This window comes from Blautia difficilis, from assembly GCF_014297245.1.
Lineage (GTDB): Bacteria > Bacillota > Clostridia > Lachnospirales > Lachnospiraceae > Blautia_A > Blautia_A difficilis.
This window is the reverse complement of record NZ_JACOQG010000016.1, coordinates 1-57,671: the sequence shown is the minus strand read 5'-3', so window position 1 is coordinate 57,671 and position 57,671 is coordinate 1. Positions and strand designations below refer to the sequence as shown.

Genomic DNA, 57,671 nt, shown 5'->3' with positions numbered 1-57,671 from the left:
CCAGGATACTTTAAAATCTACATATTTCTCATCATCAACGCCTTCACCAAATACCAGAGCCAGATCCTGGTTTCCGGAACCTGTTGAAATCTTATAAGCTGAATAATCTTTGGTAATGCTTCCTTTCATGGTTGCAGACCAGCTTCCTGCCACATCACTCACCTGTGTTAATGGTGCAGACAGATAAAACTTTGTACCACCACAAATTTCCACACTTTCCCCGGCTTTACTTGTTTTACCTGTTGTCAGGTTATGAAGCTGTACACCTGCCGGAAGTTTCATGGTAATGGTCTGTAACGCATCCGCATTAAATGTAATATCCTTTGTTCTCTGACTGTTGCCATCCACATAGGCTTTTACATCTGCATCCGAAAAGGACATTGCCACATCTGGAATTTCCGGCTGTGAAATACAGTAATTATAGAGTTTCATTGCCAGATTCTGTGCTGTACTGTTTGCACCTGAAAAAGCATCCCCACTTCCATTTGCATAAGATGCTGCCAGATGTACCAAGATAAATCTGGCTCCTGTACTTAAATTGCCATATCCGTTTTCTTCTGTAAAAAAACCATCATCACCAGAAGCCTTTGTACCGTAATAGCACACTTTTGCAAGTGCTTTCCCATCACCAACTTTATTGATCGTATAGGTTCCACTTCCTGGCCCTGGTTTGGATGGCTGCACACAGTATGCTGTGGCAGATATATTACCGAATTTTACAGTGTACTGATAAGTAAGATATGTTCCATATCCATAATCTGCATATCGGTATTCTGCCCCTCTGGTCACAGAAACCTGCTGTGAACTTCTGGCATTGCCTGCCGCAGCCATAAAGGTTACTGTTTCGCCTTCATTCATTGCATACAGATCAATTCCATTACTCTCTGCCTGCTCCAGTGCTTCTGAAACAGTTAATTCAGATTCCAAATCTGCTGTGCTTTCAGAATTTTGTGTTTCCCGGTGCGATTCCGAATCTTCCTCGCTCTGCTCTGTATCTCCAGTATCATCTTCAACATTTACCGTACTTTCTGAAGCACGCTCTGACTGTACTTCTGTTTCCGGTTCTTTCACTGTAATGTTTCTGCTGATTCTATAAGCAGGATGACCGCTGACTGGTTTTACTGCATAGACAGCCTTGTAAGTATCTGGTGTATGTGTGTCAAAATCTGTACCCGTTTCATTCTTTGCTTCATGGAATAAAACCTTAATCTTACTTTCATCTACACCTTCAATTCCAGACAGATCAACTTCTACATCAAATTCCTGCCCATAAGAAAGTTCAATATCATTTGCCTTTACGATCTCATCCGGATCAAGGGAATCCTGAACATATTTTAATTCTGCATACTGCTGTTCAAATGGTATTTCTTCCGGTTCTAATTCAGAAGCCGAAACTGCTACTGGCTGAATAATGACAGAAGCCAGTGTTGCGACTGCCATAAATCCGGACAAGAATCTTTTGAATCTCATTTTCATTTTGACTGAATCCTCTCTTTCTTCTATTATCTATTCTGTTTTCATGCAGGCTCACACCTGCATTATTCAATCATTGGAACCACCTCCCACATCTTATTGCTGATACAGAAATACCTCTGATAACAGCACATTCATATGGCAGTGCCTTTTACTGAAACACCGCCACATGGTATCTGCTGTCATCCTGTAAAACAGGAATGACACTCAGGTAAAGTTCAGGATCAAGCATTAAGCCGCAAGAGGTAATTCGTAATCGTTCCTGCAAAGGGTGCCTCCCATCCGTATCCCTTCACGTTTTCACCGGATTCCCGCCGCAAAATGCGTAGCTGAAAAATTCCGGGTATCCTCTCGCTGCTGGTATGAAATTGTCAAGGTTCAATTTTTAAGGGGAGTTATTATCTCGAATTGAAAATAGACATTTGCCCCTTCACTAACCGCATGTGTGAAAGGGCAAAAATTAACCTGTTTAAAAAATTTTTTAGAAATTTTTATTCCAACATTGTTTTATGTTTTTTCCAGTTGTTCTTTTAATTTCTCCAATACTTTCTTCCTCCGGTTTCTAATCGTCTTTGGGCAGCACCCAAAATACTGTGCTGTTTCTTTTACTGTAAATTCTTCAAAAAACAATAGCGTTATCAGTTCCGCATCCTCTTTAGTCAAATGTCCCAGAGCTTTTTCCAGTTCCTGTATTTCTGACAGTCTGATAATGATTTCTTCCGGTGATACTACCGAAAAAGAGCAGTCATAGCCTTTTTCCTGTAATTCCTCCATACTACATACTCCATGCCTCTGCATTTTTTCAACCTGGTATCGCTCTTTTCTTCCAGCCTGATACCAAGCCAGATATACTGCCCTGGTAACTTCCATAAGCGTATCATTTACACGCAGCATATAGCGTTGTCTTTCTTTTGGCTTTTTACCAGGCATACTTCCAGTCTCCTTTTTTCAATACTCTGGCAGAGTCATCCGAATTATTCCGCATTTTCTGCATTGCCTGTGAAATGCACTTTGATACTGCCGGAACTGTAATACCCAGTTCATGCGAGACTTCTTTTTGTGTCTGCTGCTGAAAATAAATACGCTGGATCATCTGTCTCTGTCGCTCTGTCAACAGATTCATCAACTCCCTGACTGTTTCCTCTGCAATCATTCTTTCAAGCAGGCATTGCCGTTTATCTGCCAATTCGCACCATTCTTCGGAAATACAGCTATACGAAATACAATTATTATGCTCTCGTGTTTCCCTGTTTCTCCACAGCCGGTCTTCGCCTTCCAATATCAGCCTTACATACCAAGGTTGATCATCAAAAAAATTCTCCTCAACAACTGCTATTTTTCTTTCTGCTTCATACACATAATCTCGACAGGTAAATATCGGAAAAACCGTTGCATAGTCCCCCACACAATAGAGAACATATCCGGTCTGATATGCGATAATTTCCGCACAGTCCATCAACCTCTGCTTTGCAACTGCTACATCGTTTTCTCTTAAATATTTAGCGGACGGAGCCTTTCTTCTTTCTTCCCTGTTACTTACAACCTGTTTCAATTCCTGCAATGTAAGCATAATTACCACCTTTCTGCCTGCTGGCAACAGGTGCCCATCGGCAGAAAGGATAGGATTCTTACTGATCAACTGACAAAAAGGGCAGTAAAAAACAGCTTCCGGTACACCCGTTTTTTTTAACGAGAGCCTGAAACTTCCTTACTGCCCTTTCTAATAGTTACAATATTCTCTACTTTATTTTCCGTCTGATGCCAGGATCAGACTTCTTGGCATTTCTTTCTGCTTTTATGTTCTTTTCATTTTCCATCAAAACAGAATAGTCTCCCATTGCATCATAAGGACACTGCCTCCGATAAAGCAAATTTTCTTCTCTGGTCATCCATCCTATCTCCCTTCTTTATCTCTCTGTTTTCCATTTTAACAACACAGGATTCTATTATCCTTAGCATATATGGGGAGTTTTTTTATTTTGCACCCCATATATGGTGAAATTTCACCTGTATTCATTAAAACTGTCTATCAGAGAATCTATGGTCTGCATGATAATTTTCTGCTCTTTCCATTCCATCTTCTGAATCCGGCAAAGCACTTCCTGAATTGATTCCTGCTTCTCTGTACCGCCTCCCTCTTTTCCCAGCAGGATATTGGCATCTATTTCCAATATCTCAATCATCTTCCTGAAAATCTCAACAGACATTGCAGTTTGCCCGCCTTCAATCCTGCTGACCGTATTGACACTAATACCTGCTTTTTCCGCAAAAGATTCCTGTGACAACTTCATTTCCTGTCTGCGTTTTCTGATCCGTTCTCCCAATTCAATAAGTTCTGTGGAAATTGCACGATTGCTCAATACGGTGTCTCCTTTCCTACAATTTGTCCCAACTTTACGCCATTGTGTCGCAAAGTTCCCCGAAAAAAAGCAGCTAATTTTTGTCTTAGCTGCTTTTCAAAAAATCTATTTCATTTTATTCTCGGTATTTTATGTATCCCTGTAAGAACTGTAATCAGAAAAACGCAGAGATAAATGATTGCCTGTCCAATCATTGCCAGAAGAACGATGCTTCCTATCAATCCTCCGATCAGAAGATTCATTGTCCATACTGCCAGCGTGCCTCCGAGGTCAAAACCTCTTGGAACCATCCAGACACACATTTTTCCGATTCCAAACGGTATCCCCATCAGAAGTAACAGCAAGAAATAATTGCACTTCCCATCCTGGATGCAAAACGGTCTTAATACTGCAAACAATACCGCAATCACCAACACTGGTGCTATCACTTTTTTTATCATCTTCTTCATGTTCCTTTATCCTCCATACATATCGTGATTAACCTCTGCCTGATAATAGCTGTTTATCGTTGCCGGGGCATTATACAGGGCGGTCAGAACATAGGCTTTAATATTCCCGACCTTGGTTGTATTTCGATTCAGACAAAACAGCACGTATTCGATATGCGAATAGTTCAGTTTCATAAATCTGCTTTTCACCAAAGCAACTGGCTTTTCTACTCCCGCAATGCGAATCATACTGTCCTCCGGCATCATCATAACTTCAATCATCAACTCCACCAGTTCATCTACATCTTCCTTGGCATGATATTGATAATCTATGTTTTCGTGAATCACTTCACGATATGCTCTCATCTCCTCCATCACATCTTTTTTCTTTAGGAAATTATTTGATGTGATTGGATAAGATTGATTTATCTCAGTTTCACTAATATCAGTCTTGTTAATATCAGTATTATTAGATTGTGATTTCGGGCATTCTGGATTTGTGATTTCCACTATTCTTGAATGATGATTTTCACTATTTTGGAATTGTGATTCTGGAAATTCTGGATTTGTGGTTTTCACCATTCTTGAATTGTGATTTTCACTATTCTGGAATTGTGATTCCGCACAATCCTGAATTGTGGTTTTCACTACTCCTGAATGATGATTTTCACAATTCAGAAAAACGCCTGTTTTTCCCCTGTTTTGTGCTTCTTGTTGCAAATTTGCAATTTTTTTATGCTCTTCCTGCTCAGATTGCAGATCTGCACAGCTACCTGTCGGCTTTTGATCTGGAACCTCTCTAATCATAAAATTTTTTACATAAATAACATTCGGTTTTCCCAGTCCCAGACGTTTCTTCTCTATCAATCCAATCCCATTACTGCTGTCCAGCTCTTTTACCAGTTTCACTGCCTTTTGAGTTCCGCAGTTCATCAGCTCTGCAATTTCTTCCACAGTGAAGATAATGTATACTCTGTCCTCTGAATCCAGCCATCTATTTTTAATGCTCAGGCTCATACGGTCCAACATCAGACCGTATAACACCTTTGCTTCACAAGAAAGAGTTTTAAAGCAGGATTCTGTAAACAGTACTTTAGGGACACGATAGAAGCTGTATTGTTCCGCTTCCATCCCTGTAAAATAATCAAACTGTATCTTCTGCATCTGCTACTCCTTCTTTGTTTTCTTTCCATTTATCCAAAAGCATGAAAATGACTTCTTCTATCTGCTCTTTAGAATATGTCTCTGGAAAATAATTGCCGATTTTCTTTGCCGGGATCGTCACATTAATCTTACTGCTTTCCTTTTTTAATAAAACAGCATAGATATAACTCTGGTTTAATTTTCCATTTGCACTGCATTCTTTTAACTGTTCTGCCTGTTGCTTTGTCGGAAAGATGCTGCTGTTGGCAATCACTTCCAGAAGCCACTCCTGTTCCTCTGGTTTCAGATAAGACAGCTTTTCTCCCACAATCATAGGAATTTTATTATTGTCCACATATTCCAGCAGAGCATCGGATAATGCTGCCAGACGGATATATCTCTGTACAGTTCTTCCACTGTCCCCGGCAGCTTCCCCAACCATATCTGCTGTATATTTTTCGCCTTTGCTTCCCTGATGCTTCATTGCATCATATTTCATCTTATAGGCATGGGCTTTTTCACTTGGCAATAGATTTTCACGCTGAATATTGGAATCAACCATAATAATGACTGCTTCATCATCCGTATAATTTCGGACAAGAGCCGGCATGGTTGTCTTTCCGCATAGTTCACAGCCTCTTTTTCTTCTGTGCCCGGAAATCATCTCGTATCCACCCTCGGATCGAGGTCTTACCAGTGCAGGAGTCAAAACACCATAAGTTTTAATACTCTCTACGGTTTCAGCCATTTTTTCGTCATCGTTTACATGAAACGGATGATTTTTAAAGGGATAGAGCTTTGCCAGATCTATTTCCACAACCTGGTTCATACTCTTTTCCGGTGTTTCCTCTAATCCCAGTAATTCATCATAAGAGGTAAGCTGAATATCTTTTTTCGGTCTACGCATGTTTCAACACCTCCTGAACCAGTTCCAGATAGCTGTCTGCCCCCTTGCTTTTTCCATCATAGGCAAAGATGCTTACACCCTCCGATGCTGTTTCTGCAAGGCTTTCTGTTCTCGGAATTGTCTGCTCGAAAATCTTAATGTCATTTCCATATGTAGTTTTGATTGCCTGTTTGTTTCTCTTTGCATTATTGTAACGGCAATTATCCATTGTGAATAAAATGCCTTCTATCTGTAAATCCGGATTGAACCTCTGATGGATTCCCTTAACCACTTTCAATAATTCCATGAGTCCATCTGCCGCATAATATTGTGGCTGCACCGGAATCAGAACACTGTCCGCTGCACTCAGAGCATTGATTGTCAGCATTCCCAGAGATGGCATACAGTCAATCAGAATATAATCATACTCATCCTTCAGCAGTTCCAGATACTCTTTCAGCACTTTTTCTCTGTCTTCTACTGTGAATAAGGACATATCCATTCCGGCAAGCAATTTGTTGGACGGAATCAGGTCAACACCTTCTTCATGGTGGAGAATTGCTTCTTTCGGATCAAATTCCAGTCCCATGATAATATCTTCCATCATGCTCTTTAATGTTACCTTGAGATTTTTAGGGAAACCCAATCCCATTGTCAAATGCCCCTGTGGATCAGCATCTACCAGCACTACTTTTTTCCCTGACTTCACCAGTCCGGCTCCCAGATTGATTGTTGTCGTTGTTTTGGCTACTCCGCCTTTCTGGTTTGCAATAGCAATTACTTTACACATATATACTTTCCTCCGATTTATTCTTTTTCTTCTACTTCAACATAAACACGAAAATATTTGTTTGTTCCTTTATTCGCATAAGCATCCGATACTTCCAGAATATCCAATTCTTTATGCTTTTCCAAAATACGACGGAACCATTGAATATCCTTTAAAGTACCCTGTAATCTAATTTTCAGCATACATATCCTCCCAGTCTTTGTAAAAACAATACTCTGGATAACGGATTTTAATGGCTTCCCAAAAATACCGGGCATATCCGCAGCAAAACAGATCTTCTACGGTATAATACTGGCACTCTTTTAACTGATCTTCCTCTGCTTCATAATCTCCGACACTTGGTGTCCCATTGCAGTAAAGATTAAATGCCATGCGGACGATCCGTAAACTTCCACTGGTCTGCCATCCTTCCTGCAGGCATTCCGTTTTTACACATCCAGTTTTAAAATTATAGATTTTATCCACATTATTTCTCGTATCTCTGTCAATACCCAGGCAATAAACCAGAGCCTGATGGTAGACATCCTGATATCTGCATTTTTTCAGATATTCCATATAAAATTTTTCGTGTTCCTTGCTCTTGAAAGTAATTGTGCGAGAATTGCTATTCCCTGCTCTTAACGCTGTGTTTGTCATTGCTTCTTCTCCTTTAAACTGTTATTTTTTACTTTAATTTGGATTTCGACTACAACAAAAAAAGGACACTTCCCTAAAATTTCTCTTAGGAAAATGTCCTTGCGATACATTTATAAAGCTCAATTCATAAGCACAACAACGTAATATCAAGTGTTATCACGTATTATACAACAAAAATTTGTTGTACTTTTGTTGTAGTATGCAACTTTTACAAACACATTTTTTGATTTTTAGTATAACTTTGCACCTGCTGGAATATGGTCATCAACCATCAGAAGATGAAGTTTTTCTTCGCCCTCTTCCTCATGGATTGCACTAAGTAACATTCCACAAGAATCAATTCCCATCATAGCTCTTGGTGGCAGGTTTGTGATAGCGATCAGTGTTTTTCCAACCAATTCTTCTGGCTCATAATAAGCGTGAATACCGCTTAAAATGGTACGATCTGTGCCTGTTCCATCGTCCAGAGTGAACTGTAACAGCTTCTTGGATTTCTTAACTGCTTCACATGCTTTTACCTTTACAGCTCTGAAATCTGACTTGCTGAAAGTATCAAAATCAACCATTTCTTCGAATAATGGCTCAACTTTTACTTTGGAAAAATCAATCTTCTCAACTGGCTTTGTTTCCTGTGCTGCATTGTTTGCTTCGTTCTTAGCAGCTCCCTGTGACTTCATTGTCGGGAACAGCAGTACGTCACGGATTGCCTGGCTGTCTGTAAGTAGCATAACCAGACGGTCGATTCCGTATCCGATACCACCTGTAGGCGGCATACCGATCTCCAGTGCATTCAGGAAGTCTTCATCTGTGTGGTTTGCTTCCTCATCTCCTGCGTCAGCAAGAGCATCCTGTGCTTTGAAACGCTCTCTCTGGTCAATCGGGTCATTGAGCTCGGAATATGCGTTACACATTTCCCATGTATTAATGAACAGCTCGAAACGCTCTACCTTATTCGGATCAGAAGGCTTCTTCTTTGTCAGCGGAGAAATCTCGATTGGATGATCCATGATAAATGTTGGCTGGATCAGTTCTTTTTCACAGTATTCCTCGAAGAACAGGTTGATGATATCACCCTTCTTATGACGTTCTTCATATTCAATATGATGCTCATCTGCAAGCTTCTTAGCTGCTTCATCATCTGCAACTTCATCAAAGTCAATTCCTGCATATTTCTTGATCGCATCATTCATGGTCAGACGTTCAAAAGGTTTGCTGAGGTCGATCTCGATACCATTGTAGGAAATCTTCGCAGAACCACAAACCTTCTCTGCCAGATAACGGAACATAGACTCAGTCAGTTCCATCATGCCTTCATAATCTGTATATGCCTGATAAAGCTCCATCAGAGTGAACTCCGGATTATGACGGGTATCTACACCTTCATTACGGAATACACGTCCGATCTCATAAACTCTCTCAAGACCACCGACGATCAGTCTCTTCAGGTAAAGTTCAAGAGAAATACGAAGCTTAACATCTTCGTTCAGTGCATTATAATGAGTCTCAAAAGGTCTTGCCGCAGCACCGCCTGCATTTGCAACCAGCATCGGAGTTTCCACTTCCATGAAGTCACGGTCTGCAAGGAAGTTACGGATTTCTTTCAGGATCTGGGAACGTTTGATAAATACATTCTTGCTGTCCTGGTTCATGATAAGGTCTACATATCTCTGACGATAACGGGTGTCTGTATCTGTCAGTCCGTGGAATTTCTCAGGAAGAATCTGTAAGCTCTTGGAAAGAAGAGTCATGCTTTCTGCATGGATAGAAATCTCACCTGTTCTTGTTCTGAATGCAAAGCCTTCCAGTCCGAAGATATCACCGATATCAGATTTCTTGAAATCTGCATAGGAGTCTGCCCCAATAGCATCTCTTGCTACATATACCTGAATATTTCCCTGTAAATCCTGGATATTGCAGAAAGAAGCTTTTCCCATAACACGTTTAAACATCATACGGCCAGCAATAGATACATGGATTGGACTGGCATCCATAATGCTTCTTCTTTCTTCGTAATCTTTCTTCAGGGCTTCCTTTGCCTGCTCTTCGTCAAGATCTGCTACGTCCGGCTCTGTACGATCCTTTAACAGTTCTTTCTCATGTGCTTCATAAAGCTCTTTTACTTCCAGTGAATGATGTGTCTGGTCAAATTTTGTGATCTGAAACGGATCCTTGCCGTTGGCCTGAAGCTCTGCCAGTTTATCCCGGCGAACCTTCAGTAACTGGTTTAAATCCTGTTCCTGCTGCTTCTGCTGTGCCACCTTGGTTCCTCCTTATATATTTGTGTCTCTCTGTGTCTTATATATTTCTCTGAATCTCCAGAACTTTGTATTTCATGATTCCGGACGGCATCTCTACCTCTACTACATCACCTGTATGTGCACCCATCAGTGCTTTTCCAACAGGAGATTCATTAGAGATCTTGCCTTCCAGGCTGTTTGCCTCTGTGGAACCTACAATCTTCAGCTCTATATCTTCTTCAAATTCATAATCGTGTACTTTTACCTTGCAGCCAACGTTGATTCTGTCAAGATCAACCTCATCTTCTACTACAACCTCTGCATTTTTTAAGATTTTCTCAATCTCTTCAATACGTGCTTCAATGTCTCTCTGTTCGTCTTTTGCTGCATCATACTCAGCATTCTCAGATAAATCGCCCTGTTCTCTGGCTTCCTTAATCTTTTCTGCTACTTCTTTTCTCTTTACTACCTTTAAATCATGCAGCTCTTCTTCCAGTTTTTTAAGTCCTGCATAAGTCAGTAAGTTCTTCTTTTCTTCCATTATAACCTTACTCCCTTTCAATATCCGGATTCTCTCATGCACTTATGGCAACCGGATCATTACATGGATTTATGTGTTCCCCGATACATCATACCTAAAAAAGGGCAGACTTATTCTAGGATATTCACAATTTCTGTATTATACAAAAAAGCCCCCGGATTGTCAAGCATTCCGGGCACTTTTCGTTACTGTTCACTCCGTTCACAGTAACGTATCCAAAATCAACAATACATAAATGCTGACATTATAATTTCATCAGCAATTCCTGTAGTGCTTCATAACTTTCTATTGTATTGGATGCTCTTCTCAATCCTGCGCTGTGTCTCATACCGGCTGTGTACCAGGCTACATGCTTACGCATTTCCCGGATTCCTGTAAACTCTCCCTTTAACGCAATCTGCGCTCTGGCATGGCGCAGGATCATTTCCCTGATTTCCTCTGAGGAAGGTCTGGATAAAAGCTCTCCAGTTTGGAAATAATGGTTCATCTCCCGGAAAATCCAGGGATTTCCCCTGACAGCCCTTCCAATCATTACTCCATCACAGCCAGTCTGCTTCAGCAGTGCTTCCGCTTTCAACGGTGAATCTACATCTCCGTTTCCAATCACAGGAATAGAAACTGCCTCTTTGACCTGACGAATTATATCCCAGTCTGCTGTGCCGGAATAGTACTGCTGTCTGGTCCTGCCATGAACAGCAATAGCTGCTGCCCCGGCATCCTCTGCCCGCCTGGCAATTTCCACAATGTCCACCGGTGCATTTTCAAAACCAATACGCACTTTTACAGTCACAGGCTTTTGAATGGCAGAAGACACACTTTTTATAATCTGCACAATCAACTCCGGATTTTTCAGTAATGCTGAGCCCTCTCCATTATTTACCACCTTGGGTACCGGGCAGCCCATATTAATATCCAAAATATCAAAATCCTTATCCTCAATGGATTTCGCAACCTCTGCCATCAATTCCGGCTCACTGCCAAAAAGCTGCATGGATACCGGATGTTCACAGGGATCAATTTTCATCAAGGCAATGGTGTTTTTATTATGGAAAGAAATGGCTTTGGCACTTATCATTTCCATACAGATTAATCCCGCTCCCTGTTCCTTACACAGTGTACGGAATGGCATATCCGTCACTCCTGCCATAGGTGCCAGTACAAACGGATTCTCAATTCGTACATTGCCAATTTTCCAGCTCATATCCCTTCCCCGGATATCCTTCTGTCTGTGGTTACACTGTGCCTTTTTTAATCCTGCTTCCATATTTATTCCTCGCTATGCGGAACTTTTTTCAAATCATCCTCTGTAATATCTCCCAGGAAAAATACTCTATAATACATTTCCAGAGATTCCAGCAGTTCTTTTTTCTCAGTCTGGAGCTGCTTGATTTTCAGAGCACTGCCAATCTCATCATAACGGGCGTCTGCCTCTAATGCCTCTGTTTTGAATTCCAGAGTTCCATCCTGTGCAAACTCCAATGTAAGAATTCCTCCCACATCCTCTGTAAAAAGGACGCACATAATCTGCAATTCCTTTTTCACATGATCCGGAAGGGCATTAAAATCCTGGTTAAAATAAAATTTCTGCTCATAAGCGCTTGCACCACAGAGCACAATATTATCCTGATACATAAAAATATTTCCTCCTAATACATTTCTCAATCATACATAACTGTATAATCCCCGCACAGATACCTCCCCTGCGCTGATCTTTGTCACTGTTCCATCCGCTTTTTCTACCAGAAGTTCCCCCTTTGTATCAATTCCTCTGGAAACTCCTTCAAAACTGTCTGCACCGTTAAGAACTCTTACCGGCTGGTTAAGATTAGCCAGGATCCTGTGGTATTCTTCCAGAAGATTTTCAAAATCACAGGTCTGAATGAAGCGCTCATAATCCTCTTCAAAATGTTTCATCACAAGCCCGATGATCTGATTACGGTCATACTCCTGTCCACTTTCCATAGCAAGAGAAGTTGCTTTATCCTGCATTTCCTCCGGAAATTCCCAAAGATTCACATTAATTCCCACTCCGATAAGTACATAACCGATCTTTGTACCGTTAGTTCCCATCTCAGTCAGAATCCCACAGATTTTCTTTCTGGAAAGCACCACATCATTGGGCCACTTAATACTTACTTTAAATCCTAACTCATCCACTGCCTGCGCAACAGCAAGTCCCATGACCAGGGTCAGCATAGATGCATACTGAGGTTCAAATTCCGGACGGAGGAGAATCGTCATCATAACAGAACTGCCCTCCGGCGCTTCCCATTTCCTGTCAAAACGTCCCCGGCCTGCAGACTGGAACTCTGCTACTGCCAGAGTTCCGTGCTCTGCCCCTTCCTTTGACAGTCTCTTGATCCAGGAATTGGTAGAATCCACCTTTTCAGCAAAATAGACGGTTTTGCCCGCCCATTTTGTCTTGATTGCCTGTGATATTGTTTTCTCATTATATTCTGCTGATTTTAACACGATTATTCCTTCTCCGGTTCTCCCAAAGTAGCAACCATCACAGCTTTGATAGTATGCATACGGTTCTCAGCTTCATCAAATACCTTGGACTGTGCAGATTCAAATACTTCGTCTGTCACTTCCATATCTGTCAGATTGAATCTTTCACCCATCTCTTTGCCAATCTTTGTCTTCAGATCGTGAAAAGCAGGAAGACAATGAAGGAAGATTGCTTTCTCACCGGCATTTTTCATAACCTGTGCTGTTACCTTATAAGGTGTAAGGTCACGGATTCTCTCTTCCCAGATTTCATCCGGCTCTCCCATAGAAACCCATACATCTGTATAGATCACATCTGCATCCTTTGTTCCTACCTCCACATCTTCTGTCAGAGTAACACTTCCGCCGGAAGCCTGGGCATATTTTTCACACAGCGCTACCAGCTCTGCATTTGGAAAATATCTCTCTGTAGTGCAGGCTACAAAATGCATGCCCAGTTTTGTGCAGGCGATCATCAGGGAATTTCCCATATTATAGCGGGCATCTCCCATATATACCAGCTTACGTCCCTTCAGATCTCCAAAATGCTCACGGATCGTAAGCATATCTGCCAGCATCTGTGTGGGATGATATTCATTTGTCAGACCATTCCATACAGGAATTCCGGCATATTTTGCAAGTTCCTCTACAATATCCTGGCCATAACCGCGATATTCAATACCATCATACATTCTTCCCAGAACTCTGGCTGTATCTGCAATGCTCTCTTTCTTTCCTATCTGAGATCCTGAAGGATCCAGATAGGTACTTCCCATTCCTAGGTCATGGGCAGCTACCTCAAAGGAGCAACGGGTTCTTGTACTTGTTTTTTCAAAAATAAGTGCAATATTTTTTCCTCTGTAATATTCATGAAGCTCTCCGGCTTTTTTCTTTGCCTTCAGCTCTGCGGCCAGATCGATCAGATAGGTAATTTCTTCCGGTGTAAAATCTTTTAATGTCAGAAAATTTCTTCCTTTTAAGTTCATAATAATCTTCTCCTCGATGTCAATTGCTTACTGCTGTTCGTTAATATTATTTATTCTCCGGCTCAGTGACGATCTCCTTCAGAGAGCTTGCCAGACCGGCGATTCCCTGAATATCTGAAGGGATAATGATCTTGGTTGATTTTCCGTCTGCAGCCTTGGCAAAGGCTTCCAGGCTCTTCAGTGTAAGCACTGCCTGGTCAGCGCCTGCCTCACGGATCATGCGGATACCTTCCGCATTGGCATTCTGTACTTTCAGTACTGCCTCTGCCTGACCTTCAGCCTCTTTGATCATACGTTCTTTCTGAGCCTCTGCCCGAAGGATCGCTGCCTGTTTTTCAGCCTCTGCATCCAGAATCGCAGACTGTTTCTTACCCTCTGCCACAAGGATTGTTGATTTCTTCTGACCTTCTGCGATCAGAATCGCTTCTCGACGCTCACGCTCTGCTTTCATCTGCTTCTCCATGGCATCCTGAATGGCAGCCGGCGGAATAATGTTTTTCAGCTCCACACGATTTACCTTAATTCCCCATGGATCAGTAGCCTCATCCAGAGAAGCTCTCATTTTGGTATTGATGGTTTCACGGGAAGTGAGGGTCTCATCCAGTTCCATGTCACCAATAATATTTCTCAATGTTGTAGCAGACAGATTCTCAATAGCCATGATTGGATTCTCTACACCGTAAGTATAAAGCTTGGGATCTGTAATCTGGAAAAACACAACGGTATCAATCTGCATAGTTACATTATCTTTGGTAATAACCGGCTGCGGTGGAAAATCTACAACCTGCTCTTTCAGATTCACCTTTCTTGCCACGCGCTCAATAAAAGGTACCTTGAAATGAATACCTGTGCTCCAGGTAGCCTGATAAGCTCCCAGTCTCTCCAGGATCACCGCATATGCCTGCGGCACAATGCGAATACAGGATGCAAGCACCCATGCTACAATCACAATAATTACAATCAGAAATATTGCTCCTCCCATAACTCTATCCTCCTTATTCTCAATTACGGTTGGTCTGTCTTTCTTACGATAAGCTTCACACCCTGGATCTCCCGGATCTCTACTATGGTATCTTTTTCAATTTTTACTCCGTCATCCACAGACCGGGCAGTCCATTCAATGTCATTGATCCGCACCTGACCGGTTTGTGCCAGATTGTCTATCTCCTGGATCACGACTGCTTTTTTCCCTATCAGACTGTTTGCATTTGTCTGTACGGTTTCTTTATTAAAATACCTCATAGCTACCGGTCTGGTAAAAATCAGAAGTACCACAGAAACACAGAGAAAAAGTAAAATCTGTATTGTCAGATTTGCCCCGGCATAAGACGCAATCGCTGCGATCAATGCCCCTCCGGCAAACCAGATGGTGGTGAGTCCTGCGGTAATCGCTTCTATAAAAAGCAGTGCCGCCAGAATACCCAACCAGATCAAAGGTTGCATGAAACTCCCCCTTTCCAAGGCTTACTGCTGCCGTCTCTGACGCGCAGCCTCGTACATCAGAATCCCCGAAGCCATAGCAGCATTCAAAGATTCCACTTTTCCACACATAGGAATACGGACCAGACAGTCTGCACTGTTTGCTGCTTCCTCTGTCAGTCCTTTTCCTTCATTACCAATGAGAAAGGCCGTTCCTCCTGTATAAGATTCCTGGTCATAGGAATTGCGCCCTTTCAAATGTGCGGCAAAGGTACGGATATTATGTTTTTTCAGTTTCTGAGTCAATGATACCACACTTTCTGCATATAGAAAAGGCATTCTGTAGACAGATCCCATGGTAGATCTTATTACTTTGGGATTTGTAATATCCACGCAGGTTCTGGTAAGAAGAACCCCGCTTACCCCGGCACCTTCCCCTGTTCTGAGAATAGTTCCTGCATTTCCGGGATCCTGCAGATCCTCCAAAACCATAACCAAAGGATTCTTACCTCCCAGAATGTCTTCCAAAGTATAGGAAGGTCTTCTTAACACGGTAAGGATTCCCTGGGGTGTCTGGGTATCGCTCATCTGCCGAAAAACAGAGTCTGCCACAATATCATAGGGAAGCTTCTCTACCTGCTCCATCAATGCCGGATCAGAAGTCAGTGTCTCTGACACGTACACCTTCTCGATCCAGTCTGCCGGAGCTTCTCCAAACATCTTTCGTCCCTCTGCAACAAAAAGCCCTTGTTCTCTCCGGGCTTTTGTCTTCTGGTTTAACTGTATAATATTTTTTACCTGTCCGTTATTTACACTGGTAATCATATTTTATCCTCAATTTCCGGAAACCTTATTCAGGTCCTCGTTTTTTCCTATTGCCATCACTGTGCAGTCTGCCGGTAGCGGTTCAGTAGGACTGGGATTAATATCTACATCATTTCCCTGCTTCAGTCCTACCAAATTGATTTTATTTTTCTCTCTGATTTTCAGGTCACGTAAAGTTTTACCAATCCAACTGTCAGGAATTTTAAATTCCGCCATACTAAACTCCGGTGACAATTCAAAGGTATCCAAGAATCCGCTGGACAGAAGGTTTCTGGCAACCCGGACTCCCATGGACTGCTCCGGATATATCACCTTATCTGCACCGATCTTCTCCAGGATTCTGCCGTGAAGTGCATTCATGGCTTTCGCCATTACAAAAGGTACTCCCAGCTCCTTCACCTGCATGGCGGCTATAATACTGGCTTCCATATTCTCTGCCACTGCGATCACAGCCACATCCACATTCTGGACTCCCACAGACTGCAGGATTCCCGGTTCCTTCACATCTGCTTTCACAGCATAGGAAACCTTCTCCGCAATGTCCTGTACATTTTCCTCTCTGTCATCAATAGCTAATACATCACAGCCGGCATCCGCCAATGTAAGTGCTACTGTCATCCCGAACTGCCCCAGCCCGATCACCGCATAGGATCTACTATTCATATCCTGCCGTCCTCCTTATATTCATAACCTAACCGATCATAATATCTTCCTCAGCCAGATGTGCATTGGGAGATCTCTTCTGAGCACGTACTGTCACCGCTGTTCCCAGTGTCAGAGGACCAATTCTTCCCAGATACATGGTAATAATCACAATCCATTTACCTGCTGTACTCAACTGTGGAGTCAGTCCCCGGCTCAGACCAACAGTAGCTGCTGCAGAGGTAATTTCATAGATCACATCTGCCACAGGTGCTTCAGGCATAGCTGCACAGAGCAGGACACTCATTACAAATACTGTAAAAAGCCCCATACCTGCCACTACAATCGCAGAGCGCAGATAGCTCTCCCTGATTCTCCTGTTATGGGCTTCCACATCGTTTTTCCCCCGCAGATTTGCAAGAAGGCTCATTGCAAGGACTGCAATGGTAGTCGTTTTGATTCCACCGGCAGTACCCATAGGTGAGCCACCTATAATCATCAGCAGCAGACACAGTAAATAGGTTGCATTGGAAAACCGCTCCTGACTTATGGTAAAAAATCCTGCTGTCCTGGTTGTCACAGCCTGGAACATGGATGCCATAAGCTTTGTTCCTGTGGAATACCCGCCCATACTGTCCGGATTATGAAAATCAAACAGAAAGATCAGCATCGTACCACCTATAACCAGAATCGCTGTCATTGTGACAACGATTTTGCTGTGAAGCCGCAGCGAACGATATATTCTGCCAACAGAAAGCTTTCCGCGAAATACTTTTTTTATCTTATCCCAAAGATCCCACCAGACCACAAATCCAAGTCCGGACATAACGATCAGTCCCATAGTTGTAAAATTTACAACAGGGTCGGACACATAAGGCGCCAGACTCTCCTCACCCAGCAGATCAATTCCTGCATTACAGAAGGCTGATACTGCTGTAAAAACAGACTGTCCAACTCCTCTTACCAGGCCAAACTGCGGTACAAACCGAAAAGCATAGCATACTGTCCCGATTCCCTCTGCTCCGAGAACACAGAGCAGTACTCTCTTCACCACAACCACCATCCCGCTCATTCTGTCCAGGTTATAAGACTCTTGTATAATACGGCGGTTTCTTAATGATATTTTTTTCCGCAGACTTATAAAAATAATACTGCCCAGGGAGATCAGTCCCACACCTCCAATCTGGATCAGCAGCAGAATGATCACTCTGCCTGCCATGGACCAGTGTGATGCTGTTACTACTGTGACCAGCCCGGTTACACAGACACAGGTAGTCGCTGTGAACATTGCATCAGAAAAAGAAGTATGATTCCCGGGCGCCGCACAAAACGGCAGCCACAGGAGCAATCCCCCCAAGATAATCACTCCTGCAAAACCAAAAGTAATTATCTGAGCAGTATTTAATTTATGCAGTCTGTCATTTAACTGCATTTTATTATTCATTTGTTATTTATTATTTTTATCATAATTATGAGAAAGTGACTGGCATACTTCCCACTGGTAATCAGAAATACCCTTCTGCATAGCCAGTGCTTCATTGATGTCAAAGTCTACGAACTCGCCATGACGATATCCAACAACTCGGCATGTCTTGCCTGCAATCAGAAGATCTACAGCCAGAGCTCCCATCATTGACGCATATACACGGTCTTTACATGTAGGGCTTCCACCACGCTGCATGTGTCCCAGGATAGTAGCACGAGTCTCAATACCTGTAGCAGCTTCAATACGCTTTGCCATAGCCTCAGAATGTCCGATACCCTCTGCATTGATGATAATATGGTGCTTCTTGCCTTTCTTACGGCTTTCAATAATATTGTTGATCAGCTTCTGCTCATCATAGTCATATTTTTCAGGAATCAAAACATCCTCAGCACCATTTGCAATACCACACCACAGAGCCAGATAACCTGCTCCACGGCCCATAACCTCGATAATACTGCATCTCTCATGAGAAGTAGAAGTATCACGAACCTTATCAATAGCTTCCATTGCTGTATTAACAGCTGTATCGAAACCTATTGTATATTCCGTACATGCAATATCAAGGTCAATGGTTCCCGGTAATCCAATGGTATTTACACCCAGGTTTGCAAGTTTCTGTGCACCTGCAAAGGATCCGTCACCACCGATAACTACAAGTCCGTCAATACCATGCTTCTTACAGATCTCAGCACCTCGTTTCTGTCCCTCTTCTGTACGGAACTCTGCACAACGTGCTGTATAAAGGACTGTACCTCCACGTTCGATCGTATCTGAAACGTCCTTGGCGCTCATGTCGATAATCTCTTCGTTCAGCAGACCATTGTATCCTTTAAGAATACCCTTTACATTAAGTCCATTGCTTAAACCTCTTCTGACTACCGCACGGATTGCAGCGTTCATTCCAGGTGCGTCACCACCGCTGGTGAGGACACCAATGGTTTTAATCTTTTTTTCTGCCATCTTTTCTTCCTCCATCTTCTGAATCTATTATCTCAATTTACTATACACATATTCGCGTATTAGTTTAGCGCATTTCTAAAATTTTTTCAATCCTCTTTCTACAACTTTAACATTGGTTTTACCATATTTTTCGCTCATCTGACTCAGCCAGGGCTCCTGTATCTGTACCTGCCAGTTCATAGGAAGCTTTTTCATGGCTTTTACATCCTTCAGATAGATCACCACACCGGAATTTCCCGAAGACAGCTGCAGATCCCGGAGCAGCTGTGGTTCCTTTTCACCATAGTCACTGCGGCTGTCGAACTGTATCCATAGCTCTCTCGGAACATCATCAAAAGATCTGATTTTCTCCAGAATCAGCTTACTGGCCTTGTCATCTTCAGCAGAGACTCTTCCCTGTATAAAAACTTTTCCGTCTTCATTCAAAAGACTCTGGCTTTTCTCATAGTCTCTGGGAAATACTACAACCTCTACTGTTCCCACCAGATCCTCCACTGTCAGGAATGCCATCACTTTATTATTTTTTGTATACTTTATAGTTTTCTCGGTAATCATTCCACCAATAATAACCTTCTGACTGTCCATTACCTTTGGCAGGTTTGTTTCCTCATCTGGCTGAAAATCCGAGGTTCTGGCTGTGATGGTTTTCTCCATTATTCCTCTGCAGCTCTCCAGAGGATGTCCGCTCAGATAAATGCCCAGCACATCTTTTTCAAAAGCAAGAATTTCTTCTTTATTATATTCCTCTACATTGGGCATCCTGATTTCAAATTCTTTTTTTTCTTCATCGCTCACCAGATCAAACAAACTCATCTGACCTGCCAGGGAGTTCTTTTTTTCCAGACTGATACTGTCAGAAATCTGCTGGTAGACCATCATTTTCTGACGACGGTTACCCTCCAGACAATCCAGAGCTCCCGCTTTGATAAAATTCTCTATTGCTCTCTTATTTATCTGTGAAGAATTACGCTCCATAAAATCCTTCAGGGATTGATACTGACCATTATCTTCCCTCTCCTTTACCAGAGCTTCGATCACCGGTCGTCCCACACTTTTGATCGCGGACAGGCCATATCGGATCGCACCGTTATCTACAGAGAATCCATACATTCCACAGTTCACATCCGGCGGCAGGATCTTAATCCCCATCTGTCTGCAGACCAGAATATATTCAGCAACCTTATTTGGGAAATCAATAACCGATGTCATAAGTGCAGCCATAAATTCTACAGGATAATAGTACTTCAGATATGCTGTCTGGTAGGAAACAACTGCATAGGCTGCTGCATGGGACTTATTAAAGGCATACTTTGCAAAATCAATCATATCATCATAGATCTTATTTGCAGTTTTCTCATCAATTCCATTTGCAATACATCCGGGAACTCCCTCTGCTTCATTTCCATAAACAAAATTCTGGCGCTCCTTTTCCATGACAGAGGCCTTCTTTTTGGACATTGCACGGCGCACCAGGTCGCTTCGGCCCAGAGTATAACCTGCCAGATTACGGACGATCTGCATAACCTGCTCCTGATAGACAATACACCCATACGTAGGCTTCAGGATTGACTCCAGCTGAGGGCAGTCGTAGCGGATGGTATCCGGACGGTTTTTACCACGGATGTACTGAGGGATGAAATCCATAGGACCCGGACGGTAAAGGGAAATTCCCGCGATCACATCTTCCAGGCTCTGAGGCTTCAGTTCCTTCATGAAGTTCTTCATTCCCGCACTTTCAAGCTGGAATACTCCATCGGAACGACCGGTACCAAGGGAATCCAGGACCTTTTTATCATCATAATCAATTTTCTGCATATCCAGAGTCACACCTGCATCCTTCTGGATCAGCTTTACTGCATTCTGGATCACAGTCAGGGTACGAAGTCCCAGGAAGTCCATTTTCAGAAGTCCCAGTTCCTCCAGTGTTGTCATAGTAAACTGAGTGACAATAGAACCGTCTGATGCTCTGGAAAGCGGTACATATTCTGATACATCCTTCTGGCTGATGACCACACCTGCCGCATGCATGGAGGTATGACGCGGAAGTCCCTCCAGACGTCTTGCCATATCGATCAGATAATGAATTTCATCCTGCTCCTGGTATGCTTTTTTCAGCTCAGGGTTCATAGTAAGGGCCTTATCTATCGTGATATTTAATTCCTGCGGGATCATTTTCGCAATGGAATCCACCTGTGCATAAGGCATATCCAACACACGGCCCACATCCCGGATCACCCCACGGGCTGCCAGAGTACCAAAGGTAACGATCTGAACCACACAGTCATCCCCATATTTACGGCGGACATATTCAATAACCTCCTGCCTTCTTTCGAAGCAAAAGTCAACGTCAATATCAGGCATGGATACTCGTTCCGGATTCAGGAACCTTTCAAAAAGCAGGTCATAGCGTATGGGATCAAGCTGTGTGATGCCTAAGGTATAGGCAACAAGACTTCCTGCTGCAGAACCACGTCCCGGGCCTACCATAATGTCATGATCACGGGCATATTTGATGAAATCCCATACTATAAGGAAGTAATCTACATAGCCCATATTTTTTATAGTAGATAATTCGTAATTCAGACGGGTTTTTAATTCCTCTGTAACCGGCTGATAGCGTTCCTCCAGTCCCTCGAAGCATAATTTATTAAGATATTCCCAGGATGTAAGACCATCCGGCACATCGAATCTTGGAAGCTTGGTCACGCCAAATTCAATCTCAACATGACATCTCTGTGCAATCTTATGGGTATTCTCCAATGCTTCCAGAGCATATGGGAAAAGTTCTGCCATTTCCTCAGGAGATTTCACATAATACTGACCACCCTCATAACGCATTCTGTCCTCGTCTGCCAGTTTCTTGTTTGTCTGCAGGCAGAGAAGAATATCATGAGGATCAGCATCCTCCGCCCTTGTATAATGCACATCATTAGTTGCCACAAGGTCAATCCCTGTTTCTTCGTGCATACGGAGAAGTTCCTGATTTACCAGTCTCTGCGCAGGGATTCCATGATCCTGTAATTCCAGAAAGAAATTGTCTTTACCAAAAATATCCTGATAACGAAGAGCTGCTGCCTTTGCATCTTCGTACATTCCTCTCTGAAGATATCTGGCCACTTCACCTGCCAGGCAGGCACTTAATGCGATAATCCCCTCATGGTATTCTTTTAATACTGCAAGGTCTACTCGAGGTTTATAATAGAAACCTTCTGTGAAACCCTTTGATACTATCTTCATCAGATTTGCATACCCCTGATTATTTTCTGCCAGAAGAACCAGGTGGTAGTATCTGTCCTCGCCGCTTCCTGCTTCACGGTCAAATCTGGATCCGGGAGCTACATAAACCTCACATCCCAGAATTGGATTGATTCCCTCGGCCCTTGCTGCGCGATAAAAATCAATCACACCGTACATAACTCCATGATCTGTGATCGCCGCACTGTCCATGCCAAGCTCTTTGACACGGGCTACATATTCTTTTATTTTATTGGAACCATCCAGCAGACTGTATTCTGTATGGACATGAAGATGTGTAAACTCCAACTCTATTTCTCTCCTGTTCTTATGCTTTAACTATTATATCGGTTATATTATCTGCAATTATTTCGCCAAAAATTTTCGCCCGGCAAATTATTGTATATGCCAGACCATACTATTTTTCCATGTTTATACAGTTCTTTTTACTTCGCGTAGATTCTCTTATCTTTAATCTCTACTTTGCCTTCCTTCATCAGATGGCCAATGGCACGTTTGAATGCTCCCTTGCTCAAACCAAATTCTCTCTGGATTACTTCCGGTGATGCCTTGTCATCAAATGGAAGAACACCTGCAAATTCATTGATCACTTCAAGGACATTTTCTGCATCCTCATTGATCTGCAGATATGCTTTCTGACGGTCTGTAACGTTCATTTTTCCATCTTCTTTTACGTCGCTGACACGCAGCTCCAGGATCTTGCCCGGATGGTATTTTCCCTTGGCTTCTCTTGCTGGGATCAGTGCAGAATATTTATCATCAACTGCCACAAATACACCGAATCTGTCACTGATCTCATAAACACGACCCTTCACCATATCTCCCACTACATAAGGAGTTCTGGTGGAAAGATAATGATAAACTTTCATAGTTGCACAGAGACGGCTGCTCTTGTCGATGTAAAGAGCTACCAATACATCCTCTCCTTCTCTTACTTTTAGAGTCTGCTCATGATATGGAAGCAGAAGATCTTTCTCCAGTCCCCAGTCAAGGAATGCACCAATCCTTGTTACCTGAGAGACTTTCAGAACTGCTGTCTGACCTACCTGAAGCTTTGGTTCTTTTGTTGTTGCAATAAGACGGTCCTGAGAATCCTTGTAGATAAATGCTTCCATGCTGTCGCCTTCCTTTGTTCCTTCCGGAACCTGTCTGGACGGAAGAAGGACACGATTCTTTGCATCTGCCTGCATATCCTCACCCAGATATACACCGAAATCTACGGACTTCACTACTGTTAATTTCTGTTTTTTCCCTAACTCTATCATATAATCTCCATTTCTGTTGTGATGATATATTTTCAAATACACCATACAGTATCATTCACTGACATTAATTTTATATTTCAGTATAACACAAAATACAAAGGCGGCACAATGCCACCTTTGTATTTTGTGCATAGAGAGAACTCTCTTTTTTATCAAGTGGATATTCGCAATCCGCTTCGCTACTTGATTCGGTTAAAAAATAAAGAAGCGTCCGAACCAGCATTTACTGATACTTACGCTTCTTCATCAGATAATTCTATCTCTTATTTATTATTACCCTGTCCATAATATGCATTTGCACCATGTTTTCTAAAGTAGTGCTTATCCTGCAGATCCTGTGGAGCAGGTTTTACCTGTGGATTGATCAGTTCACAGCGGGATGCCATTTTGGCAACTTCCTCAAGAACAACTGCGTTATGTACTGCTTCATGAGCATCCTTGCCCCATGCAAATGGTCCATGGTTTTTGCAAAGTACTGCAGGTACTGCTTCATAATCTTTATCCTTGAACAGATCAACGATCAGAAGTCCTGTGTTTTTCTCATATTCTTCAAATTCTTTGCCTTCCAGACAGCGTGCACATGGAACTTCACCATAAATATAATCTGCGTGTGTGGTTCCATAACATGGAATTGCTCTTCCAGCCTGCGCCCAGCTTGTTGCCCATGAAGAATGTGTATGTACAACTCCGCCAATGTTCGGGAACGCTTTGTACAGTTCTACATGAGTTGCTGTATCAGAAGATGGATTGTATTTTCCTTCTACCTTGTTTCCGTTCAGGTCTACAACGACCATATCATCCGGTGTCAGAAGATCATAGTCAACTCCACTTGGTTTAATAACAAAAAGTCCTGATTCTCTGTCAATTCCACTTACATTTCCCCATGTAAATGTAACAAGTCCGTATTTGGGAAGATCCATATTTGCTTTGTAAACTTCCTCTTTTAATTTCTCCAGCATAATTCGTACCTCTCCTTTTGCTTTTCAGATATTCTTTTACAATAGCTTTCAGATGTTCCGGTTTTTCTGCATATCCCACCCGGAAAATCTCTTGGTATCTGTATTATAGCACTTGTACGGTACATGTACCAACTTGTATGTTCACTATTTTAAAAAATTACAATATCTCCTGCTTCTTATGCTGAAATTCTACAATCGCATATGGCTTTCCTTCTGTGTCATCCAGTGATACAACTATCTTTTCAGCTTCTGTTTTCACTTTCGGACAGATAGCATCTCCCAGCTTTGCCTGCATTTTATATTCTGCACGCATCTGATATATTTCAAAATCTGTGGGCAAAAAATCTTCTGCCATACAAATGTACTGACAGTTATTCACATGATGGTTCGTATCCAGATGATGTTTCTGCACAGCAAAAGCTTCCTGCGGTATCATGTCTTCCGGCAATTTGATTTTTCTCGGAGCATAATCCATTTCCAGTTTTTCACTGAGTACATAGCCATCTGTATCTGCCGGAGTCAGTCTTGTGGGAATTCCTGTGCTGATCGTCAGATATGTCCAGTTGGTGTTTGCCCAGGCAAGCTTTTTCCCATCAGTTGTTTCCATGACAAAATTACGCATACCCATAAATCCTTTAAATGCATATGGTGCAGTCCTGATCCTGATTTCCGTTCCCAGCACCGGATATTCCTCAACAACCACCTGCCAGGAAGAAAGAACCCATGCCCTGTCTCTGTTTTTCAGTACATTGCCGCCCAGCCCGATCGACTCCGCATGAAATGTACTGCAATCCTGAAAATAATTCAAAACTCCCGGCAATGTCAACCTGCCATCCTCACCTGTTTCACTGTATCTAACTCTGCTGTTAAAACTGTAGTCCATCTTCTGTGTCCTCTTTTCTTATGTCACTGTAATTTTTTAATATGTTTCACTTCTATTATCTCATATAGATAAATCTATACCTTTTGCTTCGGAATAAATTCTATCTTAAGGCTCATTCCCATTCCTTCTGCCAGACGCTTTAATAGATTTACAGATGGATTTCTTGTTCCATTTTCCAGTTTACTGATATCCGCCTGATTAATACCAGTTCGCTTAGCCAGCTCATTTTGTGTCAGATTCTGAGAAGTTCTTGCATTAACAATAGCCCTGATTACGTCCATCTCCGGCTGAATTGCTTCATATTCCCTGACCAATTCCGGATCCTGCATTTGCTGCTTTTTATAATCTTCAAACGTTTTCATTCTTCTCCATCCTTTCTAAAAAATCTTTTCGCCTTGCTTTTGCTGTCTGAATTTGTTCTATTGGTGTTTTTCTGGTCTTTTTTATAAAACCATTTGTCAATATTATCTTTCTCTCATAAATAAAAAAATATAAAACTCTTGTGATATCATTTCCATCATTCCTATTAACTTTGCACGCATTTTTTTATCAAGAGAATTTAGAAACTCTTCTATAGGACATTCTCCATTTATCGCCTCATAAAAAATTATTTCAAAATTTTTCATTCAATACCTCTTTTATTTTATGGTATATATACCATAATGTCAATATCATTTACTGACTCATTTTTTTACAAATTGTTATATAAACTGGGATTTTTTCTGGCAGAACTGCCAAGAATGTTTATCTATAAATAATTCAGAAATATAGTTTTTATTATACTCTCAGATACAATATACCACAAGTCTAATCTTTCGACATAAGAAAAAAAAACAGACAGCTACATATTCAGCATCTGCCTGTTCTATTCTTTCATTATTCTGTTTCAGTCCCCACCCACTGCTTATTGCTTTTCGCAATTGAAGCAGGGGACTTACTTGATTCGGTTAAAATCCTACATCCCCAGTTCTCTTTTCACTTCATCCATTGCCGGAATAGAAGGAGTTGCCCCAGGTCTGGAAACTGCAATGGACGAAGCCTTGGCAGCCATCCTCAGAGCCTCCTGAACACTTCTGCCCTCAATAACTGCAGCAATGAAATATCCGGTAAACGTATCACCTGCAGCTGTAGTATCCACAGCTTTTACCTTGAAAATATCTTGGAAGACTTTTTCCTTTCCATCATAATAAACAGCTCCATCGCTGCCCAGTGTCAATACAAAACGGGCATTGGGAAATTTCTCTGCCATGGCATCCAGAATCTGGTCCTTATCCTTGTATCCTGTAATCTGTTCACCCTCAATTTCATTCAGCAAAAACAGGTAAACCTTGCCTAGGTCACAGGTAATCAGCTTATCATCAAATGGAGATGGATTCATGACAATCTTCATTTTTTTCTCATATGCCTGATCAATAATATAATCCAGCATATTGATCTCATTTTGAAGAAGCAGATAATCTCCCTCACCAAAATCTGCAAGCACTTCGTCTACAAATTCTCTGGTCTGCATCTGATTTGTTCCGCCATAGAGAATAATGCAGTTCTGTGCATTCTTATCCACCTGGATCATAGTATGTCCACCCTTAACCGGCAACCTGCGGATATATTTGGTATTTACCCCCGCTTCCTTACATGCATCCAGAAGAATATCCCCATCTGATCCAACAATTCCCGCATGATAAACCGACACACCTGCCTTCGCCAGAGCTATGGACTGATTCAGTCCCTTTCCCCCACTGAAAACCTCCAGCTTGGAAGAATGCTGTGTTTCTCCTCCTACAATAATGTGATCCACAGAATATACATAATCCACGTTCAATGAACCATAATTTAATACCTTCATGTAAAAACCTCCCTGTTATAAATATGCCGATACTATAACCTACATCTACAAACTGTTCTGTATCCTTGCCAACACTGTGACATGCTATTATATTTATTTTATCAGACATATCCCATACTTACCAGAGAATTTTTCCAATCTATTTCCCTTACTTTTATTTTTTCGCCGCAAATGTGATCATCACCTTAAACAGATCCCCATCCAGATACAGCTTAAACTCACCGCCCTGCAGCTCTGTCAGGCTCTTTGCAATAGAGAGACCCAATCCGCTTCCTTCTGTATTTCTCGCCACATCTCCTCTGATAAACCGTTCTGTCAGTTCATCTGCAGAGATATTCAAAGACTGTGCTGAAATATTTTTCAGAGAAAACGTTACTTTTTTATTTCTGTTGCTGATTTCTGCATAAACTCTGGTGCCTTCCATTGCGTACTTCACAACATTTCCGAATACATTTTCCAGAACACGCCACATCCTCTGACCGTCTGCGTAAATAATGGAGGGTTCATCTGTGAAATGTACCATCATAGTCAGATTCTTTTCCTGAAATTTCTCTTCAAATTCTCCGATCACCTGCTGCACCATTTCCACAAAATCAATATCATTCATCTCCAGCTTAATGTTTCCTGTGCTTGCCTTGGATGCCTCTACCACATCCTCTGTGAGCACCTTCAGTCTCTGGGATTTCTCATCCAGGATGCGTAAATATTCCTGTATTTTCGGATCTGTCGGATTTTCCCGTTTCATCAGATCTACATAATTGATAATGGAAGTCAGAGGTGTTTTCAGGTCATGGGAAACATTTGTGATCAGTTCTGTCTGCATTCTTTCCTTTTTCAGGCTGTTCTCCACAGCAGCATCCAGACCACTGCCAATATTGTTAATATATTCTGCCATCACCTTCTGTTTTCCTGTAAGTGTATCTGTTTTGATCTTATATTGCAGTTCTCCATCGCTTATTTTCTTCAGACCATCCATAATAAGATCCAGCCCGTCCGCTTTTCTGATGGCAAAAATTATAGCAGCCACATCTACAGCCATCAATGCCAGCAGGAATACTCCTGCACCACTGAATACGCAGCCGATGATCAGGAACTGCAAAAATAAAAATGCACCTCCCACAAGCAGAACTTTTATTTTTTCTGCTGTATTTCTGGAAAAAGCTCTGGCAAAATCGGCAAGCTTCCCACTGCATTTTCCAATCCATTTCAGAACTGTTCTAATCAGACTGTTTTTCCATAAGGTTCCTGCTTTTATTCTTCTTACCAGGCTGAGATATCCGATCAAAAACCATGCCATTGTATAAGTTCCACATATGAGACAGGTAACAATCACTGTCACTACTACATGACTGTAACCCAATGATGAGTTGGCGATCAAAGTTCCCGATAGGATCATTCCTGCCAGCCATATACCGATCACTGCTCCTGCCGCGATTTCTGTATACCATCTGTCAAATCCATTGAGATGGATTTCTTCATCCTCCGGTTTCCTTCCTGCTGTCACAGTCAGCCACACCATGCCGATCAGCCAGAGCACACTTCCAAAGATTGCTCCTGCCAGCATCGGAAACATAAGCTTTGAATATGTCTCATAGTTCTCTGCCTCATCAGCCATGGAATCTGCCACAGAAAATTTCGTATCAACCGAAACTGCAAATACAAAATTCTTTGTGTCAAAGCTCTGATCAATGGTATGATTCCACACCTGCAGATCTGCATCTGGAATATTTGTAACACACTTACTTAATTCCGGGTAAACAACTGCATATGCTTTTTCCTTAAATATTTTCTCAAGGTTCTGCTCCAGCTGTGCGTAACTGCTGTACGCTTTTTTATTTGTATAGATTGTCTGTGTTTCTTTATCTGCGAAAAGATATGTGAGGTTGGTACTCCCTTCGGTATAGTCTCCCACGCTGTGAAAGACGGATGCCAGTGATGTTTCATAATCATTGAACTGTTCATCTGACTGTATGGCACGGATGCAGTCCAGAAGTGTGAATAACTCCTTATATGCATCCTCCAGTCTCCCATTCCATTCCGTGCTTTTGTTTACCGCATCCAGGATATTCTCAGCTCCCTGTGGTGCAAATTTCTCGTCCAGCTGACTCAGTTCTACGAAAAAACATCCCGGATATTCTGTGTTTGTTCTGGTATCCGTAACGTTGCCGATATTCTCTGATTGTGAGGTATATCTGTAATAAAGTTCATCTGCTACGGTATCCAGTTTCTCGGACTCGGTCTTTGATTCGAAATCATCTTCTTCAAGAAAATCTGTATTGTAATTAATTTTCAGTGTTCCATCTGCCACCATCTTTTTAAAGTCAGTCCGATAAAAATAGTGGCTGGTTCCGTCAGAAGATTCACATCTTATGACCTGTGAATCTTCGTCATAAACACCTTCATAATAGTTTGCCTCCCAGTCTTTTCCCCACTCCAGAAGATCACTTACAGAGTACGCAAGCCCGGAAGTATTTTTCAGAGAAAGGTCTCTGATGGAATCACGGGTGTTTCCTTTTTCCTCAAATTCTGCCAGATCGATCACTGCCGATGAACCAGCATTTTTCAGATAGTTAATGTCATCCTGCGCTGCCAGACTGACCAGAATATCTGATCCTCTGTTGCTGACCTGTTTCTCAAATGCTTCTGATTCTGTGTAACTTTTGCCTCTGTCATCCAGGCGGATTCCAGTCTGATAGATCATCACAAACATAGCTGCACAGACTGCTGCTGCAACTGCTGCCAGATGCGCGATCACGATCCAGATTGCCTTGACAGAACTGCTTCTGTATCCTTTTCCCTTCATAATGTTTGTCCCTTTCCTTTTTTATTTAATTTATTGCTTTGTCAAGCGGATAAAATCATCCGCTTCGCTACTTGATTCGGTTAAATTTTTTCAATCTTATATCCAAGCCCCCACACAACCTTCAGGTATCTTGGCTCCCTTGGATTAATCTCAATTTTTTCTCTGATATGCCGGATATGCACTGCCACCGTATTATCTGCAGCAACTGCTTCCTCATTCCAGATATTTTCATAAATCTGATTAATAGAAAATACCCTTCCCTGATTCTTCATCAGAAGAAACAGGATATTGTACTCAATAGGTGTCAGCTTCACTACATCACCGTCCACCCTGACTTCCTTCAGGTCATCGTTTATGCTCAGACCTCCTGTCTCGTAGATATGAGCATTCTCCACAGGTATTGCTGCTCCCAGCCTTGTATATCTTCGAAGCTGTGATTTCACCCTTGCCACCAGTTCCAGGGGATTAAAGGGCTTGGTTACATAATCATCTGCCCCTACATTTAATCCAAGGATCTTATCTGCATCCTCTGATTTCGCAGAAAGAATAATGATCGGAAGAGGATTTTCTTCCCTTATCTTCAAAGTAGCCCGGATGCCATCCAGCTTCGGCATCATAATATCTATGATCAGCAGATCCACCGACTGACTGCGCAATGCGTTAATCGCCTCCACACCGTCGTATGCCTTCAGGACCGTATAGCCTTCCTGCTCCAGATAAATACTGATTGCCTCTACAATGTCTTTATCATCATCACAGACCAGAATATTCGCCACTTTACACACCTCCCTCATCATCCGAAATGCCTGTCTGAAATCTCTCATGTACAGACACTCCGGCTTCTTATTTTATGGAATTGCTATAATATTAGAATAATCAAAGCATCTTAATATGAAAGGGACAAATTCTTAAGATTTTCTTATGATTACTCATCGTGCATCTTGTGGAAAACATTTTTCAAACGCACTCTGATGTTTCATTATATCATCTCACATATATTACTTCCATAAAATATACCTGCACTTACCAAATCATTCTTGTACTTACGCTTTTTTGTGATAAACTGTAAAAAAGAAAAATCAACAAATCAAATCCGAGGTGTAATATGCTCAATAAATTTAACAGCTTTATGGAAAAATGGATGCCCTTTGTAACGCCGGTCTGCCTTATGGTGGGCGTACTTTTTCCGGAGTTTGCAAAACATGGTGTACCTTATGTCACCTATGTTTTTGCTTTTATGACCTTTATCGGAGCACTGAAATCCAGATTTCTGGATATAGCAAATGTATTTAAACGGCCACTTCCTCTGATCCTGATGTTTCTGGTTCTCCATGTTCTGATCCCGGTGACTGCCTGTGGTGTGGGACATCTGCTCTTTCCGAAAAATATTAATTATATTACTGGGATTGTACTGGAATTTTCAGTTCCCGTAGCAGTGATCAGTCTGATGTGGGTATCCATTTATAATGGAAACAATCCCCTTTCCCTTTCACTGGTCATTTTGGATACAATCCTTTCGCCCTTTTTGATCCCTACCACATTGAAAATCCTAATTGGATCCAATATAAAAATGGATACTGCAGGAATGATGAAAGAACTGGTATTTATGATTGCTCTTCCGGCAGTGATTGCCATGTGCCTTAATGAATTCAGTCATGGAAAAGTAATGGAAACCTGGCCAAAAAAACTTGCACCTTTTTCAAAAATGTGTCTGATTTTTGTGGTGACTTCCAATTCCTCCAAGGTTTCTCCCTATATAAAGCATCTAAATGGAGAACGTCTGGCTGTAACAGCTATAATTCTGGTATTGTCTGCCAGCGGATATGCCATTGGCTGGCTGATTGCCATCATGACGAAGCAGGATAAGGAAGCTACCGTTTCTATGATCTATGGCTCCGGTATGCGTAATATCAGCGCTGGTGCAGTGATCGCCGGTGCATATTTTCCTGCAGAATGTCTGTTTCCGGTTATGATCGGAACCCTGTTCCAGCAGATTCTGGCAGCATTTTACGGAAGCCTTGTGCGCCGGGTACAAATGTCACAATGTAAAAAAGAAGATATTTGATCCATAATAATTGACGAAAAAATACGAATGTGCTTTAATTAATTTAACTACTTGACTATGTCAATACTATATTTTTTCACATGCATCATATTTTTAAGAAGAACAGGAGGAAATTCAAATGGGACTTATAGCTATCAGCAGTCTGATGCTCTTGGGCGGTATGTATCTGATGATTGCATTCGCATGGTGGCTTCTGCAGATCATTGCCAACTGGAGAATCTTTACCAAAGCAGGGGAGGCCGGATGGAAAAGTATTATTCCAATATATGGCGATTATATTTCTTATAAAATCGCATGGCAGCCTGCATATTTCTGGCTGACTCTCATCCTGGGAATCGTATCCTCTTACCTGCAGGGAACTCTGGAAACAGGCGAAAGCTTAACAGTCTACATGCTCGTCATACTGATCAAAATCATACTTGTCGTCATCAGCATTATGTACAGCATTAAGCTTGCAAGAGCCTTCGGCAGAGGCACAGGATTCGCCATTGGCCTTATCTTCTTACCGCCAATCTTCATGCTGATCCTTGGCTTCGGCGATGACAGATATTATGGACCAGATAAATAAACAACCTCTAAATGAAAAAATCCTCATTGATTCTGGTAAAAACATTTCAGGGGACTGACCGTACTCCCGGTCAGCCCCCTGCATATATTTTACATTTTACAGTTGCAATCCTTTTTTACAATTATTCTTCTACCTTCATCTCCCGAACGATCTTACGCAGTTTCAATACCATAGACGGTGCCACAGACAGTTCATCCAGTCCCATGCGTACAAACTCCTCAGTCAGGGTAGTATCTGCACCCAGTTCTCCACAGATGCCGGCCCATTTTCCACATTTATGTGCATTGTCCACTACCATCTGGATCATTCGAAGCAGTGCTTCATGGTGTGGATTATAGAACTCATCCAGTTTCTCATTCTGACGGTCAATAGCCAATGTATACTGTGTCAGGTCGTTGGTACCGATACTGAAGAAATCTACCATTTCCGCAAGTCTGTCACTGATGATCGCTGCTGCCGGAGTTTCAATCATAATTCCCTGCTCAGGAATCTTGTACTGAATCTCCTGTGCTTTCAGCTCCTCTTCAACCTCTGCCACGATCTCATAGATTTTCTTGACTTCCTCAGTGGAAGTGATCATGGGATACATAATAGACAGATTTCCATATACTGCTGCTCTCAGGAGAGCACGAAGCTGTGTCTTGAAGATTTCCGGCTGCTTCAGGCAGATACGGATTGCACGATAACCCATAGCCGGATTATCTTCATTTCCCAGATTAAAGTAATCTACCTGCTTGTCTGCTCCGATATCCAGTGTACGGATGATCACTTTCTTGCCTGCCATCATCTGTACCGCCTGCTTATAGGCCTGGAACTGTTCCTCTTCTGTAGGGAAATCATTTCTGCCCAGATACAGGAATTCACTTCTGAAAAGACCGATTCCTCCTGCATCATTTTCCATAACATAGCCGATATCTCCAACACTTCCGATATTGGCATAGATATTGATTTTATGACCATCCAGAGTCACATTTTCCTTACCCTTAAGTTCCTGGAGCAGTCTGAGCTTCTCTGCTTCTTCCGCCATTTTCTCTGTTGTCTGTGCTTTCACAGTCTCATCCGGCTCAAAGATCACAGTACCCTGGAATCCATCTACAACTGCTTCCATTCCTGTGTGAATTTCTTCCAGATTCATATCCACACCGATCAGCGCCGGAATATTCATCATACGTGCAAGAATTGCTGTATGGGAATTGGTGGAACCATGAACTGTCACAAATGCCAGGATCTTGTCTTTGTCCATCTGTACCGTTTCACTTGGGCTCAGATCATCTGCCACAATGATTGATGGTTCAATTGAACTTAAATCTGCATCATCCTGTCCGCTGAGATTACGGACCAGACGCTCTGAAATATCCTTGATATCTGCAGAACGTGCTTTCATATAATCATCATCCATGGAGGCAAACATTTCAGCAAAATTATCGCCTGTAGCGGCTACTGCATACTCTGCATTGATCTGCTCTGTACGGATTGTATTCTGGATTGCTTCCAGATAATCATCATCCTCCAGCATCATCTGATGTACTTCAAAAATAGCAGCACTTGCTTCTCCAACCTCTTGAACAGCTTTATCATAAAGCTTCTGGAGCTGCTCCTTGGATTTTTCCAGGGCTTCATCTACTCGTTTGATTTCCGCCTCCGGATCCTCAATCCGTGTACGTTTTACCTGATAATCATTTTTCTTCAGAACCACAACCGGTCCCATTGCAATTCCCTTATACACAGATTTTCCCTGATAACTCTGCATTGTTTTTTCCTCCTTCTTATTTATGATGAATTTTAATATGTATATCCCTGGCTGAAATTATAAGTTATTCTCAAAAAATGCCTTTAACTCAGCAATTGCGGTATCCTCATCAGCCCCTTCTGCACTTACGGTAACTGTATCGCCCTGCTTTACGCCCAGAGACATAAGCATCATAAGCTGTGTCAGTTTTTTTGTTTTGTCACCCTTTGTGATCGTACATTCGGACTGGAACTTCTTTGCCTCTTTTACCAGAAGTCCTGCTGGTCTTGCATGAATTCCAAGTTCGTCTTTAACAGTATATTCAAATGATTTCATCCTTTTATTCTCCTCTGATTTTTATTCTTCTTCCCTGTCCATCATTCTCTCCAGGTGCATCGCCAGATAACCGATCTCTATATCCGGTATGGGAAGCTTCAGGCTTTTCTCCATTTTACGACAGATTTTCTCAGCTGTCATATAGGGCCCGGGAAATTTCACAGACATGTAGTCATTCAGACTCATTTTCAGCTTTTCCCCATGGATGGCTCTGGCAACCATATATCGTACATGGTTCATCAAACGGTTATAGCTCAAAGACATTACATCAATAGATTTTCCGGTCTCTTCCTCAACCATACAGATACATTCCCTGACTGTTCTGGCGATTTCCATTGCCTGAGAAACATTCTCATCCACAATGGCAGCATGAACATGGAGGGCAATATATCCGATCTCATGTTCATCGATCCTGATTCCCAGTTTTTCTTTCAAAAGGTCACGGATACATCCCGCAACCTTATATTCTTTATAAAACATAATACGGATGTCATCTGTCAGTGGATTGCTGATCTGCTCACCGTTCTGTATACGGCGGACAGCGAAATCAAGATGGTCTGCCATGGTAAAAAGAATGGAACGGTCAACCTTTCCAAATTCCTTTTCTGCCTGATTCAGCACCTCATTGGCAAGCTCCAGACACAGTGGAGAAACAGACTTTATAATTTCCTTTGCCTCTCCACGGTCTGTCAGCTCCTTCAGAGAATATACCCTGGCATCTCCGGTTACAGAAACTGTCTGTCCCACTTTTTTGCCAAAAGCAACTCCCTTTCCCATAATCAGACATTCCTGATCATTTTTACTCTGAATTCCCATAAAGGAATTATGATTTAATATTTTTGTTATCCTGTATGACATCCGTATTTTCCCCATCCGGCCAGATATTACTGAAGAACCTCTACCTCAAACAGCGGCTCTCCTGCTTTTATCTGACCCTCCTTCAAAAGATGGATTCTCTGGTTATCCTCCAGTTCTGTACAAAGAACAGGGGATACGATAGAGGGCGCATTCTGGCTCAGATAATCCAGATCCAGTTTCAGCATAGGATCTCCCTTCTTTACCTCCTGACCACTTTCTACCAGTGCCTCAAATCCTTTTCCATTTAATTTTACTGTATCAATTCCCACATGGATCAGCAGACTGATTCCTGACTCTGTGATAAATCCAATGGCATGCTTTGTGTCAAAAACAAAGGCTACCTCGCCGTCTTCCGGTGCATATACATAAGGATCTTCCGGTGTGACTACTGCACCGTCTCCCATCATTTTCTGGGCAAAAGCCTCATCCGGTGCAGTGACAAGATCTGCCGCTGTACCACTGATCGGACTGGAAATCACAATTCTGTCCACAACCTTCTGTCCTGCTTCCTCTTTTGGAGTTTCTGTTTCCTGTACCTGTGATTCTGCTGCTGGTGTTTCCAGTGTATCCGGTGCTGTTTCCAGATAATCTTCCAGATTAGACTTGATCACAGTAACGTTAGGGCCGTAAATAACCTGTACACCCTGTCCCTTGTGTACCACTCCGGATGCACCTGTTGCTTTCAGAACTCCGTCATTTACCAGTGCTGCATCCTTTACTGTACAACGAAGTCTTGTGGCACAGCAGTCCACATCACTGATATTTTTCTTGCCACCCAGACCTCTGGTGATTGCTTCACTGACAGAATCTGCTCCGGCCTCTGTATTCTCACCCTTCTGTGCTTCTTTGCGGGCATTTACATCAGCCTTTGTATAAAGCTTAGTCTCTGTGTCATCATCCTCACGGCCAGGTGTCTTGAAATCAAACTTTTTAATCATAAATTTGAAAATAAAGTAATATAAGAAGAAATAAATAATACCTACCGGAATAACTCTCATCCAGCTTGTTTTCTCATTTCCCTGAAGAATACCAAACAGGAAGAAATCCAGGAAACCACCGGAGAAGGTAAGTCCTACTGCAATATTCAACATATGCGCGATCATGTAGGCACTTCCTGCCAGCACTACCTGAACTGCAAACAGTGCCGGAGCAACAAACAGGAATGAAAATTCCAGTGGTTCTGTGATACCGGTTGCCATACATGCCAGTGCTGCAGACAGCAAAAGACCGCCTGCTGCTTTTTTCTTCTCAGGCTTTGCACACTGATACATTGCCAATGCCGCACCCGGAAGGCCAAAGATCATGAAAATAAATTCTCCGGAGAAATATCTGGTTGCGTCTGCACTGAAGTGTGCAATATTAGCAGAGTCAGCAAGCTGGGCAAAGAAAATATTCTGTCCACCCTGAACCATTTTTCCGGCAACCTCCATGGTGCCACCCACAGCAGTCTGCCAGAAAGGCATATAAAATACATGATGCAGGCCAAAAGGAATCAGCGCACGCTTGATCAGACCAAAGATCAGTGTTCCCACATAACCGGTTCCTGTTACCAGTCCGCCCAGTGCATAAATACCATTCTGGACTACCGGCCATACAAAATACAGAAGGATTCCCACAAACATATATACAATCGTGGAAATGATCGGTACAAAACGGGTTCCTCCAAAAAAGGAAAGAGCATTTGGAAGCTGTATCCTGTAGAATCTGTTATGCAGGGCAGCTACTCCCAGTCCTACAATAATACCGCCAAATACACCCATCTGGAGTGACTGGATACCACATACAGAGGTAATGGTTCCCTCCAGAACAGTCTCTGCCACCTGTCCGTTGTCAAGGATCTGTCCTGTAACAGTAAGCATGGCATGGATTGCTGTATTCATTACAAAAAATGCAATAACTGCTGATAAAGCTGCAACCTCTTTTTCCTTTTTTGCCATACCGATGGCTACACCTACGGCAAAAATCAATGGCAGGTTATCAAATACCGCACTTCCCACACTGTTCATGATTACCAGCAGGGAGTGAAGCAAAGTACCCTCACCAAGAATCTTTGTCAGACCATAGGTTTCAATTGTGGTTGCATTTGTAAAAGAACTTCCGATACCGAGAAGCAGTCCCGCTACCGGCAGAATTGCGATGGGAAGCATAAAGCTTCGTCCCACTCGCTGCAAAACGCTGAAAATCTTGTCTTTCATGTGACTCTTATCTACCTTTCCTGTTTCATAGTTTCTGCGTAAGCAGACATATCTATTTACGGAAATAGTTTCTGCATAAAAGACCCTTTTCAACCGGTTTTTGTACAAAAAAGGCATTAACATACATAAACTCTCTCCGTTATGTATAGTTAATGCCTCCAAAAATCGAGTTACACACTACAACTATTGAAAATATATCACGCAAAATTCTCTTTGTCAACCAAAAAATGCTTGCAGGCTGCCGCTTAGATGCCTTTAGCTTTTTTCACACATGCTGTCTGTGCTTCAATCACTGCACTACGCAAACCCTTTTCTTCCAGAACACGGACTGCCTGAATGGTGGTTCCTGCCGGGGAGCAGACCATATCTTTTAGTTCTCCCGGATGTTTACCTGTCTCAAGCATCAGCTTTGCACTTCCAAGTACAGACTGTGCAGCAAATTTATAAGCCTGTGCCCTTGGCATTCCGTCTGCAACTGCTGCATCTGCCATTGCCTCAAGAAACATAAATACATATGCCGGTGAACTTCCGGAAACTCCTACCACTACATCCATAAGATGCTCCGGAACCACTTCTGTCTTTCCAAAGGTATTGCACAGCTCCACTGCCATCTGTGTTTCTTCCTCTGTTACCAGATTGTTTACGCAGAGTGCGGTCATGCCTTCACCCACCATAGCAGGTGTATTTGGCATAGTACGGATAACTTTTGTTTTTTCTCCCAGATGTTCCCCAAGCCACTGCAAAGTTTTACCAGGTGCAATAGAGATAAAAATCTGATTTTCCTTTACGCTATCCTTAATCTCATCCAGAACTCCTTCAAGAAACTGAGGTTTCACAGCCAGAAAAACAATATCAGCAAAATCCACTACCTGAGCATTGGTGTCTGCCTTGCAGATACCAAGTTTCTTTTCGATTTTTTCACGGGTTTTGTCTGATTTTGCAGATGCGATCATATCTGCTGCCTTTACTTCTCCACTTTTCAGAATTCCCTTTAACATGGCTGTTGCCATATTTCCACAACCGATAAAACCAATTTTCATAATAATCCACTCCTTTGCGAAAATATTACCCTTCTGCTTTCTATCATACCCGTTTCCCTGCCAAAAGTAAAATACTATCTTTTTATTTTTTTCGGGCACAAAAAAACCACTTCCTCAGAAGTGGTTTCTTCAGCAGGGCTACAAGGATTCGAACCTTGAACTGACGGAGTCAGAGTCCGTTGCCTTACCGTTTGGCGATAGCCCTTTATTTAATTTGTGTCACTCGCTTGCGACAAGTGATATTATATTATAGGTCAACCAAAAAAGCAAGCCCTTTTTTGAAATTTTTTTAATTTTTTTTATTTTCTTTATTTCATCACATTTTTAAGAAAATAATCACTTTTCAGACTTCCCGTCAAAGGGATATTCCCACTTTAGTCAAATTGCACTTTTTAGATTTACATTGGTTAAAAATATGCTATAATCATAGGAAAGATTTTACATTATCTTAACCAATTTATAACTGTTCAGTAGCTTTGCCTGCCAGCAGACTACTGACAGCTGCATTATATAAAAAGGAGAAAAAAATGCGAGCAAATAATCTGACCCTGCTTACGGACCTCTATGAACTTACCATGATGCAGGGCTATTTCAAAAATCCAACTAACCAGACTGTTATCTTCGATATGTTCTACCGCACTAATCCTTGCGGCGGTGCTTTTGCTATCACAGCAGGACTGGACCAGATGATCGAATATATTGAAAATCTCCATTTTACAGAAGAAGACATCACCTATCTGCGAAGCCTGAATATTTTTGAAGAAGATTTTCTGGAATATTTAAGCAACTTCCAATTTACAGGTGACATTTATGCGATTCCGGAAGGAACTGTTGTTTTCCCAAGAGAGCCACTGGTAAAAGTCGTTGCTCCGATCATGGAAGCTCAGCTGGTAGAGACAGCGATCTTAAACATTATCAATCACCAGAGTCTGATTGCAACCAAAGCAGCACGTGTATGCTACGCAGCCAAAGGTGATCCGATTATGGAATTCGGTCTGCGCCGTGCCCAGGGTCCGGATGCGGGTATTTTCGGTGCCCGTGCCGCAGTAATCGCCGGATGTGCCGGAACCTCCTGCGTACTTACAGGTAAAATGTTTGATATACCGGTTCTGGGAACCCATGCCCATAGCTGGATCATGAGTTTCCCGGACGAATACACAGCATTCAAAACCTATGCAAAACTTTATCCTAATGCATGCACCCTTCTGGTAGATACCTATGATGTATTGAAATCCGGTGTACCGAATGCGATCCGTGTATTTGAAGAAATGCGCGAAGAAGGTATTCCACTTACCAAATACGGCATCCGTATTGACAGTGGTGACCTGGCTTATCTTTCCAAAGAAGCTTATAAGATGCTGGCTGCTGCCGGTTTTGACGATGCTGTGATCTCTGCTTCCAGTGATCTGGATGAATACCTCATTGAAAGCCTGAAAGCCCAGGATGCCAAGATCAATTCCTGGGGTGTAGGCACCAAGCTGATCACTGCTGATGACAATCCTGCTTTCGGCGGTGTATATAAGCTGGCCGCTGTAAAGGACGCAGACAGCACTGAATTTACTCCAAAAATCAAGCTTTCCGAAAACACAGAGAAAGTAACCAACCCTGGAAATAAAACCGTATATCGTCTCTACAGTAAATCTACCGGCAAGATCAAAGCAGATCTTATCTGTCTTGCTGATGAAAAGCTTGATGCAGACCAGAATATGGTTCTCTTTGATCCAATCGATACATGGAAAAAGACAAAAGTTCTCGGCGGAACCTATGAAGTACGTGAGCTTCTCATTCCGGTTATCAAAGAGGGTAAACGGGTCTATAATTCTCCATCTGTAATGGAGCTTCGCGATTACTGTCAGAAAGAACAGAATACTCTCTGGGATGAATCCAGACGTTTCGTAAATCCTCAGAAAGTATATGTAGACCTTTCTCAGAAGCTCTGGGATCTGAAAAAGAATCTTCTTGAAGAAATGAGTGAGAAATCCCTCAACTGATCCTAAAATCAGATCAGACATAATAAAAAAGACAAGTCCCCGTTTTCAACTGCTTATTGATTTTTGCAGTTGAAGCCGGGGACTTACTTGATTCAGTTAAAACCTATGCTGACATCGCAGATTTCACTTTTAGTCCCAACTCTCATATTGGGTCCAAAAAGCCCTACACCAGATGTAACAATATTATGCATATTTCCCTTCTTCAGATAACCACAAGGATTTTCCCAGAAAAACCGGATCACAATATTTCCCGGAAATACCTGTCCGTCATGAGTATGCCCGCAGAGATCCACATCCACGCCCGCATCCGCCAGTTCCTGCAGCTCTCTCGGCTCATGATCGATAACCAGTACAGGCAGTGACAGGTCCATACCCTCTGTGATTTCCTGTGGAGTCTTTCGTTTATCAATCCCCCGTCCGGGACGCTCATAATCCGGTCTGCCATACAGATAAAAGGAATCATCGATGAGCACATACTCATCTCTCAGAAGCGTAATCCCCGCTTTCTCCAGAAATTCATCCATCTCCGGAATACTCTCTTTCTTTTCCTTACTGCCAAAGGTAAATCCTGCCAGGATCTTTTCCTGGATATCGTGATTTCCGTAACATGCATACACACCATACTTTGAGCGGATTCCTCTCAATATCTCCGCCAGTTTTTCCGGATCATCCAGTGCCTCATATTCGTTGTCAAAAATATCTCCTGCCACCACTACCAAATCCGGTTCCTGCTCATTGATCTTCTCTGTCATCTGCGCCATCTGCTTGCAGCCAATATTATATCCCAGATGAAGATCTGCGACCAGAACCACATTTAACTCCTTCATACTTCCTGCCTTTTTATCAACAGAAATATTATACTTCGTTGTATGTATATTTCCAGCACTGAGCACTCCGTGAATACTGACTGTCGAAATGATCACCGCACAGACAGCTCCCACAACAGCAGTTCCCATATTGCTGAAAAGCAGTTCTCTTCCCGGAAAACCAAGATTTCTAAGAGGATATTTCAGTAACAGTCTCAGTCCATCCGCGATTCCCAGAGTCATAAGTGTATACATCAAGACACCAAGCCAGTAATTGCTCAAAAGCTTCATAAACCTCCTGAATCCAGACGCAGGTGCCATAAATGCGATCAGTATACTAAACACTACAAATAAATATACAAGTCCAATCCCCCTGCACACCCACACATTCTGAAAAACCGTATGTAATACCTGAAACCAGTGCAGGCTGCGAAGCAGGATATATACACACACCAACAGATAAAAGGGTGCCAGATATATTGCAACCATATAATATGTCTCCTTTCCAACGCTCATTGCCGTAACAATTTCATTATTATAATAATTTCATTACTGTAACAATTCCAGAAAATCATAACTGCTTCTTATTATACAAAAAAGAATCCTCAGCCGCTACTATAAGCTGCTGAAGATTCTATGAATTTTACTGTTCCATCTGCCTTCCCAGAAATCCGCTTGCTGTTCTGATGAGCATCTTCTCTGATTCACCCATCACATCCCTTTCATTCTTCCCCAGCAAAAGCACAGATCCTACTGTATCTCCTGCACTGATGATAGGCTGCATGATCTGGGAATACAAAGGTTCTCTCTGTTCCTGAGTCACAGGTATCCTGCTTCTGTCATTTCCGTTAGCAAACACAGAGCTTCTCTCGGTAATTGCATCTTCCAGAGCTTTGCTGATAGGTTTTCCTATATATTCCCTGCTTCCCTGTCCCGCAGCAGCCACTACCTGATCGTGGTCTGTGATACACGCCACCATCCCGCTTGACTGTGCCAGCGCTTCTGCATATTCCTTTGCAAAAACATTCAGTTCTCCGATAGGGGAATACTTTTTCAGAATAATCTCCCCCTCCCGGTCAGTAAAAATTTCCAGTGGTGTTCCTTCTTTTATCCGCAGCGTTTTTCTGATCTCCTTAGGAATGACCACACGCCCCAGATCATCTATTCTTCTTACGATTCCTGTCGCCTTCATTTTTTTCCTCCTGTACTTTCATAGGTTTCCATATTTTTCAGTGTATGGATAGTATATGAATATATGGAGGAATTATGCTTAATTTTTTAGCTTTCAGCCAAATCCGAGTAAAAAAGAATCCCTTCACCAGGCAGTCTCAATCTCTGCTTAAAGTAAAGGGATTTCCTCATCCATTGCTATTTATTTTACACGATAACCCTGGCAACTACAAGACCATAAACCTCAAGTTTGTCACTGCCATTACCATAAACCCAGCTTATCTCACCTTCCGGTACAGGAATATTTACAGCCTCTGTTCCGAAATTCTGATAAATATAATATTTTTCATTTTCATTCTCTCTCACTGTAATCTCCAGTGCGTCCGGAATCTCTTCTTTGATTCCGCAGGAAACGCCGCTGTCTTTCAGCACTTTTCCAATGAAATCTCCATAGAATTCTTTATCAGCATCTGCTGCCACATACCATGCCTTGCCCTTGCCATACTCATTCACTGTCAGACAGGAATAGCCTTTATAGAAATCACTTCCGTAGGTCATTAAAGTACGTGCTCCGCAAAGTTCCACAAGATCACACAGATATTTGCATGTATAAGTCTTATCCAGACCAAGCTCATTTCCTTGAACAGGAACAAAAAAATTCTCTTCCCAGTCATAGAGGCCGTCAATCTCTGTGCTTCTGATTCCCAGCACATCCATCAGTCCATGTGGTGTTCCTTCCAGATAACACCTGTCTGTATCATCTGCAATTCCAGACCAGTAACTTGTGATCAATGTACCGCCGTTTTCCACAAACGCACGAACCTTTTTGGCAAAACCTTTCTTGAACATATAAACCATTGGAAGAGCCAATACTTTATATTTGTCCAGATCACAGGTCATATCGATCACATCCACATTCACACCCTGCTTACGGAAACCTCTGTAGAATTTCAACATCGCCTCCAGATAATGAAGACCTTTATTTCTCGGTCCCTGGCTGTCCTCCATTGCCCACTGGCTGTCCCAGTCATAGATCATGGCAACCGGACTGCTTACAGTTGTTCCTGCCAGTTCTTTTAACTCTTTCAGAGTTTCTCCAACCCTGGAAACTTCTTTGAACACTCTTGTATCATTTCCACCGTAATGATCGATCACTGCTCCGTGAAACTTCTCAGAAGCTCCTCTGCTCTGGCGGATCTGAAAATAAAGAGCACCTTCTCCGCCATGTGCAATTGCCTGCATAGACTGTGCAAAAAGCACTCCCGGTTTCTTTAACTTGCTCACACTCTGCCAGTTTGTAGAAGTCGGGCAGGATTCCATCTGGAAGAACGGCTTTCCTTTCAGAGAGCGCATCAGATCATGGCACATTCCGTTATCATAAGCCGTATCGATCACTGCTTCTTTATGCCATGTCGGGTAAGTATCCCAGGAAACCACATCTATCTCTTTTGCAATCTTAAAATAATCTAAGCCGCCAAAATAGTGCATCAGGTTTGCAGTAGTCGGAAGTGTGCTTCCTCCCTCTCTCAGTGCTGCAATCTCATGATGAATGAAATCAGCAGTCTGATGAGTGACAAATCGTTTCCAGTCCAGATTCAGTGCATGAAGCTGTGTCTCACCAATCTTAGACGGACTCTCAATCTGATCAAAGCTGTTATAGGTATGACTCCAGAAAGTGGTACACCACTGATCATTTAGATTTTCGATGGTCTGATATTTCTCTTTCAGCCAGCTGCGAAATGCTTCCTGACACAGCGGGCAATGGCATTCTCCTCCATACTCATTGGAAATATGCCACAGGATCACACCCGGATGTGTAGCAACCTCCTGTGCCAGCTTCTTATTGATAATATGTACCTTCTCTCTGTAAACAGGAGAAGTATAACAATGATTATGTCTGAATCCAAATAATGCTCTGTGGCGTGTCTCATCTACACGAAGCACCTCCGGATATTTATCTGCCATCCATTTGGGTCTTGCACCTGACGGTGTAGCCAGAATCGTAGAAATACCTCTTTTATAAAGTTTATCAATGATTTCCTGCAGCCATCCAAAATGAAATACACCTTCTTCCGGCTCCAGTGTAGACCAGGAAAAGATTCCAAGGCTTACCACATTACATCCGGATTCTTCCAGCATATCAATATCCTTTTCCAGAATATCCGGTCTTTTTAACCACTGTTCAGGATTGTAATCACCGCCATGAAGCAGTCTGTCAGTTCTAAAATCCATACTTATCTCCTCTTAATTACCTAAGTCATTTTCTTTTTCGCTGTCATTATAAATTCAAGTATCCATAAATATAATTTTTACTATGTTCCTTTTTACAGAACATATTTCGCAATTACTCCAAGCACCAGCAGATGCACCGGATAAAAAACATAATAAACATATTTATTGATGCGGTCTTTTCGCTCACCGTTGTAACACCAGATTCCATAAAATGCGATAGGACCGGTCACATACATCAGACTGATCATACAGCCTAACACTGTTTTCAGCACATTTCTTGTCTCAAACACATAGAACACAAACACAAGAAGCACCATACAAAGGCCATACTCTGCCCGGAAAATACTCACCCAGACAATGGATGCGATCAGAATCAGTACCTTCAACATACCACCTGTAAATCCGGAAGTCTCTTTAAACAGATCTAAGCATTTCAACATAACCAGACAGATACACATCGTGATCATTGCATTCTGGCTTGAAAAGTCCCATATTTTTCCGCAGATTGCCAGATCATATGGAATCTCACTGACCAGTGCAGTAACAGCTATCATGATCAGATATTTCTTATAATCCGATGTATTGTGAAATCCCTCCACCAGCAGAAACGCAAATACGGGAATCGCCATTCCGCCTATAAGCTGCATAATGGATCCGATCCCCGCAAGTGTCATTAAACGGGAATCCTGGGACATCGCCTGATTCAGACTCTCCTGAGTATACTGGTCTAAATGGATCAGACCCTTTTCAATAATGGCAATTCCAACAGTCTGGATCAGCATGGTAATACATGCAAACATTTTCAGCCCATCAGCTGTAATATCCGGAGTCTTCCAGACGATTCCTCTTCTTCCCGTTGTCATATTCATAGCCTCAACCTTTTACAGCACCACCTGTAATTCCTTCCACATAGAATTTCTGCATGATCATAAACAGAATAGAAATCGGTATGGATACCAGTACTCCGCCTGCACAGAACTGAGTGAAATAAGAATTGATAAGACTCTTATCCAACATCTTGTACAGACCGATGGCAACTGTATATTTGGAAGAAATTCCGGCATTTAGGATCATCTTTGCATATACGAAATCCATCCACGGTACCAGGAAACTGCTGATAACTGTATAAACAACGATCGGACGGCTCATGGGCAGAACCATCTGGAAGAAGATTCTTGCCTCACTGCATCCATCAATTCTGGCAGCCTCGCAAAGTGCTCTCGGAACTGTATCAAAAAAACCCTTTGCGATCAGATAACCAAGACCTGAAGAAGCAGAGTAAACCATGATCAGACCGGCATAGCTGTTTGTCAGATTAAAGGATTTCAGTGTGAAGTAAACTGCAATCATTGCCAGCATACCAGGAAACAGATTCAGGATAACTGCCATGTTCATCAGCGGTTTTCTCATCTTGAATCTCATAACAGATGTTGCATATGCAACCATCAGTACGAACATAGTGGAAATCACACATGTAAAGCATGCAATGATAAATGTATTCATAAACCACTGTGGAAACTGAGATACAGAATCTGAATGAAACAGCTTCATGTAATTACTGATACTCCATTCCTTCGGAAAAAATGTACTGGTATTCATTCCTGAATATGCACTGAAGGAGGTACATACCAGCCAGATGATCGGAACCAGCCAGATAAATGCCAGCACTGCGATCAATAAATTATGTAATACTATAGAAGATGTACGACTATCTTTCATCTTTTTCATTATTGATATGTTCCCTCCTTATCTCCCTTGATCATCCTGTTAAATGCAACCAGGGTGAATACTGCACAGATAATAAACACGATAATACCGATTGCTGACGCCATCTTATAGTTGTAGTAATCCTGAGTCAGACGGAACAGCCAGGTAACCAGAAGGTCAACCTCTTTTGCCTGTGAGCTTGCCATTGCCTGGTTTGTTGTTGTATAAACATCCTGTGTAAGCAGATAAATAACATTAAAGTTATTAATATTTTTTACAAAGTCCGTGATCAGAGCAGGTCCTGTTACAAAGAGCAGATATGGCATTGTGATCTTTCTGAATATCTGGAAGTTTGTTGCACCGTCTACTCTTGCGCTCTCAAGCTGGTCAGAAGGAAGGTTCATCAGGACACCTGTTGCAATCAGCATCTGATACGGAACACCGATCCAGATATTAATGAGAATGATCATTACGTGTGCCCAGCCCGGAGCAGAAAGAAATGGAATATAGCTTGTGGACACAAGTCCTATGCTTCTTAAAAATCCTGTCAGTCCAATGCTGTTGCAGATTGTATTGACAATACCTCCATTTGAAAAGAAGTTACGCACCAGCAGAAGTGATACAAACTGCGGAACTGCAATCGTTACGATAAATAAAGTACGCCACATCTTCGGCAGTCTTGTCTTCTTACTGTTGAGAAGCAGGGAAAGCAGGATACCTCCGATATAAGTTGTAAATGTTGCGAAGAAAGCCCATACAAGTGTCCATCCCAGAACCCGCACAAATGCATATCCGAACGTAGATGTAAGACCGCCGCCGCCAAACAAACTGATAAAGTTACTAAAACCTACCCATGAGAACAACTCCGTAGGTGGCATATGCTGCTGATCATAATTTGTAAATGCTACAAAGATCAGAAGTAAGATTGGGATCAATGTGAAGATCACAACTCCAAGTACCGGAAGTGTCAGTAATGTAATGTGAAATTTCTCTTCTGTCAGTGATCTGAGATCTTCTTTAAACGTATTGATATGCTTTCCGGTTTCTTCCATTTTCTGAAGTGCATAAGCATTGATCACATTCTTAAACCACACAACAGCTGCCGCAAACCACACAACAAAGCTGAACAATGAAAACAACAGGATCGTAAAGGAATTATCATAATCATTAAATTCACTTTTCATTGTTTTCATATTAAAGACTTTTTCCATCTTTACAGTACCAAGGGTACTGAATTTTGGTACATACTGCATTGCAAATTTCACTGAAAAAACGATCACTGCAATCTCCAGCAATGTCATCAGTGCTGCTTTCACATACTGTTTACGCTTTGCATAACCTGCACCCATCCAGATCAGGGACAGCTTTACAAAGGCATCACCTTTCACTACAGCAGTACCAAAATCATTGAAAAATCCACCGATAGCTTTAAAGAATCCACTCACTGCCGCTGCAGCAGAATTATTTTCCTGTGCTGCCATATCTTTCCTCCTCACAATTTTATATGGTTACCATCTATCTTTAAAACAGCCCACATGCCGTTATGCATATGAGCCGTTTTTTAGTATTTACTGTCTATGAACAGTGATGGTATTTATTCTACAGAAGCAGTAGCACCCTCTACCAGATTATCAAGCGCTTCCTGGATTCCATTATCATCATCTGCAGATAATGTTCCCTGTGCGATCAGTTCTCCGAATGTCTTTGCAGGATCCCAGTATTTTCCGCCAACCTTCTGAGCCTGTGCATATTCAGACTGAGCTGCAAGTGCTGCAAGAGCCACATTTTCCTGAACAGAATCAGATGCTGCCACATTCTTGTTGGAAGGACCACTTTCTCTCTGATCAAAGAACATCTGCTGGGACTCTTCGTTTGTAAGGTACTCTGCAAGAAGAACTGCCCATCCGGAATTCTCAGAATAACCGTTTACACCAACATATTTGTAACCGGCAACAGATCCCTGCTGAACCTGTGCATCGCCTACTGTGAATGTAGGAAGCTTTGTTGCTGCATATCCGTCACCAAATACATCCTGTGCTGTGATCGCATCCCATGTACCGGAAACGCATGCTGCCAGATTACCGGATGCAAGCTGATTAGACAGATCCCCATCAGCAACTGCCATAAATGCCGGATTGGATGCAATATCAAGCATTCCTTTTACTACATCAACACCTGTATATCCGTCAGCACTTGTTCCGTTCCAGTCCATAGTTGTTGTTCCGTCATCGTTAAGTCCTGTTGTAAATCCTGCTCCATAGAAGAAAGAAGCATTGTACCATCCGGAAGCAAGTGTCATACCAACTTTCTTTCCAGCCTTATCAGCCGCTTCAAGAAGGCTATCCCAGTTTGCTGCATCTTCTTCTGAAATTACAGATGAATCATAGTAAAGAAAATATCCGTTGTCAGCAGCTCTTGGAAATGCATACAGACTGCCATCAATTGTTGCTGCATCAATAGCGCCTTCAACGTTTGCAGCTTTTACATCATCAAGTGTTGTATCTGCAAGCTGCAGCGCCTCTGCATAATCATCAAGTTTCAGAAGTGCTCCGGCTTTTACAAGATCCGGGAGCTGATCATCTGCGAATGCATATACATCTGCACCTGCCTCTACGTCTGTCAGAATTGTATCTTTTGCAGTAGACTCAGATTCTACTCCAATCTGAATATCAAATTTCTGATCTGTATACTTCTCCTGGAATTTATCTGTCAGTTCTTTTAATAAATTCTGATCTTCCTCAGCGCCCCATACAGTCAGTTTAATTGTCTCATCCTCTGCTGCGCTTACACATACTGTGCAGGAAAGTGCCATAGCTGCTGCCAGTAACGGTGCGATTACCTTTTTTACATTTTTTCTCATTTTCTCTTCCTCCTGATTTCTGGTGTCATACACAAACATCCCATAATTTCCGCTGCATAAAAGCTCTTTTATTCTGTTTGCGCAACCGCTTGTTCATGTTTTTAGTATATTCCAATATATTCTCAAAGTCAATTAGCCATTATTATCTAAATTTTTATCTTTGTTTTTGCTATATTGCACAATTCATGTTGCTGTTTCAATCTTTTTGCGCAATCGTTTCCATCATAATTTTTACAGTAAAGAATCCTGTCTGGATTTATAATTTTCTGCAACAAAATAAGTGCAGATGTCAGCGTTAATTATTCTCTGACAACTACACTTTTATGATATCAGAAAGCAACACTGCCTCTGCTTTTTACTGTGTTGATTCCCTTAAAATCACCTGATAATTAAGTGGTTTTATCTCTTCCTGTGGATTTTCTCCCAGTATTTCCAGAAGCCTGATACATGCCATCTGCCCCAGTCCTGTGGTATCAAATTTAATACTGGTAACCGGAGGATTGTGATATTCCAGATTTTTGCTGTCATACATACTTGCTACCTTCATCTGCATCGGAACCTGTATCTTCTTTTCCCTTAAACTGCTCATACACATGCTGCAGATCACATCATCCATACATACAATGCCGTCTGCACCTGCTTCATATAATTTACTTACTGCATCCGATACAACCAGCTGATTATCTGCATTCATGAAAATAAGATTCTTATCAACAGGAATTCCCAATTCCTGATGTGCATCCAGAAATCCCTGATATCTGCTTCCTGTAACATTATAAGACTCATTTCCTCCAAGCAATGCAAGATGACGCATTCCCTTCATCAGCATGATACTGGTCAGTTCTTTTCCAGCCTCCTGATTTTTATTATCTACGAATGGAACATCCGGTTCATTTGTTGGACCTATGAGAACAAAAGGCTCTCTACAGGTCTTCAGATATTTCTGTACTCTGGAACTGACTACTGCTCTGCTTACTATAATTCCGTCTACCTTTCTGTTTGCCTCCAGCCTCTCAATCTGTGACACATCTTCTCCATCAACCATCGAAATGATAATATCATAATCATATGCTGAAGCTATCTCACAGATTCCATTCATACAGTCTTTAAAAAAAAGGAATTCTGTGGCAACATAATCCTTTGGCATCAATAATGCAATATTATAAGTTTTTCTCTGTGCCAGTCCCCTTGCAACAACATTGGGACGATAGTCATGCTCCTTGATAAACGCCAGAACCCTATCCCTGGTTGCCTGTCCGATTCGTCCCTTTCCTGAAATTGCCCTGGATACCGTTGTTTTACTGACTCCCAGTTCCCGGGCAATATCATCAATTGTATATATTTTCTTTTCTTCTGTCTCCATAATAACAATAACACCCCATTACCATTACACAATCGATTATATAAAAAGGAACCTTTCTTTTATTGATAATCCGCTTGACTAATCTATCAATAAAAAAATGATTCCTTTTCCTTTTTTAAAGAAGATATACCGGAAGTTCATCCTTAATATGAACAGGTCCATCTATTGATTCTTTCCTGTCCTCTGTAACAAATACCGCCTCCAGTTTTTCTGCATCCTGTGTGGAAATCACAGATCTTTTTACTGTTTTCTTTGCACCTGCATTTGCAGCCCGCTTAATACTTTCTTTTCCTACTGGCATAGCTTCATTACCTCCTCTGCTAACTTTGTATATTCTTTGGCACTTCTGCTTGATCTTTTATATTCAACAACCGGAATACTGTTATCCTGGGACCATTCTACAGAACTGTCCACTCTGATGATCTGTTCAAATACATGGATACCCTCCAGTTCATGCAAAGTTTCCATAGTCTGCTTATAGTAATTCTTTCTTGTATCCACCTTCGTCACTGCAATTCCGGCTATTTCCAGATCCGGTGAAATCTGTCTGACTTCGTTAAGAAATTCAAACATATTTGCAAGTCCAAACATCCCCCATGGGCTTGCCTCAACAGGAATGATCACTTTGTCTGAAGCGCACAAAATATTCATAACCCAGCCTCCAAGTGTAGGCGGCGCATCAATCAGAATATAATCGTACATTCCTGACTCTTTAATCTTCTGGAGACATTTCCGCAAAATAAACTCTCTCTGCCATTTTGTAAATAATTCATATTCTATGGAACTCATTAAGGTAGAGGATGGAATTAGATCCAGATTTTCATAAGAAGTATGTACCACATAATCTGTCAGATCTTCCTGCTTTTTAATCCCATAATACAGATTCTTTTCTCCTGCTGCATGCTCCAATACCCAGTCCTCTGAAAAAAAAGCCAACGACAAATTCAGCTGCATATCCCCATCAACCAAAAGAACCTTTTTTCCGGTCTGCGCAATTGCTGCACCCAGGTTGGAACAGGTTGTGGATTTTCCACTTCCGCCTTTATTATTTGTAAAACATATGGTTATGGTTTTTCCCATGTTTTCACACCTCAATTTTCTTCAACTATCTTCATTATATGAGTTTTATTCATCCTTTTCAACTGTTTTCGTAAGTATTAGCTCTATTCTGCTATTAATCAGATTTTTTCTATTTCCTGTTCTTTTCCTGTTCCATAAAACTTTTGATTTTCAAAATAAAAGTCTTGCATTTTAGAATAATTGTGTTATAGTATTCATATACTTGATATGTAGTTTTAATTACTATGTTAAATAGTTTTGAAATTGGAGGCGATAATTATGAAATTTAAACTGAAAGATCCCGGAAGTGCCATCACTCATGGAATTGCTCTTTTATTGGCTGTAACCGGGGCAATTCCCCTTATTATCAAAGCTGCTCGTTCCTATGATGTGATTCACATTGTTGCATTGAGCATTTTTATACTGACTATGATCCTGCTTTATGCAGCCAGTACCATCTATCACTCCATAGATTCTACTAAAAAAGTAAACCGGCGTCTCCGCAAAATAGATCATATGATGATTTTCATTATGATTGCAGGCAGCTATACTCCGGTATGTCTCATAGTTCTTCATAATCGCATTGGATATATTCTGTGTGCACTGGTATGGACAATTGCCATATTGGGAATGATTTTGAAATGCTGTTGGATCACCTGCCCCAAATGGTTTTCTTCTGTGCTGTACATCGCCATGGGCTGGCTGTGTGTCCTGGCATTCGTACCTATTTTCCATGCTCTCCCACGAGCTGGCTTTGACTGGCTTCTGGCCGGCGGAATCATTTACACCATCGGTGGCGTGATCTATGCTTTAAAAGTTCCTCTCTTTGATGCCAGACACAAAAATTTTGGCTCACATGAAATCTTTCATGTCTTTATCATGCTTGGAAGCGCCTGCCACTTTGTAGTTATGTATTTCTTTGTTGCACCACTTCCCGTATAAAAAGTAAAGCAGTTATTCAATTATAAATATATAGCTGAATAACTGCTTTTTTATTTATATTGCTACTTTTCGCATTGGATATAATCCATAAGACCGGTAGGAAGCTCCAAAATATTTATAATACCCTTTTGCTTCTGAAAATAACGGATCATATACCAAACCATCGACTTCTGCCCAACAGTGGCCACTTCCATTTGTCTGTGATGTATCTACACAGGCATATACATTCTTGTATCCTAATGCCTTTGCCAGATATGCAAAAGAGCATGCATCTGAGAAGCAATTTCCTCTTTTTCCATTATTAATAAAATAATCATTTGCATACAGCGCCGGCCATGATGTCTGATTCACATATTTCCTTGTAGTACCATAATAATGTCTGATCACCCATTTATAGCAGGTTTCAAATTTCTGGTTTTTTGACATTTGAGGTGTTGTAATCTGAGAAACTATCTGTTTTGCTCTCTGCAGAGTTTCATAATCATAAGCCTGCGCGGCAGTCATTCTTTTACCTTTGGAATTATAATATACATTTCCCTTTTTCCAGGCTTCCATTACTCCCTTGGCAGTACAATAATAAATATTGTTTCCGGATTTCACAGTTTTTGTTTTCATTACACCATTTTCAGCAAAATAGTAATATTTTCCTTTTATCTTTTTAATACCACTGCAGCGTTTTCCGTTTGTATTAAAATAAAATTTATGCTTATTATGTGTAACCCATCCGGTTTTCATAAATCCCTTTGCATCAAAATAATAAACATTCCCTTCTACTCTCTTCATTCCCACAAGAAATTTATTATTTTTATAATACTGTTTTTTATTTCCTACAGTTATCCAACCATTTTTCACTTCCGGAATGGGAGTAGGTGTAACCTCCGGGGTTATTACAGGTTCATTCTGTTCCGGAGTAGGTGTTATGATTTCCTGCGGAGTCATAGTGATTTCCGGTGGGATATTCATGTCTGCTCCAGCTGTCGGTACACTTCCCAAAACACATACCGCACATGCCACAATCCATTTTGTCATCTTTTTCATTTCCTTGGTCCTCCTTAAAAATTTATAAGCTCCAGTTTTCTTTCTCTGGTAAGCTGCTTAATCTGATATTCCCTCTGCATAGCCTCTTCTTTCGTAAAAAAGCCCTCATAATATACAAGAGACACCGGACGCTTTGTTTTTGTATATTTGGCACCGTTTCTGCCACCATTATGAGCCTTCAGACGTTTCTCCAGACAGTTTGTCCATCCTGTATAAAGAGTCCCGTCTGCACACTTTACCATATATGTATAATTCATGCTTCATCTGTACCTCATCTATGTAAAGGACAACCATCTGTCATAAAACAATCCCAGCCTCAAATCATGGTCATCCTCTTTTTTATGATAAACAGCCGGTATCATACTTGTATCTTAATCAGCACAAACATTCATCATTTACTTTTCTTATCTGCATCTAAATACAAAATCTTTCTGACTCTGCATTTTCTAAGCAGGACGGGAAACCGACTGCAATTTTATTTTCCCATCTAGAGCGTATTTGAAAAATACTCTAGTAACGGTCCTGTTTTTTCATAATAACTTTATCTATTTTATTATACGGTAATTTCACTATTATGTGAATAACTTCCCTTCAGTTTATTTAATAAAAAAATAGAACCAGTTTTTCTGGCTCTATCTTTACGAAACAAATAAATCTTCTTATTTTCTTAACTTTATTTACGAAGATAAGTGATTGGGTCTATAGGCTCTCCGTCTTTTTTCATTGCAAAATACAGATTTGCCCCCTCTGCACTGTAATATTTCGTAGGTTCTGCCACATATCCAATCGTAGTTCCTTTTTTCACAATATCGCCCTGAGAAACAGTCAAGTCTTCCAGCTGTCCATAAATCGCCTGATATCCATTTCCCAGTTCCATTGTCAATGTAGTTCCTGTCTGCGCATTTTTCTCAACAGAATAAACCGTTCCGTTTACTGCCGAAACTACAGGAGCCCCTTCTACCGCCCCTACCGAAATAGCCGGACTCATTCTGTATTGATCCAATGTAGGATAATAAGTGGTCTGATCCATGCTGTAATCCAGCAAAACAGTTCCATTTACCGGCCATTCCATTACTGTATCCTCTGAAAAATTTATTTCCGGAAGATTGACTGCTGAAGCAGAAACATCTGTGGTTTCCTCTGAAATATTACTTATTGTCTGTGTTGTATCATTTTCACTTATTTCATCTTCCATATTTGCATTCACAACGCTTTTTTCTGCTCCTGTCTCATTACCTGCCTCTTCCTTTACAGTATTGATCTGAGCATTTGTTTCTTCTTCGGGAAACTCACTTTCCATCATTTCTGCAGCTTCCTGATTATCTTCTTCAATATTCACCTCTTCATTTGTGTTCTCTGTACCATCCTCCTGAATCAGGGGTTGATTTTTCGGTTCTTTCTCTTTCACAGGAGAAGTTCCAAGCTGATACACCGTAATTCCTAAAGCTGCCACAGCAGCAAGGCCAACAGTGTTCGCAATCATACGGGTAATTCTGTTATTCATCATATTCCTTTCACCTCTGTTTTCATCTTCATATCTATAGGGTGTCCAGAATCTCTCCTGTTATTCAATATTTTGCATTGAATTCAAATTCATTTTATCTCTCTGACATTTACAATCTGCATATCCGCAAAATATGTTGTTAAAATTTCCTCTGCCGTTTTTTTATTTTTTGCCAGCTGATCCCCACCATATTGGGAAAATCCCAAACCATGTCCTTTCCCTTTACAGAGAAAACAGATATTATTTTTGCTTCTTTTTATACTAAAATTAGAAGAAGCCAGCCCCAATTCTCTGCTGAATGTTTCTCCCTCCAGTACTATATCATCAGCCCGGATCTCCGTCACATATCCGGCACTATCTCTTTTCTTGATAATAAGATTTTTGGGAAGATCAACCTGACTTATATAAAAACTGCTCAAATAATCATCTGCCTCTTTGTCACTGTCACATTTTACTGATTTCAGATATTTATATTTGTCACTATGTAAAACTTCTTTTCCGTTCCTTGTTCTTCCCGCACTGAGCTGATGATATGGCAAAAGCTCCAATTTATAATTTCGCACAAGAACCTCTCCCCTGGTTTCTTCCACTGCTCTTTCATATTTTTCGTCTAGAATCCATTCTGAAAAACTTTTTTTCTCCAAATCCCGTCGCAGTTCCTTCAATATATCTAAAAGACTCTCCTTTTCTTCTAAGCGCCGGTAATAATCAGATCTTGCAATAATTGTCTGGGCTTTTATTGTTTCCAACTTCATATTTTTGTCAATCTGGGTTGCCGTTACTACAGGCAATATTCTTTCCACATTAAACTTCTGATTTATCATTAACGTATCTATTCCATTTAATGGGATAATAAAAAAATAGGGGATAAAAAAGAAACTTAGAATTCCTAGTGTACAGGAAATGAAATGATTCTTCATAGACCGGATCCTTTTCGATCGATTGCTGCTATTCTATATTAAAACAGCATTTCTTCTTTTAAGTATATGTATCTTCTCAGATTCATACCCTTAAATAGATTAAAATATTTATACAATAAAAAAACTTCTGCGAAAATTCACAGAAGTTAAAAGTGAAGCATCGGGGATTCGAACCCCGGACAACTTGATTAAAAGTCAAGTGCTCTACCGACTGAGCTAATGCTCCATATTTATTGCCTAATTCTCCAAGCAAAATGCCCAGAGCCGGAATCGAACCAGCGACACGAGGATTTTCAGTCCTCTGCTCTACCAACTGAGCTATCTGGGCAAAGTAGCGGGGACAGGATTTGAACCTATGACCTTCGGGTTATGAGCCCGACGAGCTTCCAGACTGCTCCACCCCGCGTTAATAATTAAATTAAAAGCCGATGATCGGACTCGAACCGATAACCTGCTGATTACAAATCAGCTGCTCTGCCAATTGAGCCACATCGGCTTAGGTTAATACCTAAGTGGATGGAGAAGGATTCGAACCTTCGAAAGCGTTGCTAACAGATTTACAGTCTGCCCCCTTTGGCCACTCGGGAATCCATCCAAACATATGGAACCTATAGGGCTCGAACCTATGACCCTCTGCTTGTAAGGCAGATGCTCTCCCAGCTGAGCTAAGATTCCATATTCCTTATGCAATTAACTTCGTCAGCAAATTGCTAACGACCCAGAAGAGACTCGAACTCTCGACCTTCGCCGTGACAGGGCGACGCTCTAACCAACTGAGCCACTGGGCCATTTAAAGGTTTTGCACCTTCAAAACTACATACATGTTGACATTTCCTTGAGAATTAACTTCCTGCGATTCTTGGTCAAGCCCTCACCCGATTAGTAACAGTCAGCTCCATGTGTTGCCACACTTCCACCTCTGCCCTATCTACCTCGTCGTCTTCAAGGGGGTTTACTTCTTTCGAATGGGATATCTCA

Annotated in this window: 56 protein-coding genes, 8 tRNA genes and 1 rRNA gene (1 of these 65 running past the window's edge); 4 read left to right on the top strand and 61 right to left on the bottom strand. The window is 41.7% G+C overall.

From position 1 onward, the window contains the following. The 33 genes from H8Z82_RS17750 to H8Z82_RS10560 form a co-directional block, all read right to left on the bottom strand. On the bottom strand, positions 1-1,470 hold the 5' portion of the coding sequence (locus H8Z82_RS17750) for a thioester domain-containing protein (protein WP_330607930.1). Its footprint begins 675 nt before the window's first position; the window shows 1,470 of its 2,145 coding nt (coding positions 1-1,470); the start codon lies at positions 1,468-1,470; the stop codon falls past the left edge of the window. Positions 1,471-1,980: 510 nt separating this feature from the next. Continuing rightward, positions 1,981-2,403, bottom strand: coding sequence for an RNA polymerase sigma factor (locus H8Z82_RS10710; protein WP_118401267.1), 423 nt, complete (start codon positions 2,401-2,403; stop codon positions 1,981-1,983). Further along, positions 2,393-3,043 (bottom strand): sigma factor-like helix-turn-helix DNA-binding protein, encoded by a 651-nt coding sequence (locus H8Z82_RS10705; RefSeq protein WP_118401268.1) that lies wholly within the window; start codon positions 3,041-3,043, stop codon positions 2,393-2,395. Before H8Z82_RS10705 ends, H8Z82_RS10710 begins: the two co-directional genes overlap by 11 nt. A gap of 169 nt (positions 3,044-3,212) precedes the next feature. Continuing rightward, positions 3,213-3,362 (bottom strand): hypothetical protein, encoded by a 150-nt coding sequence (locus H8Z82_RS10700; RefSeq protein WP_015543441.1) that lies wholly within the window; start codon positions 3,360-3,362, stop codon positions 3,213-3,215. A 114-nt stretch (positions 3,363-3,476) separates the two neighbouring features. Then, positions 3,477-3,833, bottom strand: a complete 357-nt coding sequence (locus tag H8Z82_RS10695; protein ID WP_118401269.1) for a helix-turn-helix domain-containing protein — start codon at positions 3,831-3,833, stop codon at positions 3,477-3,479. A 110-nt stretch (positions 3,834-3,943) separates the two neighbouring features. Further along, the gene (locus H8Z82_RS10690) at positions 3,944-4,282 is read right to left on the bottom strand and encodes a DUF6050 family protein (protein ID WP_118401270.1); all 339 of its coding nucleotides are present in this window, start codon (positions 4,280-4,282) and stop codon (positions 3,944-3,946) included. Between the two features lie 6 nt (positions 4,283-4,288). Then, a complete protein-coding gene (locus H8Z82_RS10685) occupies positions 4,289-5,425 on the bottom strand; it encodes a DUF6017 domain-containing protein (protein ID WP_118401271.1) in 1,137 nt (378 codons plus the stop codon). Next, on the bottom strand, positions 5,406-6,311 hold the full coding sequence (locus H8Z82_RS10680; RefSeq protein WP_118401272.1) for a ParB/RepB/Spo0J family partition protein: 906 nt from the start codon (positions 6,309-6,311) through the stop codon (positions 5,406-5,408). The genes H8Z82_RS10685 and H8Z82_RS10680 overlap by 20 nt, the downstream gene beginning before the upstream one ends. Next, positions 6,304-7,080 (bottom strand): ParA family protein, encoded by a 777-nt coding sequence (locus tag H8Z82_RS10675; RefSeq protein ID WP_118401273.1) that lies wholly within the window; start codon positions 7,078-7,080, stop codon positions 6,304-6,306. Before H8Z82_RS10675 ends, H8Z82_RS10680 begins: the two co-directional genes overlap by 8 nt. A 17-nt stretch (positions 7,081-7,097) precedes the next feature. After that, on the bottom strand, positions 7,098-7,262 hold the full coding sequence (locus H8Z82_RS10670; protein WP_182432180.1) for a hypothetical protein: 165 nt from the start codon (positions 7,260-7,262) through the stop codon (positions 7,098-7,100). After that, positions 7,249-7,716: a DUF6075 family protein gene (locus H8Z82_RS10665; protein WP_118401274.1), complete on the bottom strand. Its 468-nt coding sequence runs from the start codon at positions 7,714-7,716 to the stop codon at positions 7,249-7,251. Before H8Z82_RS10665 ends, H8Z82_RS10670 begins: the two co-directional genes overlap by 14 nt. 230 nt (positions 7,717-7,946) lie before the next feature. Next, on the bottom strand, positions 7,947-9,974 hold the full coding sequence (gene lysS / locus H8Z82_RS10660; protein ID WP_186995099.1) for a lysine--tRNA ligase: 2,028 nt from the start codon (positions 9,972-9,974) through the stop codon (positions 7,947-7,949). Between the two features lie 37 nt (positions 9,975-10,011). Beyond that, a complete protein-coding gene (greA, locus tag H8Z82_RS10655; RefSeq protein WP_019160344.1) occupies positions 10,012-10,494 on the bottom strand; it encodes a transcription elongation factor GreA in 483 nt (160 codons plus the stop codon). Between the two features lie 244 nt (positions 10,495-10,738). Continuing rightward, positions 10,739-11,695 (bottom strand): tRNA dihydrouridine synthase DusB, encoded by a 957-nt coding sequence (gene dusB, locus H8Z82_RS10650; protein WP_186995103.1) that lies wholly within the window; start codon positions 11,693-11,695, stop codon positions 10,739-10,741. Between the two features lie 65 nt (positions 11,696-11,760). Then, a complete protein-coding gene (locus tag H8Z82_RS10645; protein ID WP_186995098.1) occupies positions 11,761-12,126 on the bottom strand; it encodes a DUF6145 family protein in 366 nt (121 codons plus the stop codon). A gap of 30 nt (positions 12,127-12,156) precedes the next feature. Continuing rightward, positions 12,157-12,966, bottom strand: coding sequence for a biotin--[acetyl-CoA-carboxylase] ligase (locus tag H8Z82_RS10640; protein WP_019160341.1), 810 nt, complete (start codon positions 12,964-12,966; stop codon positions 12,157-12,159). 2 nt (positions 12,967-12,968) lie between these two features. Beyond that, complete coding sequence (argF, locus tag H8Z82_RS10635; RefSeq protein WP_173743356.1) at positions 12,969-13,970, bottom strand: ornithine carbamoyltransferase; 1,002 nt, start codon at positions 13,968-13,970, stop codon at positions 12,969-12,971. 46 nt (positions 13,971-14,016) lie between these two features. Then, positions 14,017-14,952 (bottom strand): SPFH domain-containing protein, encoded by a 936-nt coding sequence (locus H8Z82_RS10630; protein WP_186995097.1) that lies wholly within the window; start codon positions 14,950-14,952, stop codon positions 14,017-14,019. A 23-nt stretch (positions 14,953-14,975) separates the two neighbouring features. Continuing rightward, positions 14,976-15,413 carry an NfeD family protein gene (locus H8Z82_RS10625; protein WP_019160338.1) on the bottom strand — a complete coding sequence of 146 codons (438 nt, stop codon included), beginning with the start codon at positions 15,411-15,413 and terminating at the stop codon, positions 14,976-14,978. Between the two features lie 21 nt (positions 15,414-15,434). Further along, positions 15,435-16,214, bottom strand: coding sequence for a TrmH family RNA methyltransferase (locus H8Z82_RS10620; RefSeq protein WP_186995096.1), 780 nt, complete (start codon positions 16,212-16,214; stop codon positions 15,435-15,437). 9 nt (positions 16,215-16,223) lie between these two features. Further along, positions 16,224-16,877, bottom strand: coding sequence for a potassium channel family protein (locus tag H8Z82_RS10615; protein WP_186995095.1), 654 nt, complete (start codon positions 16,875-16,877; stop codon positions 16,224-16,226). 28 nt (positions 16,878-16,905) lie between these two features. After that, entirely contained in the window at positions 16,906-18,300 is a 1,395-nt protein-coding gene (locus H8Z82_RS10610; RefSeq protein ID WP_243176447.1) for a TrkH family potassium uptake protein, read from the bottom strand. A gap of 3 nt (positions 18,301-18,303) precedes the next feature. After that, a complete protein-coding gene (pfkA, locus tag H8Z82_RS10605; protein WP_186995094.1) occupies positions 18,304-19,302 on the bottom strand; it encodes a 6-phosphofructokinase in 999 nt (332 codons plus the stop codon). A gap of 75 nt (positions 19,303-19,377) precedes the next feature. Then, on the bottom strand, positions 19,378-22,845 hold the full coding sequence (locus H8Z82_RS10600) for a DNA polymerase III subunit alpha (protein ID WP_186995093.1): 3,468 nt from the start codon (positions 22,843-22,845) through the stop codon (positions 19,378-19,380). 137 nt (positions 22,846-22,982) lie between these two features. After that, positions 22,983-23,822: a CvfB family protein gene (locus H8Z82_RS10595; protein WP_186995092.1), complete on the bottom strand. Its 840-nt coding sequence runs from the start codon at positions 23,820-23,822 to the stop codon at positions 22,983-22,985. 263 nt (positions 23,823-24,085) lie between these two features. Further along, on the bottom strand, positions 24,086-24,781 hold the full coding sequence (locus tag H8Z82_RS10590; RefSeq protein ID WP_019160331.1) for an L-ribulose-5-phosphate 4-epimerase: 696 nt from the start codon (positions 24,779-24,781) through the stop codon (positions 24,086-24,088). A gap of 157 nt (positions 24,782-24,938) precedes the next feature. Further along, positions 24,939-25,664, bottom strand: a complete 726-nt coding sequence (locus H8Z82_RS10585; RefSeq protein ID WP_186995091.1) for an acyl-[acyl-carrier-protein] thioesterase — start codon at positions 25,662-25,664, stop codon at positions 24,939-24,941. A gap of 74 nt (positions 25,665-25,738) precedes the next feature. Beyond that, the gene (locus H8Z82_RS10580) at positions 25,739-26,026 is read right to left on the bottom strand and encodes a helix-turn-helix domain-containing protein (RefSeq protein WP_173743347.1); all 288 of its coding nucleotides are present in this window, start codon (positions 26,024-26,026) and stop codon (positions 25,739-25,741) included. Next, on the bottom strand, positions 26,013-26,126 hold the full coding sequence (locus tag H8Z82_RS17740; RefSeq protein WP_330607928.1) for a hypothetical protein: 114 nt from the start codon (positions 26,124-26,126) through the stop codon (positions 26,013-26,015). The genes H8Z82_RS10580 and H8Z82_RS17740 overlap by 14 nt, the downstream gene beginning before the upstream one ends. A gap of 2 nt (positions 26,127-26,128) precedes the next feature. Continuing rightward, a complete protein-coding gene (locus H8Z82_RS17735; protein ID WP_330607927.1) occupies positions 26,129-26,290 on the bottom strand; it encodes a hypothetical protein in 162 nt (53 codons plus the stop codon). 329 nt (positions 26,291-26,619) lie between these two features. Continuing rightward, positions 26,620-27,507 (bottom strand): ribokinase, encoded by an 888-nt coding sequence (locus H8Z82_RS10570; protein ID WP_186995090.1) that lies wholly within the window; start codon positions 27,505-27,507, stop codon positions 26,620-26,622. 154 nt (positions 27,508-27,661) lie between these two features. Beyond that, positions 27,662-30,310 (bottom strand): sensor histidine kinase, encoded by a 2,649-nt coding sequence (locus H8Z82_RS10565; RefSeq protein ID WP_186995089.1) that lies wholly within the window; start codon positions 30,308-30,310, stop codon positions 27,662-27,664. Between the two features lie 80 nt (positions 30,311-30,390). Next, entirely contained in the window at positions 30,391-31,086 is a 696-nt protein-coding gene (locus tag H8Z82_RS10560) for a response regulator transcription factor (RefSeq protein WP_118610433.1), read from the bottom strand. A gap of 329 nt (positions 31,087-31,415) precedes the next feature. Here H8Z82_RS10560 and H8Z82_RS10555 point away from each other — a divergent pair, with 329 nt between their 5' ends. Continuing rightward, positions 31,416-32,375 carry a bile acid:sodium symporter family protein gene (locus H8Z82_RS10555; protein WP_186995088.1) on the top strand — a complete coding sequence of 320 codons (960 nt, stop codon included), beginning with the start codon at positions 31,416-31,418 and terminating at the stop codon, positions 32,373-32,375. Positions 32,376-32,493: 118 nt separating this feature from the next. After that, the gene (locus H8Z82_RS10550; RefSeq protein WP_186995087.1) at positions 32,494-32,943 is read left to right on the top strand and encodes a DUF5684 domain-containing protein; all 450 of its coding nucleotides are present in this window, start codon (positions 32,494-32,496) and stop codon (positions 32,941-32,943) included. A 121-nt stretch (positions 32,944-33,064) separates the two neighbouring features. Here the strand turns inward: H8Z82_RS10550 and ptsP are convergent, their stop codons facing one another. The 6 genes from ptsP to H8Z82_RS10520 form a co-directional block, all read right to left on the bottom strand. Continuing rightward, positions 33,065-34,693: a phosphoenolpyruvate--protein phosphotransferase gene (gene ptsP / locus H8Z82_RS10545; RefSeq protein WP_019160323.1), complete on the bottom strand. Its 1,629-nt coding sequence runs from the start codon at positions 34,691-34,693 to the stop codon at positions 33,065-33,067. Between the two features lie 57 nt (positions 34,694-34,750). Beyond that, positions 34,751-35,008 (bottom strand): HPr family phosphocarrier protein, encoded by a 258-nt coding sequence (locus H8Z82_RS10540; RefSeq protein ID WP_019160322.1) that lies wholly within the window; start codon positions 35,006-35,008, stop codon positions 34,751-34,753. Positions 35,009-35,029: 21 nt separating this feature from the next. Further along, positions 35,030-35,866 carry a PRD domain-containing protein gene (locus H8Z82_RS10535; protein ID WP_186995086.1) on the bottom strand — a complete coding sequence of 279 codons (837 nt, stop codon included), beginning with the start codon at positions 35,864-35,866 and terminating at the stop codon, positions 35,030-35,032. A 26-nt stretch (positions 35,867-35,892) separates the two neighbouring features. Beyond that, a complete protein-coding gene (locus tag H8Z82_RS10530; RefSeq protein WP_186995085.1) occupies positions 35,893-38,061 on the bottom strand; it encodes a PTS transporter subunit IIABC in 2,169 nt (722 codons plus the stop codon). Positions 38,062-38,306: 245 nt separating this feature from the next. Next, positions 38,307-39,101: a pyrroline-5-carboxylate reductase gene (gene proC / locus H8Z82_RS10525; protein WP_186995084.1), complete on the bottom strand. Its 795-nt coding sequence runs from the start codon at positions 39,099-39,101 to the stop codon at positions 38,307-38,309. Between the two features lie 133 nt (positions 39,102-39,234). Further along, a tRNA-Gln gene (locus H8Z82_RS10520) sits at positions 39,235-39,306 on the bottom strand. Positions 39,307-39,628: 322 nt separating this feature from the next. Here H8Z82_RS10520 and H8Z82_RS10515 point away from each other — a divergent pair. Continuing rightward, positions 39,629-41,092, top strand: coding sequence for a nicotinate phosphoribosyltransferase (locus tag H8Z82_RS10515; protein ID WP_186995083.1), 1,464 nt, complete (start codon positions 39,629-39,631; stop codon positions 41,090-41,092). Between the two features lie 92 nt (positions 41,093-41,184). Here H8Z82_RS10515 and H8Z82_RS10510 read toward each other — a convergent pair whose 3' ends face one another. From H8Z82_RS10510 to H8Z82_RS10465, 10 genes are all read right to left on the bottom strand, one after another. Next, a complete protein-coding gene (locus H8Z82_RS10510) occupies positions 41,185-42,387 on the bottom strand; it encodes a metallophosphoesterase (RefSeq protein WP_186995082.1) in 1,203 nt (400 codons plus the stop codon). A gap of 154 nt (positions 42,388-42,541) precedes the next feature. After that, on the bottom strand, positions 42,542-43,090 hold the full coding sequence (gene spoVT / locus H8Z82_RS10505; protein ID WP_186995081.1) for a stage V sporulation protein T: 549 nt from the start codon (positions 43,088-43,090) through the stop codon (positions 42,542-42,544). Between the two features lie 185 nt (positions 43,091-43,275). Continuing rightward, positions 43,276-45,300: a beta-galactosidase gene (locus H8Z82_RS10500; protein WP_186995080.1), complete on the bottom strand. Its 2,025-nt coding sequence runs from the start codon at positions 45,298-45,300 to the stop codon at positions 43,276-43,278. Between the two features lie 92 nt (positions 45,301-45,392). Continuing rightward, positions 45,393-46,169: a TraX family protein gene (locus H8Z82_RS10495; protein WP_147641505.1), complete on the bottom strand. Its 777-nt coding sequence runs from the start codon at positions 46,167-46,169 to the stop codon at positions 45,393-45,395. A 4-nt stretch (positions 46,170-46,173) separates the two neighbouring features. Then, a complete protein-coding gene (locus H8Z82_RS10490) occupies positions 46,174-47,028 on the bottom strand; it encodes a sugar ABC transporter permease (RefSeq protein WP_186995079.1) in 855 nt (284 codons plus the stop codon). Then, a complete protein-coding gene (locus H8Z82_RS10485; protein ID WP_186995078.1) occupies positions 47,028-48,488 on the bottom strand; it encodes a carbohydrate ABC transporter permease in 1,461 nt (486 codons plus the stop codon). The genes H8Z82_RS10490 and H8Z82_RS10485 overlap by 1 nt, the downstream gene beginning before the upstream one ends. 113 nt (positions 48,489-48,601) lie before the next feature. Further along, on the bottom strand, positions 48,602-49,867 hold the full coding sequence (locus tag H8Z82_RS10480) for an extracellular solute-binding protein (protein WP_243176445.1): 1,266 nt from the start codon (positions 49,865-49,867) through the stop codon (positions 48,602-48,604). 355 nt (positions 49,868-50,222) lie between these two features. Continuing rightward, positions 50,223-51,230, bottom strand: a complete 1,008-nt coding sequence (locus H8Z82_RS10475) for a LacI family DNA-binding transcriptional regulator (protein ID WP_186995076.1) — start codon at positions 51,228-51,230, stop codon at positions 50,223-50,225. 115 nt (positions 51,231-51,345) lie between these two features. Then, positions 51,346-51,531 carry a hypothetical protein gene (locus tag H8Z82_RS10470; RefSeq protein ID WP_019160308.1) on the bottom strand — a complete coding sequence of 62 codons (186 nt, stop codon included), beginning with the start codon at positions 51,529-51,531 and terminating at the stop codon, positions 51,346-51,348. Beyond that, positions 51,522-52,310 (bottom strand): ParA family protein, encoded by a 789-nt coding sequence (locus H8Z82_RS10465; RefSeq protein ID WP_186995075.1) that lies wholly within the window; start codon positions 52,308-52,310, stop codon positions 51,522-51,524. The genes H8Z82_RS10470 and H8Z82_RS10465 overlap by 10 nt, the downstream gene beginning before the upstream one ends. A gap of 258 nt (positions 52,311-52,568) precedes the next feature. On the opposite strand from H8Z82_RS10465, the gene trhA reads away from it, so the two are divergent. Next, on the top strand, positions 52,569-53,231 hold the full coding sequence (gene trhA, locus H8Z82_RS10460) for a PAQR family membrane homeostasis protein TrhA (protein ID WP_019160306.1): 663 nt from the start codon (positions 52,569-52,571) through the stop codon (positions 53,229-53,231). A 54-nt stretch (positions 53,232-53,285) separates the two neighbouring features. Here the strand turns inward: trhA and H8Z82_RS10455 are convergent, their stop codons facing one another. The 12 genes from H8Z82_RS10455 to H8Z82_RS10400 form a co-directional block, all read right to left on the bottom strand. Continuing rightward, on the bottom strand, positions 53,286-54,269 hold the full coding sequence (locus H8Z82_RS10455; protein WP_019160305.1) for a transglutaminase domain-containing protein: 984 nt from the start codon (positions 54,267-54,269) through the stop codon (positions 53,286-53,288). Between the two features lie 14 nt (positions 54,270-54,283). Next, complete coding sequence (locus H8Z82_RS10450) at positions 54,284-54,526, bottom strand: GIY-YIG nuclease family protein (RefSeq protein ID WP_019160304.1); 243 nt, start codon at positions 54,524-54,526, stop codon at positions 54,284-54,286. 416 nt (positions 54,527-54,942) lie between these two features. Continuing rightward, positions 54,943-55,776, bottom strand: coding sequence for a M23 family metallopeptidase (locus H8Z82_RS10445; RefSeq protein WP_186995074.1), 834 nt, complete (start codon positions 55,774-55,776; stop codon positions 54,943-54,945). A gap of 86 nt (positions 55,777-55,862) precedes the next feature. Then, the gene (locus H8Z82_RS10440) at positions 55,863-56,597 is read right to left on the bottom strand and encodes a SpoIID/LytB domain-containing protein (protein ID WP_019160302.1); all 735 of its coding nucleotides are present in this window, start codon (positions 56,595-56,597) and stop codon (positions 55,863-55,865) included. A gap of 249 nt (positions 56,598-56,846) precedes the next feature. After that, positions 56,847-56,919: transfer RNA gene (locus tag H8Z82_RS10435), tRNA-Lys, on the bottom strand. A 29-nt stretch (positions 56,920-56,948) separates the two neighbouring features. Then, positions 56,949-57,021 (bottom strand) — tRNA-Phe (locus H8Z82_RS10430). 4 nt (positions 57,022-57,025) lie between these two features. Then, a tRNA-Met gene (locus H8Z82_RS10425) sits at positions 57,026-57,099 on the bottom strand. A gap of 17 nt (positions 57,100-57,116) precedes the next feature. Further along, positions 57,117-57,189, bottom strand: a tRNA-Thr gene (locus tag H8Z82_RS10420). 17 nt (positions 57,190-57,206) lie between these two features. Then, positions 57,207-57,288 (bottom strand) — tRNA-Tyr (locus tag H8Z82_RS10415). A gap of 7 nt (positions 57,289-57,295) precedes the next feature. Continuing rightward, positions 57,296-57,368, bottom strand: a tRNA-Val gene (locus tag H8Z82_RS10410). A 39-nt stretch (positions 57,369-57,407) separates the two neighbouring features. Next, a tRNA-Asp gene (locus H8Z82_RS10405) sits at positions 57,408-57,481 on the bottom strand. Between the two features lie 71 nt (positions 57,482-57,552). Beyond that, positions 57,553-57,671: ribosomal RNA gene (locus H8Z82_RS10400) — 23S ribosomal RNA — on the bottom strand; the annotation flags it as partial.

What these genes read in the sequence shown, in the direction of transcription:
- H8Z82_RS10710 (WP_118401267.1), bottom strand. Translation starts at nt 2,403, where the DNA reads ATGCCTGGTAAAAAGCCAAAAGAAAGACAACGCTATATGCTGCGTGTA.
- H8Z82_RS10705 (WP_118401268.1), bottom strand. Translation starts at nt 3,043, where the DNA reads ATGCTTACATTGCAGGAATTGAAACAGGTTGTAAGTAACAGGGAAGAA.
- H8Z82_RS10700 (WP_015543441.1), bottom strand. Translation starts at nt 3,362, where the DNA reads ATGACCAGAGAAGAAAATTTGCTTTATCGGAGGCAGTGTCCTTATGAT.
- H8Z82_RS10690 (WP_118401270.1), bottom strand. Translation starts at nt 4,282, where the DNA reads ATGAAGAAGATGATAAAAAAAGTGATAGCACCAGTGTTGGTGATTGCG.
- H8Z82_RS10685 (WP_118401271.1), bottom strand. Translation starts at nt 5,425, where the DNA reads ATGCAGAAGATACAGTTTGATTATTTTACAGGGATGGAAGCGGAACAA.
- H8Z82_RS10680 (WP_118401272.1), bottom strand. Translation starts at nt 6,311, where the DNA reads ATGCGTAGACCGAAAAAAGATATTCAGCTTACCTCTTATGATGAATTA.
- H8Z82_RS10675 (WP_118401273.1), bottom strand. Translation starts at nt 7,080, where the DNA reads ATGTGTAAAGTAATTGCTATTGCAAACCAGAAAGGCGGAGTAGCCAAA.
- H8Z82_RS10670 (WP_182432180.1), bottom strand. Translation starts at nt 7,262, where the DNA reads ATGCTGAAAATTAGATTACAGGGTACTTTAAAGGATATTCAATGGTTC.
- H8Z82_RS10665 (WP_118401274.1), bottom strand. Translation starts at nt 7,716, where the DNA reads ATGACAAACACAGCGTTAAGAGCAGGGAATAGCAATTCTCGCACAATT.
- greA (WP_019160344.1), bottom strand. Translation starts at nt 10,494, where the DNA reads ATGGAAGAAAAGAAGAACTTACTGACTTATGCAGGACTTAAAAAACTG.
- dusB (WP_186995103.1), bottom strand. Translation starts at nt 11,695, where the DNA reads ATGAGCTGGAAAATTGGCAATGTACGAATTGAGAATCCGTTTGTACTG.
- H8Z82_RS10645 (WP_186995098.1), bottom strand. Translation starts at nt 12,126, where the DNA reads ATGTATCAGGATAATATTGTGCTCTGTGGTGCAAGCGCTTATGAGCAG.
- argF (WP_173743356.1), bottom strand. Translation starts at nt 13,970, where the DNA reads ATGAACTTAAAAGGAAGAAATTTTCTGACATTAAAAGATTTTACACCG.
- H8Z82_RS10630 (WP_186995097.1), bottom strand. Translation starts at nt 14,952, where the DNA reads ATGGGAGGAGCAATATTTCTGATTGTAATTATTGTGATTGTAGCATGG.
- H8Z82_RS10625 (WP_019160338.1), bottom strand. Translation starts at nt 15,413, where the DNA reads ATGCAACCTTTGATCTGGTTGGGTATTCTGGCGGCACTGCTTTTTATA.
- H8Z82_RS10620 (WP_186995096.1), bottom strand. Translation starts at nt 16,214, where the DNA reads ATGATTACCAGTGTAAATAACGGACAGGTAAAAAATATTATACAGTTA.
- H8Z82_RS10615 (WP_186995095.1), bottom strand. Translation starts at nt 16,877, where the DNA reads ATGAATAGTAGATCCTATGCGGTGATCGGGCTGGGGCAGTTCGGGATG.
- H8Z82_RS10610 (WP_243176447.1), bottom strand. Translation starts at nt 18,300, where the DNA reads ATGAATAATAAAATGCAGTTAAATGACAGACTGCATAAATTAAATACT.
- pfkA (WP_186995094.1), bottom strand. Translation starts at nt 19,302, where the DNA reads ATGGCAGAAAAAAAGATTAAAACCATTGGTGTCCTCACCAGCGGTGGT.
- H8Z82_RS10595 (WP_186995092.1), bottom strand. Translation starts at nt 23,822, where the DNA reads ATGATAGAGTTAGGGAAAAAACAGAAATTAACAGTAGTGAAGTCCGTA.
- H8Z82_RS10590 (WP_019160331.1), bottom strand. Translation starts at nt 24,781, where the DNA reads ATGCTGGAGAAATTAAAAGAGGAAGTTTACAAAGCAAATATGGATCTT.
- H8Z82_RS10585 (WP_186995091.1), bottom strand. Translation starts at nt 25,664, where the DNA reads ATGGACTACAGTTTTAACAGCAGAGTTAGATACAGTGAAACAGGTGAG.
- H8Z82_RS10580 (WP_173743347.1), bottom strand. Translation starts at nt 26,026, where the DNA reads ATGAAAACGTTTGAAGATTATAAAAAGCAGCAAATGCAGGATCCGGAA.
- H8Z82_RS17735 (WP_330607927.1), bottom strand. Translation starts at nt 26,290, where the DNA reads ATGAAAAATTTTGAAATAATTTTTTATGAGGCGATAAATGGAGAATGT.
- H8Z82_RS10570 (WP_186995090.1), bottom strand. Translation starts at nt 27,507, where the DNA reads ATGAAGGTATTAAATTATGGTTCATTGAACGTGGATTATGTATATTCT.
- H8Z82_RS10565 (WP_186995089.1), bottom strand. Translation starts at nt 30,310, where the DNA reads ATGAAGGGAAAAGGATACAGAAGCAGTTCTGTCAAGGCAATCTGGATC.
- H8Z82_RS10555 (WP_186995088.1), top strand. Translation starts at nt 31,416, where the DNA reads ATGCTCAATAAATTTAACAGCTTTATGGAAAAATGGATGCCCTTTGTA.
- H8Z82_RS10550 (WP_186995087.1), top strand. Translation starts at nt 32,494, where the DNA reads ATGGGACTTATAGCTATCAGCAGTCTGATGCTCTTGGGCGGTATGTAT.
- ptsP (WP_019160323.1), bottom strand. Translation starts at nt 34,693, where the DNA reads ATGCAGAGTTATCAGGGAAAATCTGTGTATAAGGGAATTGCAATGGGA.
- H8Z82_RS10540 (WP_019160322.1), bottom strand. Translation starts at nt 35,008, where the DNA reads ATGAAATCATTTGAATATACTGTTAAAGACGAACTTGGAATTCATGCA.
- H8Z82_RS10535 (WP_186995086.1), bottom strand. Translation starts at nt 35,866, where the DNA reads ATGTCATACAGGATAACAAAAATATTAAATCATAATTCCTTTATGGGA.
- H8Z82_RS10530 (WP_186995085.1), bottom strand. Translation starts at nt 38,061, where the DNA reads ATGAAAGACAAGATTTTCAGCGTTTTGCAGCGAGTGGGACGAAGCTTT.
- proC (WP_186995084.1), bottom strand. Translation starts at nt 39,101, where the DNA reads ATGAAAATTGGTTTTATCGGTTGTGGAAATATGGCAACAGCCATGTTA.
- H8Z82_RS10515 (WP_186995083.1), top strand. Translation starts at nt 39,629, where the DNA reads ATGCGAGCAAATAATCTGACCCTGCTTACGGACCTCTATGAACTTACC.
- H8Z82_RS10510 (WP_186995082.1), bottom strand. Translation starts at nt 42,387, where the DNA reads ATGGTTGCAATATATCTGGCACCCTTTTATCTGTTGGTGTGTGTATAT.
- spoVT (WP_186995081.1), bottom strand. Translation starts at nt 43,090, where the DNA reads ATGAAGGCGACAGGAATCGTAAGAAGAATAGATGATCTGGGGCGTGTG.
- H8Z82_RS10500 (WP_186995080.1), bottom strand. Translation starts at nt 45,300, where the DNA reads ATGGATTTTAGAACTGACAGACTGCTTCATGGCGGTGATTACAATCCT.
- H8Z82_RS10495 (WP_147641505.1), bottom strand. Translation starts at nt 46,169, where the DNA reads ATGAATATGACAACGGGAAGAAGAGGAATCGTCTGGAAGACTCCGGAT.
- H8Z82_RS10490 (WP_186995079.1), bottom strand. Translation starts at nt 47,028, where the DNA reads ATGAAAAAGATGAAAGATAGTCGTACATCTTCTATAGTATTACATAAT.
- H8Z82_RS10485 (WP_186995078.1), bottom strand. Translation starts at nt 48,488, where the DNA reads ATGGCAGCACAGGAAAATAATTCTGCTGCAGCGGCAGTGAGTGGATTC.
- H8Z82_RS10480 (WP_243176445.1), bottom strand. Translation starts at nt 49,867, where the DNA reads ATGAGAAAAAATGTAAAAAAGGTAATCGCACCGTTACTGGCAGCAGCT.
- H8Z82_RS10475 (WP_186995076.1), bottom strand. Translation starts at nt 51,230, where the DNA reads ATGGAGACAGAAGAAAAGAAAATATATACAATTGATGATATTGCCCGG.
- H8Z82_RS10470 (WP_019160308.1), bottom strand. Translation starts at nt 51,531, where the DNA reads ATGCCAGTAGGAAAAGAAAGTATTAAGCGGGCTGCAAATGCAGGTGCA.
- H8Z82_RS10465 (WP_186995075.1), bottom strand. Translation starts at nt 52,310, where the DNA reads ATGGGAAAAACCATAACCATATGTTTTACAAATAATAAAGGCGGAAGT.
- trhA (WP_019160306.1), top strand. Translation starts at nt 52,569, where the DNA reads ATGAAATTTAAACTGAAAGATCCCGGAAGTGCCATCACTCATGGAATT.
- H8Z82_RS10455 (WP_019160305.1), bottom strand. Translation starts at nt 54,269, where the DNA reads ATGAAAAAGATGACAAAATGGATTGTGGCATGTGCGGTATGTGTTTTG.
- H8Z82_RS10450 (WP_019160304.1), bottom strand. Translation starts at nt 54,526, where the DNA reads ATGAATTATACATATATGGTAAAGTGTGCAGACGGGACTCTTTATACA.
- H8Z82_RS10445 (WP_186995074.1), bottom strand. Translation starts at nt 55,776, where the DNA reads ATGATGAATAACAGAATTACCCGTATGATTGCGAACACTGTTGGCCTT.
- H8Z82_RS10440 (WP_019160302.1), bottom strand. Translation starts at nt 56,597, where the DNA reads ATGATAAATCAGAAGTTTAATGTGGAAAGAATATTGCCTGTAGTAACG.